Origin of the sequence: Pseudoalteromonas sp. S2755 (genome assembly GCF_005886535.1) — a bacterium.
Classification (GTDB): Bacteria; Pseudomonadota; Gammaproteobacteria; order Enterobacterales; family Alteromonadaceae; genus Pseudoalteromonas.
In genome coordinates, this window is the sequence record NZ_PNDS01000107.1 from 1 (window position 1) to 57,671 (window position 57,671).

Below are 57,671 nucleotides of genomic sequence, written 5' to 3' on the forward strand. Positions count from 1 at the left end.
CATAAATAGAAGCTTGTGTCTCTGTCTTTATTATACCAATTGAATTAATTCTCTAATCAATTTGAAGGGTGAAATAGCATATTAGCTTCGTTAAAAACTTTTCATTTAGAACAACTAAATAGCAAAATTTTTGCCTAGCTACTAAAGCTATTTCCCCGCTTCGAAATAGATCATTTACTTAATACAACTGGTATTACCTGTTAAGTTGTCGGTTAATCTTGATCATACCCACCCCACAAATAGTGAGATATACGAGATATAAAGCGATGCGGTTAGTCCAAGTAGGCTCTGGGGAAGGCATGACAACACGCAAGTAATCGTTCAAAACCAGCATACCGACACCGACAATGATTGCTGTCAATTTAAAGTGGCGGTGATTGGCTGAAGAAATGGTAAACAAGGAAACTAAGAGTAGTACAAGGCTTAAGTAAAATGCTAAAACAGCCATGCTACCAGGCACAACACTTGGGGCTAATGCTAGCACAGACAGGCCGACTACAAACCAACCTATGAGATTTTTTACTGATTTATACGACATGTTATTTCTCCTTAAACAAATGCTCGTTAATTTATGCAACTTTGTTTGATTTATCGAATACAAACAGAACTATCAAATGTATCGGTATCGAAACAGAGCATGCCGAGTGTATCGATAATGGCACGCAAAATACAATATGAGTAAAGCGATAAAAGCCTACATCGTATTGATTGTATGGATAAAAAGACAAAAAGTAAAAGCTGGTATCAAAACTGCTAGTTAAGCTTACATTAGAAAACATGCAATAGTGATAATTGATACACTAACAAGGACACAATATGTTTATTAAATCGCTTATATATACCTCTTGCACGGTTATTATTTTGTATAGTGTTTTAGCACAAGCACAGCAACTTAGCGCTCAAATGACAACGCTTGAGTCCGCTTTTTATCATCGCCAGTATCAGCAAGTCACTAAAATGCTTAACACGCTAAAAGATAAAGATCTTGATGCTGAAATAATGGCGGTGTCAGTTGCGGTTGCGCAAAATGATGATGATAAAGAAACGCTGTTAAACACCCTAATTAAGCGTCATATAGACAACGCAAAGATGCATTTTACTGCTGGTCATTTATGGTATCAAATCAAAAAGCAGTCCAATCTTTTTAATAAACTTAGCTTAGTTGAAAAGTCTAACAAGCACTTTATAAGAGCTGCAGAGCTGGCGCCAAATAACCCTGAGTACCTAGTATCTGCAGCGAAAGCATTAGCTATAGAAAGTGGCTTTTGGGATTCTGAAAAAAAAGCATCAAAAGCGATAGTCGATAGACTAGAAGCAATGGATGACCGCTACTATAACTTAGCTTTTATGGACTACCTGCAAAATACCCAAAATGAAGCGTTAGCCCTAAAAACGGCAGCTTTTGTGGGGCAACATTATGCGCAAGATATCGTTTTGATCCATCGGGCTGCTAACTTATTATGGACTTTTTCAGCGAAAGACGCAGCGCAGCGTTTATTCGCTAGCGGGTGCCTGATTGAGCATATTGCATTAAGCCAACTACCAACGTGGAGAGATACTTGTGTTTCATCGGCTTATTTAGCGCTTCAGCAACACGGTGATAAGCATAGGGCTGTTGTTGCTATGGAGCGCTTATTGGGAAAAGAGCAAGTTCAGGATGAGCAGCATATAGAGTATCTAATGCTTCAGGCAGAGTTATACCGTGTACTGACACAAAACGAAAAGGCTAGAAGTGCCTATCTTCAGGCATTGGACTTAACCAAAGCGCGCTCAACTGAGCGAGATATACACCGAGCTCTCGCTGGACTAAAAGATAAATGAGCTAAGTTCGAAAAAGCCGGAGGGATATGTTGGGAATAGACAACCTCAAGTATCGAGAGGTGTTCATTAGGTTATTTTATGCAAAATGAACCTATGCCCATGTATCTAGATTCTCACCTTTATGCTCTTCATGAGATTTCTCCTCTTCTTCATCTTCCTTTTCCTCTATTTTTTCATGCTCAGCAGCTTGGCGTTTAAGATCGACATCAGTTTTTAAATCTTTCTTAACTTTTTCAATCTTATAGTGCTGCACACCAGCAACATGAAAAGTGGGTTTATGTGTGATGTCTAATCGCACTATAGGGCCTAGAAACGGCTTAAAAGCATCCATAGATTCCTCCACTAACTTACTGTTGATATTACTTATTATCGACTGTTATAAGCTATTCTTTAATTTGTTTGAAAAAATGTTTGCTAAACTCGGTAAGATTATGTTTATCTATATATGAACTTTTTGAATAGCATATTAATTACAAAGGTAACATCATGCTAATGACACTGACAGCAAAACATCATCACCATCATCATACGGGATAGCCTGTCAGTTATTTCGCTGGTGGGTTATTCCTGAAAGGAACCTCCGGCGAGATGTAAACTAGAGTTAATATTTATTTCGCCCCGAGGTTCCGCCTCGGGGTTTTTCGTTTAAAGAATTAGGAAATAAATAATGAGCAATAGCAACCGTTTAAGAATCGCAATCCAAAAATCAGGCCGTCTTTCAAAGGACTGCCAAGCCCTACTCAAACAACTTGGTGTAAAACTAAACCTACGTGAACAGCGTTTAATCGCTCACTCCACCAACATGCCTATTGATGTGCTTAGAGTGCGAGATGACGACATTCCGGGCCTAGTGATGGATGGTGTTTGTGATTTAGGCATTGTAGGCGAAAACGTTTTAGAAGAAGCTCAAGCTGAGCGTGTTCGCAACGAGCAGTTTGCTGAGGTTACTAAGCTTTCAAAACTGGACTTTGGCTTTTGCCGCCTAGCGCTAGCGTGGCCACAAGAACTAGGTCAACAGCAAAAAGCATGGTTTAACGGCAAACGTATCGCAACCACCTACCCTGAGATTTTAAAGCAATATCTAAAGCGTGAGAATATCGACGCCAGCGTGGTCATGTTGACAGGTTCAGTAGAAGTTGCGCCAAGAGCAGGCCTTGCTGACGCCATTTGTGACTTAGTATCAACCGGTGCAACGCTTGAGGCTAATGGCCTTATGCAAGGTGATACCATCCTAGAATCTAACGCTTGCCTCATTCAAAATGCAGCATTGACTGACCAAAGTAAGCTTGCGCTTATCGATAAGCTAATGCCACGCCTTAAAGGGGTGAAACAAGCAAAAGAAAGCAAGTACATCATGATGCATGCACCAAAGAATAAACTAGATGAAGTATGTGCGTTACTTCCAGGCACAGGCCAACCAACTTTACTTGCACTTGCTGGCAGCGATGAATATGTTGCACTTCACATGGTCAGCTCTGAAACCCTATTTTGGGAAACGATGGAAGAGTTAAAAGCGCTTGGTGCTAACTCGATTCTCGTGATGCCAATTGAAAAGATGATGGAGTAACAGCATGTTTGATTGGCAGCAAGCCACCATCGAGCAACGCAGCGAATGCTTGAGCCGTCCTGCGGTCAAAGTGGGCGATAAGGTAAAAGCAGCAGTTGAAAAGATAATTGATAACGTCGCTCGCAACGGCGACAACGCATTACTTGGTTATGCCGAGCAGTTTGACACACGTATTAATCCAAGAATACGGGTAACGGGATCAGAGCTTATTGAAAGCGAATTTGCGTTAACACCTGAACTTAAAAGTGCTATTGACCAAGCGTATAGCAACATTAAAAAGTTTCACCAGTTGCAGTTACCGCAAAGTAAGAAAATTGAGACTCAGCCAGGTGTGATCTGCGAGCTCAGATATCAAGCGATAGAAGCCGTGGGTTTATATGTGCCAGGTGGTAGCGCGCCACTGCCTTCTTCTGTATTGATGCAAGGCGTGTGTGCGCAGCTAAGTGGTGCAAAAACAATCGTGTTGGCAACGCCGGTTAAAGGCGATAGCCAAATACATCCTGCGATTTTGTATGCGGCTAAATTGTGTGGTGTTACCGATGTGATTGAATGTGGTGGTGCAGGTGCAATTGCTGCCATGGCGCTAGGAACTAACAGCGTACCACAAGTGAACAAAATTTTTGGTCCAGGCAATAGCTTTGTCACAATGGCAAAACAGCTGCTTTCTCAGTCAGTGCCTGGACTTGCGATTGATATGCCGGCTGGCCCTTCAGAGGTGTTAGTGATTGCAGATAAGGGCGCTAACCCAGAATTTATTGCCGCCGATCTACTTTCTCAAGCGGAGCATGGGGAAGACTCGCAAGTAATATTGTTAGCGTCTGACAGTCAACTTATCGAAGAAACTGAAGCTGCAATTGAGCGTCAACTAAGCAAGCTTAGTCGCGCTGATATTGCCAGAGCTGCGCTTAAAAACAGCACGCTGATTTTAGTTGAGAGCATAGAGCAAGCATTTGAGATCTCAGCAGAATATGGGCCAGAACACCTAATCTTACAGATAAGAGATGCAGAGCGTTTCCTGCCGCTAGTAAAAAACGCAGGCTCAGTGTTTGTTGGTGACTATACGCCAGAATCAGCGGGTGATTATGCGTCTGGCACCAACCATGTATTGCCAACTTATGGTTATTCAAAAACCTACTCAAGTTTAAATCTGATGGATTTCTATAAGGCTTACACAGTACAAACCATCACAAAAGAAGGCCTTCGTGGTTTGCGCTCTGCCATTTTACCTTTGGCACAAGCTGAGGGCCTAGATGCACATGCGAACGCCGTTAAAGTGAGGTTGGAGAATAATAATGACTAATATTGCGTTACCAAATAACATTGAAAAGCTTAAGGCTTACAGCTCTGCAAAGAGTGCAAAGTTGACCGGCACCACGTGGCTCAATGCCAATGAAAGTCCATACCCTCGTGTGCTTGAAATGTGCTTTGATAACTTAAACCGTTATCCAGATCCGCAACCACAAGCGGTAATTGATGCCTATGCAGGCTACGCTAAGGTCGAGCAAACAAACGTACTAATGACGCGTGGTGCCGATGAAGGCATTGAGTTATTAGTACGCACATATTGTGAACCGGCCAAAGATAGCATTGCAATCTTTACCCCTACTTATGGTATGTACAAAGTTACGGCAGACACCCACAACATCGCTATTAATGAATTAAGCCAAGATCAGCTTGCCGATGACGATGTGGATACACTAACCGCTGCAATTGGCGACGCTAAACTTGTCTTCGTTTGTAATCCAAATAACCCAACCGGTGCAATGCAACCTGCCAGCAAAGTCGCTGCACTTGCCGATAAGCTTAAAGGCCGTGCAATCGTGGTCGTTGATGAAGCTTATATTGAGTTCTGTGAAGAAAAAACCTGTGTTGAGCTTATCAAAGAATTCTCAAACGTTGTTGTGCTGCGTACGCTATCTAAAGCGTTTGCACTGGCAGGACTTCGCGTTGGCTTTATGTTAGCGAGTGAAGCGCTATTGGCTCCGGTGAGAAAAGTGATTGCGCCCTACCCTGTTTCTACAGTCGTGGCACAAATTGCAGCAACAGCGTTAACGTCAGATGCGATAACGCAGATGCGCCGGCAAGTCTCTATTTTGAACCTAGCAAAAAAGAAGCTTATACAATGGCTACAAGACAGCGAGTTCGTAAGCGCAATATTATGCGGCGAAGGCAACTTTGTTACTTTACAGCTAACCGACAAACAGTTTGTGGAGCAAGCGATGCGCCAAGGGTTAATCATGCGGCCATTTGTGCTGTTTGGCGAGGACAACTGGTTGCGGATCTCTATCGGCAACGAGCAGGAATTAAAACAAGTGGAAAACTGGCTGAAACGATGCCAAGTTACTGAGGAAGTATCATGAGCGCGCCCTATTTATTCATCGACCGCGATGGCACTATTATCGAAGAGCCAATAACCGATAAGCAAGTGGATAGCCTAGAGAAGTTGGCACTATTACCCAATGTGATCCCAGCGCTATTACAACTGCAGTCGTTTGGTTACAAGCTAGTGATGGTATCTAACCAAGATGGTCTCGGTACAGATAGCTTCCCTCAAGCTGATTTTGATGCGCCTCAAGATAAAATGATGCAAATCCTAACAAGCCAAGGGATCCGTTTTGAAGAAGTTCTGATCTGTCCTCACTTTGACGAAGACAACTGCCAATGTCGCAAGCCTAAAACAGGACTACTCACTGAATTGATGCGCTCAGGCAAAGTGAACCTTAGCAAATCATTTGTTATTGGCGATAGGCAAACCGATATTCAGCTTGCAGAAAACCTTTGCATTGAAGGTATTCTCTACAAAGATAACTGGCCTGCTATTGTGACGCAGTTAACCACCTTAAATCGCAGTGCACAAATTACCAGAAATACCAAAGAAACACAGATTTCGGTAGCGATAAATCTGGACCAGCAAGCCAATGGAGAGATTTCAACGGGGCTTGGTTTTTTCGACCACATGCTAGATCAGATCAGAACTCACGCTAACCTTGGCCTGAATATTCAGGCGAAAGGTGACTTACATATAGACGAGCACCACCTCGTAGAAGACATCGGAATTGCCCTTGGTCAGGCCTTTAAGACCGCGCTTGGTACAAAATCACAAATCGCACGTTATGGCTTTGCGTTGCCTATGGACGAATGTAAAGCAGAATGTCAGTTGGATTTATCTGGACGCGCGTCTTTTGTACTTAATGCTGACTTTACACGAGATAAAGTGGGTGACTTAGATGTTCAAATGGTTGAGCATTTCTTTAAATCCTTCGCGGATAATGCGGCAGTGAGTTTAATTTTGAGCGTAAGCGAAGGTAATGCCCACCACCAAGTTGAGGGCTTATTCAAAGCATTTTCTCGTGCTATTCGTATGGCAATTGCAATAGATGCGTCACAGCAAATGGCAAGTTCTAAGGGGTGTTTATGATTGCAATTATTAATACTGGTTGTGCCAATATTAACTCAGTGCGTTTTGCATTTGAGCGCCTTGGTGTCACACCTGAAGTGATCACAGCACCGGAGAAGCTAGCCCGCTTCGAACGAGCAATTTTACCCGGCGTAGGTCATGCCAATGTAGCAATGAAGCGCTTAAATGAGCAAGGCTGGGCAGAGGCAATAGCCGACTATCAACGGCCTTTGATGGGGATTTGTTTAGGGATGCAACTGCTTTGTGAGTCTACTGAAGAAGGGGATATTCCGTGCTTAGGTCGCATTCCGGGTAAGGTTGAGTTATTAGAGACTAACGAGTTAACTGCACCGCACATGGGCTGGAATAATCTTCGTGTGGTGAAGCCCCATGCGCTCACGACAGGGCTCAGTGAACAAGACCAAGTGTACTTTGTACATAGTTTTGCGCATACCATCAATCAATCGACACTGGTTTCGGGTGAGTACGGTCAAGCGTTTTCTGCGATTGTTGCAAACGACAATTATGCCGGCATGCAATTTCACCCTGAGCGCAGCGGCAAGGTTGGCGCGCAGCTTTTACAAAACTTTATTAATTGGCAGCTATAAAAGGACGAACAATGATTATTCCCGCTTTAGATGTATTAGAGAACAATATTGTTCGTTTGTATCAAGGCAAGTACGAAACCGCACAGTTTTACCCATTTAATTTAGCGGAGCGTTTACTTGAATACCAAAATGCAGGTGCTGCAAAGCTCCATTTGGTGGATTTAGAAGGTGCTCGAGACCCGAGCAAAAAGCAATGGCGCGCTATTCAAGCAGCGACGAAGGCTTTATCTGTACCCTTTCAAGTAGGCGGTGGTATTCGCAGTATTGACGACGTAAAGCAATGGCTAGATGCCGGAGCCGCCCAAGTGGTGATAGGCTCGATGGCGGTAGATAAACAGCAAGAAGTTGCAGCATGGATTAAAGCATGTGGCGCCGATAAATTTGTGATAGCACTTGACGTGAACAAAACCGAAAGTGGCTGGTCTCCCGCGACTCACGGCTGGCTAAATGATGCGAAAAGCGATCTATTCGAGCTGTTAGATTTTTATGTAGATCAAGGTGTAAGCGATTTTTTATGCACAGATATCAGTAAGGATGGCACGATGACAGGTCCATCGTTTGCATTATACGAAGACATCACTAAGCATAACAGTGCAATTAAAGTACAAGCATCTGGAGGCGTGAGCTCTCTTGACGATATTGCACGGCTTGCAAAGCAACAAGTAGGTGGAGTAATACTTGGCAAATCGCTACTTGAAGGTGTTTTTAGCGTTGAGGAGGCTCTAATATGCTATCAAAACGCATAATTCCTTGTTTAGACGTAAAAGACGGTCAGGTGGTCAAAGGCGTTAAATTCCAAGGCCATGAAGTTGTCGGTGATATTCTTGATCTCGCCCAGCGTTATAGCGAGGCAGGTGCTGATGAACTGGTGTTTTATGAGATCAGTGCCAGCGTTGAAAAGCGTTTGCTTGATGTGAATTGGGTAGCTGAAATTGCCAGACATATTAATATACCATTTTGTGTAGCTGGTGGGATTAAATCGGTGGCTGATGCGGCTCGAGTGCTTGAGCAAGGCGCGGATAAGATCTCCATTAATAGCCCCGCCATTGCAAGGCCTGAACTCATCAAAGAGTTACATGACGAATTTGGTAAGCAATGTGTGGTTGTGGGTGTAGACAGCTTTTATGATAAGCAAACTCAAGAATATTTAGTATACCAGTTAACTGGCGATCCGAATGCGGCAAGTCGTACTCGATATAAAACGCAAGAATGGGTCAAACGAGTTCAAGACCTTGGTGCTGGAGAGATTGTACTTAATTGTATGAATCAAGATGGCGTGCGTAATGGTTATGATATAGCGCAGCTCAGCGCGATTAGAGCGCTGTGTAAAGTGCCACTTATCGCCTCTGGCGGCGCAGGCAGTATGCAAGACTTTGTTGATGTATTCAAACAAACTAATGTAGACGGTGCTTTGGCTGCAAGTGTGTTCCATAAAGGTGTGATTGAAATTCCAAAGCTCAAGCAGTTCTTAATAAATAATGATGTGGCAGCACGACAATGATAATTAATAAACAAAACATAGCAGAAGTAGATTTTAATAAATCAGCACTCATTCCAGCTATCGTACAAGACGTATTAACCGGGGTAGTGTTGATGCAAGGCTTTATGAACAAAGAAGCCCTTGAAGTGACACTAGAAAAGCAACTTGTGACTTTTTATTCGCGTTCTAAATCGCGTCTTTGGACCAAAGGTGAAACTTCAAATAATGTGTTAACTTTGGTGGAAGTGCATACCGATTGTGATAAAGACAGCCTGCTGATTTACGCAAAGCCGCAAGGTCCAACTTGCCACCTTGGCAGCGAAAGTTGCTTTGCGGACACCATGCCAGAGCTTGCATTTTTAGGTAAGCTTGAGCGAGTGATTGCCCAGAGGAAAAATGCATCCCCTGAAAGTAGTTATACCGCTTCTTTATTTGCAAAAGACTTAAGTCGTAGTTGTCAAAAAGTCGGAGAAGAAGGTGTTGAAGTGGCGCTGGCGGCGATGAAAAACGACAACGAAGAATTGCTCAATGAGTCCGCGGACTTACTATATCATCTTATTGTGTTACTGCAGAGGCAGGGCCTTACACTTAGTGACGTGGTAGATACGCTCCAAGATAGACATAATTAATTTGCGCTTTGGGTAAATAATCATTTCATCTAGCTCTTCCTTGGCTTGTTCCGACATTGTGCCGTAACAAGCCAACTTACTGCATTCGGGATAAATCTGTGATTGGATCAACTCCTGTTCATATAAAATAAGATAAACTTCTCATAGTCTTACAACTATGCAGTGGCAAAATATTAGTCTAACTTTAATGGTGTTATTGCGAACAGTATGGAACGGTTTATGAAAACAAAATTACTCGCGCTAATGTTGGCAGGGGTGACAGCAGTCGGGTGCTCAACTCTGACCCCTGAGCAACAAGAAAAGCTCGATGATATGTCTAATTGCGAGAAACTTGATGCACTTCTAAGTGCATCATCCAATGGGTTTTCTGCGCTCAAAGGCGCTGAAGTCGGCGCAAAGCTAATCAACTCCTGGCAGGCCAAGGCACACCTAGTTGGTAATAAATGCCAAATCATAGAAAGCGCTTCTGGAAAATCTAAATATACCTGTTCTGAGCAGTTCAAAGAGTATGAAAACGCGGTGAAAATCCATAACTATGCGCAGAGCCTCGCAAAGCAATGTTTAGATCCCTCTTGGATTGGTGATAGCCAAAAGAGTGGCCAGTTAATGCGTACGCAAATTATGTCACCGAACTCGACTAGCAAAATTGAAATTGAACTAGGAAAAAGCCTCGACAAAGTCATGCCATGGATAGTTACGTTTAATGTGACTGAAAAATAAATTTCAAAAAGTGGAGAAGACCCCTGCTTCTCCGCTTCTCGATTGATTGGCATTCTGCCCGCTTTCAACATCCTTTAACTAGTCAGCTTTCGCTTGAATAGTTTTTACATTGTGTTGTTCATTTCGAATAGTTGATTTATACAGAAATGGTCATCTGAAGTTTAATGCAAAAGATGTATTGCTGTTGCGAATACAGGTAGAATTTCCATGTAAAGTCAGGTTATTTTCGACTCTATGTCTTAATTTCTTCATTTCATCGTCACACAAAAACCGCACACTCAAAATGTAATTAGTTAGCGGATTTAATACTTATCGTGGCCAAACCGAATATTTTTCTCATTAATTTAGACTCTTGTACAGATAGACTAGAAGAGTCTACTTCTCAATTTAATCAGTTCTCACTACCCTTTGAAAGAATAAGCGCAGTAAAAGGAGTAGACTTAGACGCAGATGTGTTAGGCGCGAGCTATTGTAAGATAAAAAATGCTAAGCAGTATTTTCGCCCTCTAACGCTCGGAGAGATAGGCTGTTATTTAAGTCATATAAAAGTAATGAGCAAAATTGTAGAGTTAGAACTGCCTCACGCTTTTATTTTTGAGGATGACTTCCAACTACACGACGACTTAGCACAGATAGATCAACTGATTGCTTCATTGCCATTTGATTGGGATATGATCAAGCTATTTCAGTCTCAGAAGAACAAACGCACACCTATTGCAAGCTTCCCGCTAAATAAATCGTTATCGCTATTTATGCAAAATAAAGTACCCGCGGGAACCGTTGCCCAGCTCGTAAGTCTTCAGGGGGCGAAGAAAATATTATCCAAATCAATTCCTTTCGGTAGACCGATTGATATTGATTATCAACATTTTTGGGAAAAAGATCTGAGTGTATTCGTAATGAGCCCTTGTCCTGTTCGTCATGGTGAAAAGTTTGCGAGTACTATAGATAGAGCACCAAGTGTGATAGGAGCAAAGCGGTATTTTTGGCGCAAGCAATTGCTACAGATAAATAAGTTTACAAAAAACAAGTTCTATCGCAGGTTGGTTCTCAAACGCTATCAACAACACTTCTAGTATTATGATACGAAAGCCGTTGTACGCCTTTTGAACAATGGGTTTTATACTTGTACATAATAGAGAAAAATTCGTGTTAAAAGTGTAATTTATGGGAAGACTTCTGAAAAAGATGTGCTAGTATCTAAGATTATTGCAATAAGTTTAACTTTTTGCTTAAACCATTAATAATAACAACGTTGAGGGAGCACAGACGTGTCTATAGAAATCAACTTTGAACTCTCTGATTCAGATCTTGAACACTTCCGTGGAATGATGAAAGCTGCTATCGAAAAAAGTGGCGATGTAAGTGATGCCGAAATCATTGCTAAAGCGCGTGATTTAGTGGCAACGATGGAAAAATCCAACCTTCCTGAATTTGTAAGCACTCGTCTAATTTCGTTACAAACACTAATTGACGCAGTGTTAGATGAAGAATGGCAAATGCCTGAAGATGAAAAGCGTGAGATCATGGCTTCTCTTGCTTACTTCAGTGAGCCAGAAGACATCGTTCCAGATCATATCCCAGTATTGGGCTATGTCGATGATGCGATTATGATTGAACTTGTGTTGCAAGAATTGTCGCTAGATTTAAAAGCATACCGTGAATTCTGTGGCTTCAGAGCTACTGAAGAAGCAAGACGTGGTGATAACGCTAAGGTCGATCGTGAAAGCTGGCTTGCGGGTACACGCTCTCAGATCCGCTCTTCCATGCGTAGAAGTCGCTCTAAAAATCGTTCACGCTTCTTCTCTCGCATTATGTAAGTTAAGTTGCCCTAAGTTACGCTGATTGCGATTCAGCTTAGGACTGTGAATCAAAAAGGGCTGCTAGTTATCAGCCCTTTTTTTGATTGCGCATTATTCTATTTCATTTGGGTGAGCAACCCCCATCCAAGCTCTATAAAGTAGCGCTTGTTCGCTCGATGGGTTAGGCGTGAATGTTATCTTTTTAGACTTATCATGGTCGCGGTCAAGCTTGATTTTGGTATTCATCAACTTATCACGACGGATAAAGTCTACTCTGATAGTTTGACCTGGCTTGAAGTTTTCTAAGCTCGCTTTTAAATCTTTACGAACATGGTGCTTATCAAATGCAACGATAAGGTCGCCTGCTGTTAGCCCCGCTTGCCATGCATTTCCATCTCGAGCTACATGGGTCAGCTCCAGTAATTCCCCCTTTTTTCTTGCTATACCATCGAAGCCGGCAATCACTTTGGCTGAATCTGGATAATCATAAATAAGCCCTACTTTGTCGAATAACTTGTCAAAATCAATATTCGCTGGTGTATCAACATATTCATTCCACCAAGTATTGTAGTCTTGACCGGTAAGCGCTTTTAGGATGTTTTTAACATCTACACTGGTAAAGCTATTTGGTAGTTTGTGCTGTTGGTAAAGCGCTTTATGGACGTCACGGTAGCTAATTTTACCGTTTGATTTTTCAAGTAAGTCAATATCAAGCGCCATGGATACCAACGCCCCTTCTGAATAGATATTGGTGCTGTAATTTATCCCATGATCGCCACCTTGATTGATCCATTTATCAAAGCTTGTGGCTGCAACTGACTGAATATGACGGCCAGGGGTTTTTAAGTGGCGATTAACACGCTTAGTCAGCATGTTAAGATATTCGTCATTAGTGGTGATCCCAGCACTTAGCAGCAAATAATCCTCAAAGTAGCTGGTTGAACCTTCAGCTAGCCACAATAAATCAGTGTAATTTGGTGCGACGTAATCATAAGGAACCATGCCTGCTGGGCGATAGTTTTTGACATTCCACGTGTGAATGAATTCATGTGCAGCTGTAGAGATAAAACCGATGTAATCATCTCTTTCTTTAAAACTGTCTCTATGTCTTTGAATAATTGTTGAGTTTAAGTGCTCTGTCGCCCCTCGCGCACCGCTTGTTGCATGTACCATAAAGACATAACGGTCATAAGGGTAATCGTGCCAAATGAGTGTGCCGGTTTGAACGAGTTTATTAAGGTCTGTGAGCATTTGGTCAACGTCATAGTTGCCCTCGCCCCAAATAACTAATTCATATTTACGGCCATCTACCTCAAATTTATGCAGCTGATTAATACCAGTTTCAATAGGAGAATCTAACAATATGTCGTAGTTATCGGCTTTGAAGCTGTGTTTTGAATCGGCAAAGTCCATACCGGAGACAGAGCGCCAGCCTTTAGGTACATTGAGCTCAACAGAAACCGGCTCAGATCTAAAAGATTCACTAAACATCAAAAAGCCAGACGCATCGATAAACGCATGGGTGTCATCTATGTGTCTGGCTCGAAGACCTAACTCATTGGCATAAATCTGATATTTAACCGTCAGCTCGGTAGGTTCGCTCAAGTGTACGCGCCATGTGTTTTTATCAATTTTTTCCCATTGTTGTGCTTGTCCGCTTTGAGATTTGGCATCAAAAAAGCGTACGCCGTTGGCTAAATTTAATATCTCGTAGCGACCTGTACGCCAATCCGGAAGTTGTACATCAATGCTTGATTGTGAGGATTTTGGAAATTTGACTTCTACTTCTGCAAGGTGATGCTGTGGTTGTGTAATTGAAATACGGTAGTCGACGTCAGCATTAACACTAAATGTTGCTATAAATGCTAAAGCAATAAGACTTTTCTTCATTATTTTTGTTTCGGTAATTCGAGATAAAATCAATTTATCAAATCAGCGAGTTACACGCGAAGTAATATCGATGAGTAAACAGCAAACTCCGATACTTTACCGTGGTAAATTTCTGCGCATAACGGCGTAATTTGATGTAGACTTAGTAACTAAGAGATTATTTTATGATTGGAAATCTGTGACTGACAATGCCGTAATGCTCGAGCAGAAGTTAAAGCAAGCCATAGAGGCTAGAAAAACGCTTGAGGATGCAAGAAAACAACAAGTAGAACTCCTTACTCAGTTTGCTGCAAAGTTATCCTTAGCTTGTAAAGGGCAAGATGTTTCGCTTGATAATCAGTTAGCTAAATTTCGTATTGCGCTTAATAAAGGTGTCGATTTTGAGCAGCTAGCGCCGTTTATTAATGGGATCTCCGAGCCGTTGAAGTCCCAAGAAGTGACCAATTCCAATAATCAAAAAGCATTGCAAGTGGCTATTCAACAAAGTGGTAAGTTGCTGCAAAAGCTCAAAGGCCTGCCAAATGAATCACGCAGAAAGTTGCGTCATTTATTGGATGTTGAACTTGAAGAAATTAATTCCACTAATGCTTATATTCCCGTGTTGGAATCTTTGGTTTCTATCTATCATACGGTTTTACAGTCAAAAGTAGAAATTACTGAAGAAACATCTAGTAGCCACCACCCTGAACTTGCTGCTGAGCTTCAAGCTTTGATCAACGAATTAATTTTCGAGGACGAAGTGATAGAAAAGGTTAAAGAAATCCGCGCAAGCGTTGCAGACAACGACAGTTTAGATAATTTATATTCTGCAGCGACAGAAGTCATTAAAATTATAGCGCTAACCATTGCCAAAGAGCGCCAATCAGCGCAAGGTTTCTTAGTTTCTTTAAATCAGACACTGGAAGAGCTACACCGTTCTATTGTTGAAACGACGGCGCGTTCAAAATCAACATCTAAAGAATTACAATCGTTAAACAATAAAATAGAATTAAAAATTCAAAACTTAAATCAGCAAACCCAAAATGCTAGCTCAATAACTGAGCTTAAAGCCTTGGTCGACAATGAGTTAAAACTTTTGAGTGCTGATTTGATAGCGCGTGAAAAGCTGGAAAAAAATGAACGAGAGGCGCTGCTAGACTCGTTTGATGCAATTAATAATCGCATCAATACCTTAGAATCTAAAGTTTCAAATTATAAAAAGCGACTCAGCGAACAAAAGTTCAAAAGCCTATTGGATAGCTTAACTAAGTTACCAAATAGAGCGGCGTTTGATGAGCGTCTAACCCATGAAATGCATTTATTTGAGATTAATGACTCAGATGTGACTTTAGTTGTGATCGACGTCGATCACTTTAAGTCTATCAACGACCGCTATGGACATAGTGCGGGCGACAAAACACTGCAAGTGATCGCAAGAGCACTTAAAAAATCAATCAGAAAAAGCGATTTCATCGCACGTTACGGCGGTGAGGAGTTTGTCTTGCTAATGCCGGGGATGCCATTGTCTCATGCGCAAAAACCGCTTGAAAAAGTCAGGCAAGTCATTAAATCTATACCATTCAAATTTAAAGAAAAAGAAGTCGAAATTACGATTTCTCTCGGCGCTACTCAGTTTGTCAAAGGGGATACAGCGCTCAGTGCCTTTGACCGAGCTGATGCAGCGCTTTATGAAGCGAAGAACAGCGGGCGAGATAGATTGTGTTTTAAGTAAATAGCGTCAATTTGGGTAAAGGCGGCGTGGCGAGACATTATATTCCCCCACTTTGCTTAGTTATACCAATTCGCTGCGCATAACAAACAAGGAGTAAGCCTATGCAAATAGAGCTAAACCCAACTGGGGTTCTTAACTTATTATCAAGATTGGAAGTCGATTTACTTCAGCAGTCAACCACAAGTGAGAGGTATAGGCTTTTTAGAAATTGTGCATTGGCGGTGTTGAACGTAGGTAGCCATACTGATTCCAGCTCAGAAATATACGATAAATACGAAGATTTCGATATCCAGCTACTCGCACGCGAGCGAGGAATAAAAATTGCGTTAAGCAATCCCCCCGAGTCAGCTTTCGTCGACGGTCAAATAATTACTGGTATTCATGAGCACATCTTCTCTGTGATCCGCGACATACTTTTTATTTGTCAAAAATACCACGGTGAAAACAAATCGCCGGTAGAGATTACCCATATGGTTTTTGACATGCTGCGTAACGCTGATGCGCTTGAAGTAAATAAAGACCCTAACATGATTGTTTGCTGGGGCGGTCATTCAATCAATGAAGTTGAATACAAATATACCAAAGAAGTGGGTTATCAACTTGGTCTTCGCGGCCTAAATATTTGTACTGGTTGTGGACCGGGCGCAATGAAAGGCCCCATGAAAGGAGCTACAATTGGTCATGCTAAACAACGTATCTCGAACAATCGTTATCTAGGCCTTACCGAACCCAGTATTATTGCCGCTGAGCCGCCTAACCCTATTGTTAATGAATTAGTGATTTTGCCTGATATCGAAAAACGTCTAGAAGCGTTTATACGCATTGCGCATGGCATTATTATTTTCCCAGGCGGTGCTGGAACAGCAGAAGAGCTGCTTTATTTACTGGGTATTTTGTTACACCCAGAAAACGAAAAGCAATGTTTACCCGTGATCTTAACGGGCCCTAAAGAGTCGGCTGCATATTTTGAAGAACTCAGTGCCTTTGTTGAAAAAACACTCGGGAAAGAAGCTCTGTCTAAGTTTGAGATTATCGTAGACAATCCAGAGCTGGTAGCTAAGAAGCTCAAACAATCGATGACAACGGTGCGCGAATACCGTAAGTCAGAAGGTGATGCTTATTACTTTAATTGGACATTAAAGATTGAAAATGATTTTCAGCATCCATTTGCACCAACCCATGAAAATATGTCGAGCCTAGACTTACATCTAGAGCAGCCAAAACAATTACTTGCCGCTAACTTGAGACGTGCTTTTTCTGGTATTGTTGCCGGTAACGTCAAGGATGAAGGTATTACTGCAATTAAACAGCATGGTCCGTATGAGTTGAGTGGTGATAAATCGCTGATGGCCGACATGGATAAACTGTTGGGTGCATTTGTGACTCAGGGGAGAATGAAGCTACCTGGTAGCAAATATATACCGTGTTATAAAATTAAAGCTTAGAGTGAATGAATAATTTGTTGTTAATAGATGCGCTTAACCTCATCAGGCGCATCTACGCTGTTAACGAACCAAAAGGTAATAAAGAGCTAGAGGCCCACTTAAAGGCCTCTTGTCTTCGTGTAGAGCAAGCTACTCGTAGCTTGTTACGTAAAACGGGGGCGACACACGCCGTTGCAGTCTTTGATGGGGATAAAAGTTGGCGTTATCACTTTTACCCAAAATATAAAATAAGTCGTCAACCAATGCCCGAATTCTTAAATCAGAATCTCGATAAGTTTTCACAAGCGTTCGCAAATGTTGGTGTTAAATCATTTAATCCTGAACATGATGAAGCTGACGATGTGATAGCAACGCTTGCCTCTAAAGCCGCTGTAGCTAATGTTAACTGCACGATAGTATCGACCGATAAGGGCTTCTTACCCCTGATCAGTGACGCTATCTCTGTATACGACTATTTCAAAAAGTCGATAATTTCGCTTGAAGATATTAAAAGTCGATTTTCTGTCACCCAAAGCAAGCTAGAAATGTTTTGGGCATTAAGTGGCGACAAGACGAACGATATCCCCGGTGTTTCAGGGGTGGGGGTCAAGACAGCGCAAGAGCTGCTGGCAAAGCATGACGACTTTGAATGCATGCTAAAAGATGAGACAGTAAAACCTGCTGCAAAAGCAAAATTAGAGGCTGGAGCAAGCGACTATGTTACAAGTCTTGCGCTAGTGACACTAAGAAGAGATATTGAAATTGGCTTTAGTTTGAAGGATATACGCGTGGTTTGAAGGGCCTTTTGATTGGCAGTGTATTACAACGTCGCTAAGCGCTAGGCGAATGTAGATGACTTTGATATATTGCATACATGCGTATCTCAGTTTTTGCAGATACAAGATCCGTTTTACCCATTCTTTATTGAGCAGTTAGATGATTAGGAAAATACTACAGTACATATTTCTTGGCCTAGCGGTTTACGTTACTGTGGTGTTTCTCGTGATAAATTATTATAAAGATGACCCGCAAGCGATGATTTGGCAAGATCGAGAAGCGTTTAACAATCGTTTCATTCGTAATCTTAGCCTTGAAAAGCCGACTGAGTTAGACACTGTGTTGGATACCTTAGGTAGCCCGGATCTAACGTATGTAAAAAAGAAACAAGACAATACGATTGTACAAATTGTGTTTTATCGCACTCAGCTTGTAAAACCAGATGGTATTACTACGGAAGATGAATGCACCGGATTATTGTTTGAAAATGGCATATTAAAGCTTTGGGGACCAGGTGCTCGGGTCACATTTGATAAAGTGTGATGCCAATTAGATTAATCTTCCAACCAATTTGAAGGGTAAAGTACCATATTAGCTTCGTTAACAACGCCTCATTTAGAACAACTAAACAGCAAGGCTTTTGCCTTGTTAACAAAGCTATTTTGCCGTTTAAAAGTTGATCATTTACTTAATAAAGTTGGTAAAGATAGATGGATGCAAGGATAGTTACTAGTAAAACGCTGTTCGCGATAGCCCAAGGTACACACAAAGTATTACGTCTTTATTATCACAAAGAAAAGTGGTCTTCTATCTACCCTACCCTAGTTAAGCTGGCACAGCTTTACATGGACTGTTACGAGTCCTCTCCTAGCAGCTTGCATGGACAGCTTTGCCTATACTCACAAAACTTGGGTTACAACACCAATCTGGTCATAAATCAAAATGTGTTGGTTTGTATGGCTTGTCATCACTTAAAGTTCTCTCGAGCCATAACTGAAGAGCTATTGCTAGCAAGCTTTGCAGACTATTTATGTGTATCACGAGAAAGCGACCAACTCGCAGCAGGTAAAAAGTTAGATGCACAGCAAGATAAGCTTTGGAAAGTTCGACATCAACTGGCGGTACAAATACTGAGTGATGGACAAACACCGAACTTACAATGTTTACGAATTTTATCTCGCCTTTCAAACTACGACAGCAAGCTAGTTGCTTCAACCCCTCAGCGGTTTAATGACCATGCCTCTTTGATTGTTGCAATCGCTCATCGATTAGCAAGCTTAATAACGCCAACCCACAAGCAAAATTACGTGACTTTAGACAGAGCGGTTAAGCTTCTTTATTGTAAACTCAGTTACGCTTTTGCATTAAAAGTGCTAAGTGCAATTGCAGGAGCATTTGCTAAACACCCAGCGGGGACGCTGTGTGAGATTAAAGGCGAAGTGGGCTTTTTGGTGATACACGGCAGTAGTGAAAAAATAATCGCCGTTGTGGAGCGAGGGCAAACCAAGAAGCTGGCGAAGGCCAACCGTAAGTTCCGGTTCCACTTTGGCTTAACTGTAACGATAGATGCAAAGCTACTTTACAATATTTGGGACCGAGCTGCTGAGCCTGTAGTAATTCCATTTGGCTCTGAGCATATACATCTCTTAGAAACAGTAAAAGCCTTATCTCACAGTCAATTTCAAAGTATTCGCGCACTTGAAAAGCTGATTTGCGAGTTCGATCCGGTGTCAAGTGCATTGCAAATCGCAGCAAAGCAATATAACCGTGAAAATCTCAAAGCTGCGTCGGTTAGGCACTCTCTCGCCATGGTAGGACTTGATGCTGCTGGATTACTGGCGCAGCGAGTGTTGCTTGAGCAGATCATAGCAAACCATAAGCTTCCTTTCACAGAAGATATCGTGCATAAATATGGCATAATTAGTCAAATCATCACCTTATATGTTGGTGAAAGTTATGGTGAAAAATTTGAGCGTTTGTTATCACCATTTGCAGCGGTTATTGTATTTTTGGTGACTAAACAAGGGGTAGAGATCCAACATACCACTGCACTCCATTCTCGTGAGTATTCGGAAGAACTAGTATCAATTGCAAACCTATTTGGGATTCGCGCGATTGCAAAAGATAAATACCTAGACTTTAATCAGCAGTACTTTGAAAAAAGCATTCTTCATAAGACAATGCTCGAGAGCGAAACGTTAAAAAAGTCCCAGACCAATGCGCAGTGCAAGCTGTTCATTTTTATTAAATTGATTGCACTTAAAGTGATATCCCCCAATTTTGTGCTGACTGCATGGCAAAAACAATTAGTGGATGACGTATTAGGCGAAAGTCGTTTTGTTACCGCACAAAAGTTTGATTTAGCGCTACAAGAGACTGGATTTTACTCATCTATTGCCTGATATTTATTCTATAAATACTATCAATAACAAGCATAAATGATATGTATGTCATTTTTTCATTCCATACTGGAATAAGACCTAATTAATTGCTATAAAACGCGGCTTAAACAAGCGAACGTACACCTTTGTTAATTTCTACTAAACTTAGTCTGCAATTCTTCTCGGGTGTATTCCAACTTTTGATAAAGGAAAAAACATGGCACAGCAAACCATCACAGTTATCCGTGGCGACGGCATTGGCCCTAGCATCATCGATTCAGCAATCGAGATCTTAAAAGCCGTAGGTTGCGACTATGAATATGAATACGTAGACGCAGGTTTGGCTGCTTTAGAAAAAACAGGTGAATTACTTCCAGCAGCAACGCTAGAAGCAATTGAGCGTAACAAAATCACGCTAAAGGGCCCACTAACTACACCTGTTGGCGAAGGTTTCACTTCAATCAACGTGACATTGCGTAAGCATTTTGGCCTTTACGCAAACGTTCGTCCAGTTAAGTCATTTGAAGGTACTAAAGCACGTTACGATGACATTGATATCATTACAGTACGTGAAAACACGCAAGGTATGTACTCAGGCCTTGGTCAAGTTGTTTCTGAAGATGGCAACGAAGCGGAAGCAATGTCAAAGATCACTCGCGAAGGTGCTGAAAAGATCGTAACTTTCGCTTATGAGTTAGCAAAGCGTGAAGGCCGTAAAAAAGTAACTGCGGTTCACAAAGCGAACATCCTAAAATCAACTTCAGGTCTATTCCTTAAAGTTGCTCGTGAAGTGGGTGAGCGTTATCCTGAAATTGAATCAGCAGAAATGATCGTTGATGCTACTTGTATGAAATTAGTAATGACACCTGAAGAGTTTGATGTGATCGTAACAACAAACCTATTCGGTGACATCCTTTCAGATCTTTGTGCGGGTCTTGTCGGTGGTCTTGGTATGGCACCAGGTGCAAACATTGGTACTGATGCTGCAATCTTTGAGGCTGTTCACGGTAGTGCACCAGACATCGCAGGCAAAAACCTTGCAAACCCAACTTCTGTTATTCTTGCGTCAATTCAAATGCTTGAGTACTTAGGCGAAGCTGATAAAGCGGAAAGAATCCGCAGTGCAGTGGCTGACGTTATTAAGAACGGCGACCGTACAACTCGCGATCTTGGTGGTAGCCACGGCACTACTGATTTCACACAGGCGGTAATTGAGCGCCTTTAATTCTTAACGCTTGATTTAATCTTTGGGTGGTGCGTTAGCACCACCTTCTTCTTAACCCCACTAGAATCCCACCAATTAACGCAAACCACCCGATACTACCTCCAGACGATCCACTATCACCAGAATCCGTCGGCGTTGTTGTTGGGGCCGTTACTGTGATCTCGACAGTGCCTTTAGTGCTTTGATCTGCGCCATCCGACAGCGTTAACACGACATTATATGTGCCCGCTTGAGTGTAACTATGTGTTGTAGTTAAACCAGAGCCTTGCGTGCCATCACCGAAATCCCAATTAGCTTGATAGTTACCATCACCACCAGTAGCAGTTGCGACAAAGCTTGCTCGTAAGTTAGATGTGGTCGCTGTTGCTTCTATGCTAAGCGGTACTACGACTGTCACTGAGGTTGATTTAGCTACCGCCTCACCTTCGGCATCTTTCACATTAAGCATTACTGTATACGTGCCGCTTAGCTCATAGATATGTTCGACTGAGTTTGATGTCGCGGTTGCCCCGTCACCGAAGCTCCACTCAAGCACATAAGGCGCTTTGCCACCGATGATTTCGGCATTGAAGACAAAGCCTTGCCCTACTGCGGTCGCTTTGATATCACCGACTGTAAGTGGGACCGGCTCGACATTACCAACGCTGACATTTGAGCTCAACGCTGAGCTGCTCCCATCTGCTTTGGTGCGTGTGAACATTACCGTATAGTTGCCAATATCTTGATAGTTATGAACAGGTGAAAGCGCTTTACTTGTTTGACCATCACCAAAGTTCCACAAAAAGCTATCTGATTCGTTTAAAGCTAAGCCTTTGACATTGAACTTAACGGTGTTTTGCGATTGTACTTGAGTGATTTGAGGATCACTGAGATAAACTACACCAACTTGTGCACTGCTTGCATCTTCTTCTATGGTGTTCAATCTAAGTTGAACACCAAAACCTGGCAAATTAACACCTGATTCCTTTTGGATTGAGAAGGTGTAATCCTGAGTATCATCAAACGTGCTGATTGGCGTTAGATGTTGATCGCCAAGACCTGCTTTTTGAGTATCTAAACGCAGTGTTGCATCTTTGACCTGAATAATACTCGTTGCAGGTGTTGTGCCGTCGGCTTTGAAAATTGGGTTTTGGTCTTGGTCAATCACCAACATATCGCCAGAACCGGGGTGTAACGAAGTAGAATTATTGCTTTGCCCATCGTTGCTGTACCACATCAACACACCCGAATTATAACCAGACAAAGACAAACCAGCATCTAACCCTCTAAATGAGCGTAAATGCGCATAGTAAGCGTTACTAGGCTTAGCTCTGTAGCCGGAGATTTTACGAAAACCGTTGTAGACTAAGTCGTTTGTTGGCTCTGCGGTATTGGTATAAATTTGCGTACCATCCGCTGTCACTGAGATATTATCTAGTAATACCCCTTTAAGTGTTTCAAAATCGTCAGTTTGATAAACGAATGTTACGGTGACAGTTTGCCCTCGGTACGCTGAGATATCAAACTCTAGCGTAATTGGATTGGCGCCGAAAGCAGACGACTCGCCATCCATGTAGTGAGTGATATTGGAGTAATTTGGGTGGTTTGATTTTGTTGTATTTCCCGCTATTGGCTGTCCATTTACTGCCACTTGGAAAATATCGTAGTTAAGCTCGATACTATAATTTGCAAGCATGGATAATAAAATTTGACTTGCGTTAGGTAAGCTTAAGGTAAAACTTGCTTGATTATTGAGTTTGTCGTCTTCTCCGGAGTAATAGTGATAATTCCCATCAAGTGGCATTATGAATTCTTCTAGTTGCGCAGGCAGATTTATTTTTATTTGATTCGTAGTACCATTGTTCACTCCAATATCCGTGAGTGTTACCGTTTGTTCTGTACTCAAATCATCAAACGTGTACTCAACTTGCTTTAACCAATTACCTGCGTAATTTTGTTGTAAAAACTCAAGGCTTTTAGGGGAGAATTGGGTTGGTTGCGAGCCACTTAATTGACCTAAGTAACTGCCTGAAGACATGACTGACCAAAGCGCAACGGGTTCACCTATGTCATTGGAATTTAAATCGTATTCGTCCGGTAATCCGAGGTCATGACCAAACTCATGGACAACCACGCCAATTGCAGCATCGATAGGATTAATGGTGTAGTTATAAACCTTGTAGGCGGTATCTGGAATTGCCTTTGGTTGGTTGTTTTCATCAAATACGAAGAAGCGATGTGACCAAATTGCGTCAGTATCTAATACGCCGCCACCTGCTTCTTGACCAATACTTGAATGAAATAACATGACATGATCAATAATACCGTCAGGTTCAAGGCGGTTGCCATCACCATCTATGTCGTTCAAATCTGTTTTATCGTACTCAGATAAGTCGATATTAAATTGAGTTACAGCTTTGCTTACAGCTTCAAACACTAACTCTTCCGGTCTTAAATCTCGGGTATCGCCTTCTTGCTTGCCGTAGTACGCTGCATTTTGAGAGGCTCTTACCCAACCAAATGCATTGCCAGTTACTTTAAAGCTACCGCCTGAGGCCGCTTGATAAAACTGGGTAGCTGATTGTAACGTTTCATTGTTTGGTCCGTTATAGCCACTATCCGAATACAATAATGATTGGTAGTGAGACGCGGGATAACTCGAGTAGTACATATCCGTATCACTTGGGTTTAGTCGGTTTTGGTCGTTAGGCAAATCCGGAAAGTCGACTAATATCGCAAGAATTTTGGCTTCATTAAGTGCTTGCGCTGTACCCATTGCAAATTGTTTGGCTAACTTAGTATTGCCAAGGTGCACGTTTTTAATTGCATAAGGTGTTTTTATTTGGCTGGCAATAGGCTTTGTTTTGGTGAATTGCTCAAGCGCAATTTTTCGCTCGTACTCACTCAGCGTGCGACCGAGCTTTTTCTCCTGCCAATAGATAACCTGATCTTTATAGATTACCTGAGCTTGCGCCGTACTTGATAGCAGTGTGGCCGATGCCAATATGCTTAGTTTAAAAATATTCATCTAAGAGACCCCAGTACAATTGAGCTTTAAGTTTAGCATTTTTATCGCTTCGTTCCCGTAATAAGTGCTACTAAATAAAAAATCTAATTGGTGGTTAGTTTTAAACTGAAATGTAATATTTCAACAATTGAAATGTAGAATAGTGGAATTTATATCTAATACTGTGTAGGCTAACTTTGAATCAACTTAAAGGCAAAATAATGACAAATTTCTTTCAACTAATCGTTCTCGTGGTGGTACTGGTCTCTTCATAGAGTTCAGCGGGGAGCTATTACTTGAAAGAAATACTCAAACCCCGCAACCCGCGGGGTTTTTTTTTGATTTTAGAAATATAACAGGCACGCACAGTCAACGAGGAATGAGGTAATGGCAGAGCAATACAACGGCTCCGAGCTAGTAGTAAAAGCATTGAGCGCATTAAAAGTAAAATACATATTTGGCTATCCCGGCGGATCGGTTCTTGATTTATATGATGCGTTGTTTCAGCAATCAGATATTGAGCATATCTTAGTTAGACATGAGCAAGCAGCGACCCACATGGCCGACGGTTATGCCAGAGCAACGGGAGATGTTGGTGTCGTCCTTGCGACCAGTGGCCCTGGTGCTACTAACTGCATTACAGGGATCGCGACCGCTTATATGGATTCAATCCCAATGGTTGTACTTTCAGGGCAAGTACCTTCAAACCTAATCGGCGATGATGCATTTCAAGAGACGGATATAGTTGGTTGCTCTCGTCCTATCGTTAAACACAGTTTTAACTGCCGCGATGCGACAAAAATCCCAGAAGTGTTAGCTAAGGCATTTTATCTAGCCAACTCTGGTAGACCGGGACCAGTTGTGGTTGAGTTGCCAAAAGATATTTTGAACCCTGCGCTTAAATTCGATTATCAGATGCCTGAACAGATTGATATGCGTACTTACAACCCAAGTGTAAAGGGGCATTCCAAGCAGATCCGCAAAGCGGTTGAAGCCATTATTGAAGCGAAGCGTTTGGTTATCTATTCTGGCGGCGGCATTATTCTTTCGAATACCTCAGAAAAACTAACTGAGCTGGTTGAGAAACTAAACGCGCCTATCACCAATACCCTAATGGGTCTTGGCGGGATCAGTGGCACACACCCTAACTTTATTGGCATGTTAGGGATGCACGGTAGTCTCGAAGCGAATAAGGCGATGGCGAATGCCGATGTTATCCTAGCGTTAGGTGCGCGTTTTGATGACCGTGTGACTAATAACGTTAAGAAGTTTTGTCCGGATGCCAAAATTGTTCACGTTGATGTGGATCCAACTTCAATTTCTAAGACCATTCAAGCGCATATTCCAGTTGTGGGCTGCTTAGATACGGTGATGGAGCAATTGCTACGCGGTATCGAAAAAAGCGAGAAGCGCATCGACCGCGCTGCACAAGAAGATTGGTGGCAAGCAATTACCACATGGCGTGCTCAGAAATGCTTGTCGTTTACTGCGGGTGTAGAAAAAATTAAGCCGCAAACGGTTATCGAAAAGCTATACCAAATGACCAGCGGTGACGCGTATGTTTGCTCGGATGTAGGACAACACCAAATGTTTGCAGCGCAGTACTATCCGTTTAAATCACCTCGTCAATGGATCAATTCAGGCGGTCTTGGCACCATGGGGTTTGGCTTACCCGCAGCGATGGGCGTAAAAATGGCATTCCCGCAAAGCGAAGTATTGTGCATAACTGGGGATGGCTCTATCCAAATGAATATTCAGGAGCTTTCAACCTGTTTGCAATACGGCCTTGCCGTCAAAGTCATCTCGTTAAATAACCGCTCGCTTGGTATGGTACGTCAATGGCAAGACATGATGTATGAGGGACGTCACGCAAGCTCTTATATGGAATCACTGCCTGATTTTGTTGCGCTTGCCGAGAGTTATGGTCATATCGGTATTCGGGTTGATAAACCTGAGCAACTTGATGCGGCGCTGGAAAAAGCAATGTCGATTAAAGACCGACTTGTATTTTTAGATATTTTGGTCGATGAGTCTGAACATGTGTATCCAATGCAAATTAAGCAAGGTGCGATAGACGAGATGTGGTTGAAAAAAGGAGTAAAAGCATAATGAGAAGAATACTATCGATTTTATTAGAGAATGAACCTGGCTCTCTTTCTCGTATTGTGGGTTTATTTTCTCAACGTGCGTACAACATTGACAGCTTAACAGTGGGTACAACCGCAGACAAAACGCTATCTCGTATTACCATCACGACCCAAGGCGATGACCGCATTGTTGAACAAATCACGAAGCAAGTTAACAAGTTGGTGGATGTGCTTAAGGTCATAGATTTAACTGATATGCAGCACATTGAAAGAGAGCTGCTACTGGTAAAAGTCTATGCCCGAGACGAAGTAACACGAGCCGCTATCAATCGTGTTGCTGAGGTGTTCCAAGCCAGCATTATAGATATGGGCAAGCAAAGTTATATATTGCAGATGGTAAGCTCAGCCGACCGTCTTGAATCTTTCTTGGATCTATTACGTCACGAAAGCGACATTATTGAACTTGTGCGCTCTGGCGCGGTAGGTATTGGCCGTGGTGACAAAGCACTGAAAGGATAGAACTACTTACCTTTTAGCTGTCGCTGTTATCTTTTTGCGCGGGTGAGTACATTGTATTACGTACAACCCGCTGCAGTTATTTTGCATGGCGGCTTCGATTTACTCTCATTAGGTTACTGGCTATAATCTCGTTTTTATCAAGTTAGATTATGCACATGGAACTCGAACGCTTCTGGCAGCTTGTCACCGCCCCCGATCATTCAAACGATAATGAATATTTAAAAACGCGTTTATCACCGCTAAGTTCAGAAGAAATTGCTCAGTTCGATGCATTATATACCAAAGAACTAAGAGCACTGTGGCATTGGGATAACTGGAAAGTGGCCTACGTGATTGCTGGCTGTAATAGCGAATATGACTTCTTAGATTTTTGTAATTGGATCATCAGTCGCGGCCCTGAAGCGGTAAGCGTACTCACTGCGGAACCAGACGAACTAGCCAATAAGTTTGCTATTCCCAATAAAAATGATTTGCCCTATCCGTTTATTGACGAATTAGATTTAGTTGCAGGGTTGCTTTTTGAAGAAAAAAATCAAGACGAACTTCCGTATCACAGTGTTGTGAACTTTCCGCCGCAAGGTAAAAAGTTTAAAAATAAGCCAAAACAGTTAAAGGCTGAATTACCTCAACTTTTTGGCCAATATTGGCTTGGATAAGGTTTAGTTTATTGTTTTATATGATGGGTTTTGGTTGTTCTAGAATTAGATGCTGAAACTCATTATTACCATCGCAAAATGTCACTGCTCCAGATAGCCTATCAATCCTTCTCGCTAACCTACCAAAATGACTTTGCTAAAAACACAACCTCTTGTTAAGTCTTAAGCAGTGGAATACTATGCTTATTACCTATTTCGGGAGCAAAAAAGAATAGTGAACTTAAACATTGATTCTTTTCTGCCTCTCTGTCCATTTCTTAATGTTTTTGAGTGAAAAACACCTAAGTTGAAGTTGCGATTTTTTGCCCGTATTTCGATTAATAAAAAGCTTATACATGAATTCCTTGACTGGTAGCCATATATGATTGCTGGCATTAACAACTTCCGCCATCTCCACCATCCCCTCCTGAATTGCCGGAAAAGCCAAAGTACACGTTCGAGCTATCTGAAGTTCATATAACTTCGTCTTGCTAGTACTGCCCTTTTATACGAACCATTTCATTCGCATACACTGACTCGCCATTATATTCAGCGAGAAATTCATCAGACACTTCGAATCCGTATGCCTTGTATAACTCCTTTGCAGGCTCATTTGTCTTGGCGACAAAAAGGTTCGCCTTGCCGCATATTTGTGACAAAAGGAATTCAAGTATTTTTCTTCCGATTCCGTTTCCTCTAGCACTAGGGCAAACAAATAGTGCCCTAATCTCTGACCCAAATATTGCTCCAAACCCAAGAATATTCCCATCATCAAAAACGTATATCTTTGATTCCCTAAGCGCAGACAATCTCTTTTTATCATTCTCTAGAGGCAAGAGCTTAAATGCTTTCTTCTCAAAACGAAGCTCATCTAGCTTAGATTTTGAATAGATCTCCAAAACTCTTGCGTAATCGTTCTCGTTGAACTCTCGAATATTCATATGGTGCTAGCTCTTATCAATTTTAAATATATCCATTGTACGTTGTAGCGTATCGCTGTTTAGTTTCATATCTTTAAACAATTCATTTAACGCTTTCGATGTATCTAATTCATGGTTTGCAGCGTCAAGTACAGCATCGGTATTTTGTGATATATCGGCGGCCACTTCAGACTGTTCGCAAGCTGCTGTGGCAACCGAAGTCGTGAGTTTTTCAACATGCGAACTGTGTTCGTTTACTCTGAGTGATACTTTACGCGTTTCTTCTACTTCGTTCATGGTATTTTGTGTGAGCAGTGTGTTTTCTCTGATTGATTTTACAACGCATTGGCTTATTTCTGACAAGCTAAGTAACAGTGTGGAAATTTGCTCTGAAGATTGTTTACTGTTGTTTGCAAGTCCTCGCACTTCGTCGGCTACAACAGCAAAGCCGCGGCCATGCTCGCCTGCACGGGCTGCTTCAATTGCGGCATTGAGTGCTAGCAGGTTAGTTTGTTCGGCAACACTGCGAATTGAATCCAAGATAGTGTTTATTTCAGATACCTGCTTTTCCATACTGGCGGCCATCTCGTCGACGGCGTTCATACTCGTCGAGAGGGCTTTCATGGTGTCTAAGTTTTTTTGGTTGTCTGCAAGTAACTGCTGTGATTCGATGTTAAGTTGGTCGCTGGCATCCAGCGTATCTTGCGCGAGTTTTGCAATTTCTTGGCTGGTTGCGGCCATTTCTTCTATTGCAACCGCAATGGAAGATGCCATGCCTTGGGTTTTTTGTGCATCCTCATTGACGTTAGAGGCTGCTAAATGCATTTTTTCGCCAAGCCTTGTACCAACCTGTACGGACTTAGCTAAACCAACCATTAAATCTTTAAATGCATAAATCGTATTGTAAATTGACTCAGAGATTTGCCCAAGTTCGTCGCGAGTGTTTAGGCGCATATCTAAAGTTAAGTCGCCCTCTTCAGCTACGCGTTTTAATATGCTCGTTAATTGTGAAAGCTCCGAGCGCAAAGAGCGAATGAGGTGAAAGTTGATAAGCGCGATAAAGCTGAGAACGACGACAAAAATCGCAAACATTAAGATACTTTCAAATGCGATATTTGATTTATTCTTTTGGCTATCTTTAATTGTCATTTCCCACACGGAATCGAGTTTTGTCTTGAATTTACCGATCAAACTTGTCGCTGCAGAGAACCACTCGGCACTTGAAGGTAAGCGGTTAAAGTCAATTTCTACTTGGCTTTCAAGAGTATCAAGTATTCGATTAAACGCTTTTGCCTCGCTTGAAGATAAAATAGTTTGTATATTGCTTTGGCCTGTACCTTCTAGGGCGGTCTCCAGTTGATGCAATGACATCTCTAGCTGTTGGCGATAGTATTTTATATCGTCTTTTAGGGTGTTTGACATTGCTTTTTTCGCAAGCACACCATTCACTTTGCCACGGATCTGTCCAAGGCGCTCTTTACTTTGGGCAATAAGGAAAGCAATAGAAAGTTCAGAAGATAGGGTTCTATCTGATACGTAGGCTTGAATTTTTGCTGCTGTGTTTAATGAAACTTGATTAAGTTTGCTGTAGTAAGCAAAAGCATTACTGCCATTTTTCCTGTCGACCTCACCTCTTACGCGGTTCTTATTGGCTTCCACTTCAAAAATATACGGTAACCATTTTTGTACGTTTTTATCTTTCAGAAACTGCGCATTGTTAATTGACTTTAACGTGAATATCGTTTGATCAGCAATTTCGCGTTGCGCCTCGACCTTTCGTTTGTTATCACTACTTGGATCACCAAGGAAACCAGCTGTTAAACCACGTTCTACTGCGTGGTGGTGCGCCACTTTTTCTATGGCGTCGAGTAAAACGACGTAATTGATATTTTGTTCAGCGGCGTTGTACTCTCTCCAATTATTCAAAACGTTTTTGCCAACTAAAAATAGTAAAAATGCAAGCAGTGAGAAAGAACTTATCATCGTGAGCTGCATAATCGAAAATCTTTTCAAAATACCCATTCGTCTCTCCGTAGCGCGAGCGTAGATTATTGTTTAATCAAGGTAACTATAGTCCAACAAAATTAAGGTGAGATATTTTGTAACAAACATCGTGATAGATTTAGCGTTTTGAGGCAGTAAGGATTTGATAAATGTTACTTGAAGTAATTTTTCTGAAAACAAATGGTAATGTAGTGTTGCTACTTTCTTGTTGCTAATAATGGTATTGGCGTCAAAATTAAATAGAGGAATGTATGAAAGGATTTATCAAACTAATGTTAGTGAGCCTTGCGCTTATCTCATTAAAGTCATATGCAGTCATATTTACGTGTAAAGGCATCGTGTACGACCTTTACTCAAAAGGTGACAACCGTTATGAAGTAAGGTTTGAGCGTGAGTCTGGTTTCGACCTTGAGCCTGTTGTGATCTATCCAGAACAGCACTATCTGTTAGGGCCTGTACTGGATGCTATCCGTGAAGGTGAAAAGTATCGTACTGTGTATAGCCTTGTTATTGAAAACAGAGATGGCGGGAACATTAAATGCCACGATGGTGAGAGTGAAAACGCCTTAATCGGTCTTACAAAAGTCATCGATTAAAAAAACAAAAGGCGCCGAAGGCGCCTTTAGAAATTAACCTGTAATGATCCTTAACATTCTACGAAGTGGCTCTGCCGCCCCCCATAAAAGTTGATCACCAACAGTAAATGCACTGATATATTTTTCACCCATTGTGAGCTTTCTTATCCTGCCTACAGGAATACTCAGTGTGCCAGTAACATTTACCGGAGTTAGCTCTTTTGCCGTAATATCACGCTCATTTGGAATGACGCGAACCCATTCATTATGTGCCGCTAGAATTTCCTCTATTTCTTCGACGCTTCGATTTTCACGTAACTTGATGGTGAGCGCTTGTGAATGACAGCGCATCGCGCCAATTCGTACGCACAATCCGTCGATAGGAATAGGCTGTTTTGACGAGCCAAGGATTTTGTTTGCTTCTACTTGTGCTTTCCACTCTTCTTTACTTTGACCAGACGGCATTGGAACGTCAATCCATGGAATTAAGCTGCCGGCTAACGGCACACCAAATTGATCTTGTGGTAAAGATTCATCTTTGATTTTTTCTGCCACTATCTTATCGATTTCTAAGATGGCCGAACTTGGGTCGTCGAGTTGTGCTTTAACCGAGCTGTGGATCTCACCCATTTGAGTGATGAGTTCACGCATATTTCTCGCGCCTGCACCTGATGCCGCTTGATAGGTCATTGGGCTCACCCACTCTATTAAGTCTTGCTCGAATAAACCACCAAGCGCAAGTAGCATAAGAGAAACCGTGCAATTACCACCGACAAAGGTTTTTACGCCTTGTTCAAGACCTTGTTGAATGACATCTTTGTTGACAGGGTCAAGCACAATAATACTGTCTTTTTCCATTCTCAGTGCTGAGGCTGCATCTATCCAATAGCCTTCCCAGCCCTGTTCACGCAATGAAGGATATACAGATTTGGTATAATCTCCGCCTTGGCAGGAAATGATAATATCCATTTCGCTAAGCGATTGAATATCGCTTGCGTCTTGAAGCGGCTTTGGTTCACCACCGCCTTTAACAACGGGGCCGAGTTGACCTGCTTGTGAGGTAGTAAAGAAGTGTGGATCAATGACATCAAAGTCATTTTCTTGCTGCATACGCTCCATTAGCACGGAGCCAACCATTCCACGCCAGCCGACGAGTCCTACTTTTTTCATGTTATGTGCCTTAATTCTTGATTATACGGATCATTGCGTGAGTCGTATGTCTAGATGGCTACCATAGCAAAAGAATACGCGGTGGACTAGCTAGAAATTAGGATTTTAATAAATAAAAAACCCCGCATGGCGGGGTTTGGATACAACATGTAAAGGTTGTCCTAATTAAACGCATTTGCGTCAACAAGAACTCGGTACGAAACGAGCTATGGTTTTGTTTTTAAAGCTCTTAAATAATGTTACTGGTTAAATATGACAAGTATATTAACAACCTAGTAACCTACTGAAGTATTTGGATATATTTTTATATATAGACCAACTATACACAAAGTTACAGAACTTAGTCCATGAAATAATGAATTAGTGGGAAAAAATATCTCGAAGATTGATAAAGATCAAAAAAGCCAAGGCGACCTTGGCTTTGGTTAAAGCTTAGTTGTTCTTTAGAACTCGTAGCTGTAGCTCAGGCTAACAGAGGTACCGACATCTTTTTGTCGCACCACTACGTCAGATTGAGTTACTTCTTGATCTTCATTTAGCAAGTTCTTGACTTTAAATTTAACTTTAGAGTTAAAGTCAGGATACCAAGTATATACTAGGTCAAGTGAGTGGAATGGTTGCTCATAAGCATCATCTCTACCGCCGATCCCTGAAGCCAAAATACGCTCACCAAAGACGTTATACACTAATGAACCACTGTGTTGACCATCAGCCGAGTCATAGTTTAATTGCATATTAACTACATACTCTGAGTGACCCGTCATACGCTTCGTTGGGTTGGTTAAGTTACCAGCACGAGCAGGATCTATCGATACTTCAGAATCACTCAGGGTGATGTTACCTGACGTAAAGAAGCCACTTGCAAGACCCGATAAGTCGTATAACCATTCGGCTTCAATACCGTAGACTTCACCTTCCTCACCGTTTACGAAGGTTGCTGTATAGTCTTCATCACCAACGCGCAAGATAGTTTCTATTGGCGCTGTAATATCTTTATAGAATGCCGCAACTGAGAAGTTATCGCCATTATCCATATAGTATTCAAAGCGCGCGTCATAGTTTTTCAGGTCGCTACTCTTAAGGCCAGCTACACCGAAGGTGCGGATATCGGTTAATGGATCATAGTAGGCAACCGGTACTAACTCACGTAAGTCTGGACGTACAGTGGTTTCACCATAACCAAAACGTACTTGATAGTTACCGTCTGAAAGGTACGTTAGCGATAGTGCGTTAAAGAAGTTATCTTCGTTAACGGTACCGGCTAAAATACGCTCCTCGTCGTAAATCGTTTCCATCGTTATGCGGTCGAAGATTAGACTCGATGTTGCAAGTGACACTTGTTTAAAGTCTTCGTAACGAATACCACCACTAATACGCCAAGTATTGTCGAAGAAGATATCAAATTCACCATAGCCCGCATCAATCTTTTGAGCCGCGATATAATCGTCTGCCGCTGGTGCTTGAGGTTCGTTGAAGGTCAACAAGAAAGTGTTGTTGTTCAAAAATTCATCGTCAAGATAACCCGATAATCCATAGATCTCAGATTCATCGAAGTTTACTGGGATGGATATGCCACTTTTGTTATTTACAACGAAGTTACTGGTATTGTAAACACGCGCTCTATCCATAAAGTCATAACCACCTTTAAGGGTAATTTCTATGCCCTCGAAGGTTAACGGTAAGGTGACATTGCCGCTGTAAGACTTAACGTTGTCTTCCATGTCTGTAAAAGCGTACGTTATACGGTTATCATCACCGGTAACGATGGAGTTTTTATAAGAACCGTCTTCGTTATAGTTATCAATAAACTTAAAGTCGATTTCTGTTGGAATATCGGTTTGCGCTTTTGACTCTGTATACTGCCAGTCAAAGCCAATCCCCCAATAATCGAGGAACGTGTGTTGACCAATCACTTGGTCGATATCCAATGTGCGTTCTTCGTAATCAAACTGATGTGAACGTTGTGCCGCGCCTGTTCCCGCGATAGTTCTAACGGTACTACCGTTAGGGCTTTGTAACACGGAAAACTCTGATTCGGTTTCGTTATCTTCGAGATAAATCTTAGAATAAGTAATGCTATGCTGATCTAAGCGGTAACCGATATTGAATACACCATTTAGGCGTTCAGTCTCAGTCGTTACTTTAGATTCTTTAAGTGTCACATAACAGGAATTGGCTGTGTCTTCTGCGGTTTCTAGTTTTGAAGTACAGTTTTCAGCTAATGTGTCGTCAATAACGCCCGTCGTGCGGTCGCTATAATTCCAATCGTTGTCATAGGAACCCGCAAGCATAAAGCCTACCGTGCCGCCTAACCAATCTTCTTGGAAACTATTGCCAATGTTGGCTTTTACATCAAAGTTTGGATCTAGGGACTCTTCTTTGACTTGAATATCGCGAGGAAGTGATGACACAAAACCTTTGATCACGTCAATTGCTTGATCCGCACGTGTTAGCCCGTCTTTATCCTTGAAACCGTTTTTGTCTACAACTTCACCGATGTCAAAGTTACCACGATATCTTACAACTGCATCTTGTAGTACTTGAGGTATACCTTCCGTGGTTCCGCTGTAGGTAAAGCCTTTATCAGAATTAAAGTTTTGGCCAATACCTACCTCAATACCCGCGGTGAACTCCGATGGTACAGACTTAGTACGGATATCGATGTTACCACCACCGAATGCAGCAGGCATTGACGGAGAATAAGCTTTTTGTACCGCTAGACTTTCAATAATGCTCGCTGGAAAAATATCGAGTGGAATAACGTTTCGGGTTAAGTCCGGGCTCGGTACTGCGGCACCATTCAGGCGAGCACTTGAGTAACGCTCACCTAGACCACGAACATAGATAAACTTGCCATCAACTAACGTAAGACCGGTAACACGACGTAGCGCGGATGCTGCATCACTATCACCTGTTCTAGATAGCTGCTCTGCGCCTAAGATATCCGCAACGAAGGCTTGGTTTTTACGTTCTTCAATTACCGCCGCAGCACTACCTTGCAAACGAGTACCTACCGCAACAACTTCTTCGATTGCCTGTTCTTCTTCTGCAACGCTTGGTAGAGAAGTTGCGACTGTGAGTGCCGTACTGATGGCTAAAGCAACTTTTTTAAATTTCATTTGAGTATCCATATGCAATCCTGCCAAAAATCATAAAAAAGGCGCAATGACTGCGCCTTAATTGTAATAACTAAGGTCATTACGGATAATTAGTCAGCGTTTGAAGCCTCAATTGCTTTCTTAACCCACTGATACCATTCAGAAGATGTATCTTTATCAGATACCGCACCAATGTAATCAACAGTCGTGAAGAAGTTATCATTTAGGCTGCTTAGGTCGTTTGCTTCTACAGTGATAGCGGTAGAGCTTGAATTTGTTGAGAAGCCGTCTGCTGCAAGTACGTCAGCTGCACCGTTTAGAATTTGGTTAGAACCTGCGTTAACAAACCAGTCTTCTTTACCTTCACCTGCAGGTAATGGCTCAGAACCATTTTTAAAGTTCGCTGCACAAGCAAGTACAGAGCTTACATAATTAAGCGTATCAGCTTCAGCGTTTGCCGCTGCATCTGGGTCTTTGAATTCTAGACATTCGGTGCCATTTGAAGCTTCAGCTTTTACGATTAGCGTGTTGTAGTACATACCACGGATTGCATCGTCAAACTTCATACCTTGTGATGCACCATTGTCGCGAATAGAGTTACCATCAGTTGTTAATACAGTTACGTTCGCAAAGTTAAGCGTAGATGCCGGTGCTTGACTATAATCAGGACCTGCTGCTTTTTCACCATCGGTTTCAAAACCGTTATTACCCATGAAGCCTTCTGTACCAGCTGGGATCAGTACCGCGTCGCCGTTATCATCAGCATAAGTAACGTCACGCTTTGTTTGAATCGTACCGTGTTTAACAACAATAAACTGACCTTTACCCTGCCATCCCGCATCAACGTCGATACCATCATCTTGAGTATCTGTTACTACGATATTTTTGATGTTTGCAGCACCACCGAAGAATTCGATACCATCGTCAAAACCTTGGTGAATGTGAAGGAATTCGAAGCTTGAACCAGAACCCACAGCATTTAGTGTTAGTGAGTTTAAGTCGTCCCCAGGGCCGCCATCACGAGGACCAGAACCTGCATACCAAATGTGCGCATATTTGATTTGACCGCTGCTATCTGCATTGTTTTTACCGCCATAGTAGCTTGTTACACCTTCAGAATCTGCATTACAAAGGTTGCCATCGCGCTCTGCATCAGTACATTCGTTTGTGATACCAAAACCGTTAACCATGATACCACCCCAGTCAGCAAACTGTGGACCGATACCTGCTAGGTTAAATGCGTCAAATTCTGCTGCTGAAGTGAAACGAATTGGCTCAGCTGCAGTACCAACTGCGTTGATTTTCGCACCACGCGCGATACGAACCACTGACTCACCAGAAGTGAATGCCATTACTGCACCTGGCTCTACAGTTAGTGTTGGACCGTTTGCCTCGATTGTACAACCTGTTGATGTGTTACAATCTTTACCGATTAAAAGTGCACCTTTGAATACGTGAGCGCCACCATTCTCAAGTTTTTTGAATGTCACATCAGCTTGTACTTCTAGTGATTTAGAAGCAAAGTCAGTGCCGTATACACAGTGTGGTGCTTGGAACGTACCTTGAACTTCAGTGCTTCCTACAGCGCGAGTTGTACAAGGGTTAGTTGTGCCAGTATCGCCACCTGTATCACCGCCCGAATCGCCATTGTTTGTTGTATTGTTTGAATTGTTAGTGCTGTTATCGTTTACAGTAGGTGTAACTTCGATGTCACCACCACAACCAGTAAGTGCCATAGCAGCGACGATTGCAGAGACTCTGAAGAGGTTTTTTAGTTCCATTGCTAACTCCAATAGTAGACTTTTAAAAAATTATTTTTTTACTGTGTTTAAATGATGTGACTAAATTAATGGGGCTTTATTACACGAAGATTACACAAAATGATTGTAATTAAATCTTAACAATAAAAATTTTAACTTTTAAAAATAAAAAAGCCGCCCGAAGGCGGCTTTGGTGTTGCGATTATAAAATATTATAATAAAGCTTGTTTTAATGTTTCAGCATGAACTTTTTCTCGCTTCACATATTTAATCCATTGTTTAGCAAGGTTTGCCGATTTTTTGTGCTTTTCAGCTTGTTCGAATGCCAATATAGAAGCATCAAAGTTTTGCAGGTTAAACTGTGCCATTCCAAGTGCTACATAGGCGTTAGACTCAAACGTTAAATCGCCTTTATTGAGAGCAATTCGAGCGTGATCTGCGGCTTCATCATACTTTTCAAGATTTAAGTAGATCTCTGCAAGTCTCTGATCTAAATTGCCATGTTCAACTTTTTCAGTTGCTGCTAGGAAGAAAGGTAGTGACTTTTTATCTTCTCTTGCTTGAACGAAAGCTTCTGCGATAAAAGTTAGGTTTTTGGCGCTGTCTTCAACGACACCTGCTTTTATTCCGTTATCGAGTGCTTCCGCTGCTTTAAAAGGCAAGGCGTTCATTAAATAGACTTGAGCAAGTTGCATATAATCCGACTTTGATTTTATAAAGCCTCTTTGCTTCGCAGTTTCAAATGTTGCAAGCTGTTTTTTCTCCGCACCTATTTCACCGTACATACCCCCAAGCTGGATCCAGTATTGTGGTTTGTCATAAAGAGTAACCATTTTCTCTAAAACATCCGCTACTTTTTTCGGCTGATTTAATGAGTAATATATCGCACGTTGAAGAACTAACCAGTTTTCTTTTGGTAGTTCACCGTCGGCTTCAACCAAATCAATAGCAGTATTTATATTTTTTATCGCATCATTATATTTTTTTAGTTGATATTGCGCTTGCGATTTTAAAATATAAAAGTTACTTTTCGGGGCCTGCGTATTAACTTCTTTCCACTGATCAAGGAATGATAATGTACTTTCAAAATCATTATTTGCCATGGCCAATTGAGCCAAACTAAATGTCGTAGAAAGACGCAGGGACTCAGGAATAGATTCTTCAGCAATAACTGCTTTGAAAGATTCTATGGCCTTGTCGAGCTTGTTCTCGTTGTAATAAATAAAACCATAGAAGTTATACATCATGGCTATTTCATAACTGTTCATGCTTGATGAACGCTCTTTGACTGAATCAAGCGCTGCTAAGCCTTCAGTTACTTGACCGTCGTCTGCGAGTTTTTGTGCGCGAGCTAGTTGGCTATACACTTTTTCGCGTAATGCAGGCACTCGCTTGGTTTTCGTTTCTGAGTCAGCATAAGCCGTTGCCAAATTAACATTTGGTAAGACTGAAATGAGACTTGGCATTATTAACCCTGTGCTAAATAATGCACTTAATAAAGTAATCTTTTTAAACATTTTCATAATCGCAATCCTTAATGACGGTTAGCCATTAATTTGAAATGAAATCTTATTTTGAACACCCGCAACTTCAACCGGTTCACCGTTTACTACACGAGGTTTGTATTTAAATTTCAATGCCGCATCAAGCGCTGCTTGGTCGAAGATTGATTCCGGTTCCGCGCTTACTACAACAGGGTTTCTCACAGTACCTTGTTTAGTTACAATGAACTCAACAATCACATACCCCTCAATTCCGCGTGATAACGCACGTCTTGGATATACCGGCGCAACTTTCACGATTGGCAGGTATTCACCATCACTGGACTCAAGCGCCAAACCACCCGCCAAATCTACGTCAGCGTCCACATTGGCACTGAAATCAAAGTTGCCGCCTGTTGCGTCAAGATTGTTGTTCTGTGTCTGCGGTGCATCCATTGGCGGAGGCGGCTCTTTAGGTGTTGGTGGCTTTTGTGGCTTACGCTCTTTTTTCTCCACCGTCTCTTCTTTTTTAAGACGGACGAAATCTAGTACTTGTCCTTTTACAGGATCTGTCATTGCTCCTTCCCCTCCTTGGATAAGCGCTTGCATACCCAAGAAAAGGAAAAAGGTAACTATGCCTGCAATTACTAAAGCAATTAAGTAACGCATGGTATGTTCCTATGACTCCTGTGCGGCAATCGAAACATCAAATGCGCCAGCTGCGCGTGATGCATCCATTACTTTAATTAGTGTGTCAGTAGTTGCCTTTTTATCAGCTTGAATAACCACACTACCCTGCGGATTCTCTGCTTTAAGACGTTCGATGTTTGCTTGAACTGCACGGATGTCTACTTGGCGTTTGTTAATCCAAATTTCACCAGTATCTGAAATTGCAACCAGGATATTGGCTCTTTGCTTTTTCACTGCGGTGGCCGCTTCTGGGCGGTTAACATCAATACCCGCTTCTTTAACGAAAGAGGCCGTTACAATAAAGAAGATAAGCATGATAAATACAACGTCCAGCATTGGCGTCATGTTGATTTCTTCTGCTTCTTCTTCTTGGAATACTTTTGCAAGTGGTGCTCTCATAATTCTTTCCTCACACGACCGATTAATGGTCTAGTAGCATTTTATCTTCTAACAACTCAACTTCACGCTTGGCTTTACGCTGAAGGTAGGTCGATGCAAATACGCCCGAAAGCGCGCCAACCATGCCTGCCATTGTCGGGATAGTTGCTTTTGATACCCCAGATGCCATAGAGCGTGCACTGCCTGAACCGGTGATCGCCATGACATCAAATACTTCAATCATGCCGGTTACCGTACCTAGGAGTCCTAGTAAAGGACACAGTGCCACCATGACATTGATGTAGGGTAAGTTGGCGTTGAGTTTGATCCCCACGCGAGAGATAGTTGCTTGTCTTATCTGCTCTGCGTTCCAACTGTTACGCTCATTTCGAGAGTTCCAAGCTTGTAAGACTTCGTTTTTGTAGCCTCTGTATTTACCGAACACAAACATGAAGCGCTCGAGAATAAGTAGCCACATGGCGAAGGTTACGAAGCCGATGACCAGGAGAACCTGGCCACCTGTATCAAGGAATTCACGTAAAGCGTTAATTGCATCAAGCAATAAAACCACGATTACGCTCCTTTCTCGCTACGCTCTGCAATGATCCCCGCGCTCTGCTCTTGAAGAATAAGGAGCAAGTTACGAGAACGTGTGTTTAGTAGTGTATAAAGGAATACGGTTGGGATAGCGACAACCAGACCAAGTACGGTGGTCACAAGGGCCTGAGAAATACCACCAGCCATGAGTTTAGGGTCGCCCGTGCCAAACAAGGTGATAGCTTGGAAGGTGTTGATCATACCGGTCACTGTACCGAGTAGACCAAGTAGCGGTGCTACGACTGAAATAATTTTGATTAAAGTCAGGTTACGAGTGATCTTTGGCATCTCACGAAGGATTGCTTCGCTTAACTTCAGTTCTAGCGTGTCATAAGCCACATCTGGATATTGCTCTTTCACTTTCATCACACGACCTAATGGGTTGTCGTCACGGGCAACGCTATCTTTAAGCTGACGGTTGATTTTAGAGCCCATCAACATGAGCGATACAAAACGCTCAATCGCAATAAGTAGTGCCAGTAAACCAACACCTAGGATCACATAACCTACCGCGCCACCTTGGTGTACTTGTTCTTCGGTATTTGGCGCTTGCACTAGTAGACCTAGAATTGAACCGCCTGTTGGGTCAAGGGCAAAATCGACAGAACCGGTCTTCGCATTTTGTAATTCTCCCGCTGTTGAGGTGAAACGAGACGCTGGCTGACGAGTCAGTTCAGAGAGAGTTTGTGTGTCGTTGTTGTAAGTCAGGTATTTACCATCTGCGATTAAGTTGAATGCACCGACGCGAAGCACTTCTTTGTTTTGTTTGGCACCACCGGCTACGATAACTTCGGTATTAAAGCGCGACACTTTACCTTGCTCTGTCATTTCACGCTGCATTTCAAACCAGACTTTTTCAATGTCTTCGATTGATGCTAGACGCGATGTTGAGCCCATCTTTTTCGCAAGCTCAGTCATGTAATCATCACGACCTTTAATTTCAGCTGACACAACTGAAGTTGCGAACTTATTTGAACTATCGCCAGCTACTTGTTGAAGCACACCGAATAGCTCTTTTAATGTACCCATACGCTTGCTAAGGGTGTCACTTAGGTTGGCCAGTTTAATTTCGTTTTCTTCGAAATTAGTTTCTAGACGCTCTGATTTAGCCAACGCTTGGTTACGTTCACCCGTTAACGCATTCAACATTTGGATTTGGTTGTTTTGCTGCGCTTTGAATTCGGCTTCACGTTGTTTGTTTTGCGCTGTTTGTGCCGTTTGACCTTGCTCTAAGGTTTTAAGTAGTGAATCTAAATCTAATGCTTGTTCAGCATGCGCAGATGCGGTTAACGCAAGGGTTGTTGCAAAAATAGCGTGTTTAGTGAATTGTTGTACGAATTTCATAGTGGTGTCACCTATTACTCTGCAGCCTGAACTGGAAGCGTTAACATGTCTGGTGCTAACTGCTTACGTGCGATGCGAATGCCTTTATTGATTTGGCTGATGTTGGTATCTGGTAATGCCTCAAAAGCGTTACTGTCTTTGTTCCAAAAACCAGCTTGGCTGCCATCTTTTGTGACATAAAGTAGCTCAAGACGACCAATTCGTAGGAAATCTACTTCACGTTCTTGTCCATTCACGTCAAGCAATGAGGTGTAAGCTTCGATAGTACGTCCGTAGTCCACTTCAACTTGGTAAGCTTCAAGTACGCGGCGGAACTTTTCGCTTGATGAAATATCAGCACGGTCCATCAAGTTCGTTAACTGAGTACTACGCTCAGCACGCTCTTTGGGAAGGAATGGCACATCTAATTCAACGAACTGTTTCAGACCAGTGATCATGCGCATCATGAGAGGTGTGATTTGACGCTCGATCACCGAAACCTGATCCATAGAGGTGTTAATTGCTGCCATTTCTTCAAGTTGGTTTTTGATTTGTTTTTCTAATTGAGCGTTATAAACAGATAAGCCGTCGATTTCTTTGTTCAACGTCTTGAACTTTTGCAAACGAGACTGCATATCATCTGCTATACCATCGATTTTCCCTTGAGACTTTAATGCAGATTCATTGATAGCTGCACTTTTGTCCATCGCTTGATTTAATTCTGTTGCTCCGGCAGAGGCCGTTGCTAGCATACCTGCTATAAGCAAGTGGTTAACGCACTTCATCGCATACACCTTATAAATTATTGCTAGTTGCTAAAAAACTGGGTGCAGTCTAATTACGAAAAATGACAACCATGTTGCGCAACTAATACACAAATGTGACAGCTGTCATTGAAATTACATTAATCAGTTAACTTATTGGTTTTAATGGAATTTTGTTGGTTAATGAGATGTTGCAGGTGTTTTGTGTCATAAAAGGATCACAAAAAAGCCGCTTTTGTTAAGCGGCTTTTAAGCTCTAGTGAGATGGCGTTAGACTCTAAATTTGAGCACCATTTGTTCTAATTCGTCGAACTGTAGTTTCAATGACTTACACTCTTCAAGGGTTGCGGTTAGGTTATTGCTGCCTTGCAGGCTGAGGTCACTAATATGATGAATGTCGCTATCTAATGTTTGGATAACGGTGTTTTGCTGGTGGGTGGCGCTGGCAACTGCATGGTTAACGCCGTCTATGGCATCAATCGAATTGCTCACTTCTTGCATTTTAGTACCTGAAGCATTGGCTCTATCGGCGCTTCTTGCTGAGTCTTCTAAACTCGCTTTCATTACGGCCACAGCTGAAGCAGAACCTTGTTGTAATTGTGCAATGGTACTTTCGATTTCTTGCGTTGACTCTTGCGTGCGCTGTGCTAATTGCCTTACTTCGTCGGCAACGACGGCGAATCCACGTCCAGCCTCACCAGCCCTAGCGGCTTCAATGGCAGCATTTAACGCTAGTAAGTTGGTCTGTTCGCTAACTCCTTTAATCACCTCAAGTACTTGCCCTATGCTGCCTGAGAGTTTATCCAATCCATCCAGCGTGTCTTGTGCTTGAGACATTTTTTGTGTCAGTGAAGCGATTTCTTCGATATTTTGAGTGAGTGAATGTTGGCTTTCAACAGAAAGCTTGTTGGCGTTACTAGCAAGTTCTGAAGCATGGGTTGCATTGTTTGAGATCTCTTGTGCACTTGAAGAAAGCTCGTTGATGGCTGTCGCGACGCTATCGGTGCGCTTTGACTGATCTGTATACATAGATAAGGTATCTTGCGTTTGCGCAACCAAACTATTCACCACGTTTTCAAGTGTTACCGTAGTATTTTTTACCTGCGTAATAGAAGCATGAATTTTGTCGATAAATTGGTTGAAATAATCGGATAACTCGCCAAATTCGTCTTGGTTTTCTACGACTAATCTACGAGTAAGGTCACCTTCACCTTGGGCAATGTCTTTGATGGCAGCGTTGAGATTGTACATCGGGCGCATCAGATACTTGAGCAATAGTTGCAGCATCACCACAATGGCAATCACGCCAAGTAGCATATAGATAGCCGCCATATTTCTAAAAGAAGATACGGACGAATAGGCAATTTCTTTATTAATGACAACGCCAAGATACCAGTCGACATTTTTAATGCCTTTCATTTTTACAAATGAAACGAGCTTTTCAGTACCATCAATTTCAAGTTCTGTAAAATCCCGGGTTAGTTTAAGACGTTCACCAAACAGCTCTGACATCGGCTTGTCATTCAGTTTAGTATCTGGATGACTGAGTATTTTCCCGCTTTCATCAAGTAAAAAACCGTAACCAAACCCTAAGAAGTCAATTTCATTGATAATTTCTGTGATGGTTGACATGTCTATGTCCCCCCCTGCAACACCTGCAAAACGGCCTCCTTGTTTCACCGGTACAACGGCAGAAATAGTGAATTCGTTGGTGGTAACGTCGATATAAGGTGCGGTAAATGCGGTATCTTGTTTTTGCTCCGCGAGCTTGTACCAAGGGCGGCTAGTCGCATCAAAATCAGCAGGAAGTTGGATACTTGGATCGTCCAACACAAATGTACCATCTGGCGTGCCAATAAAAACGTTTTTGAAATCCCCCGCAGTGTCTGCGGTTTTTAACCGTCTTCTTATCTGTTCAGTGGAGTCATCAGCTCTATGTCCATCAGCAATTGAGACCACGATTTCAAGTCTGTCATTGAGCCAATTGGCGATATTCTGTGAAACCGAGCTGGAAATCTCTTGTAAAACCAAGGTAAGCCGAGCTTGAGTTTGGTCTCGCATAACGAGAAAGTTGTTTACGGTAAATAAGCCGAGCACAATCACTAACACAAGGGAGGCTGCTACGGTTACTTTAGTGGTGAACTTTAGCGCTTTAAACATCATGATCCTGTTGAACTTGTTCTTTTCTTCAGTCAAACAATAAACTTGTTGGCCGATTGTTATTAATAGATTTAGGAACTGGATTCCTTTGTAACTATTTTTATCAAAAACTCAGAGGTTTGTCTTTGATTATCGGCAGGAAATGAGAGAGGTTTAGAGTGAATGTTAAATAAAGGTGAGACTAAGCTCACCTTGCGTTAAAGTAACGACGCTTGATAATGCCGCCAAGCTGTGTCTAATTTAACACCTGCTGATTGCTCGAAGTATTGCCAATTCCACTTTATATCATCATGTGGGTCTAGCTGGGCATTGATTTCCTGAAGCAGGTCTCGATTACTTTGCTTTGATAACCAATTAATAAAGAAAGCAGTATTTTTATAGCCATCTTTATAGGTGCCCCCAGGCTTTTGGGTGTCATCTGGAATATACCCAGCTTTTAGCCTAACAACATCTGCTATTCCCTCAATAATAGGCCCTATTTCCTTGTAATTATGATCATCTAGCTGATAAGCATGGGCAATTTCATGATAGAGAATACCGATGAGTTCGTCGACGGATTCTATTTCGCTGTGCGATTTTGAAAAGTTTTCCATGTAATTTGCACTAATATGGATGATTGCACCGTTAAAATCGCCCTCTTTATATGCAACTCCTTTTAGGTCTTCAAAGACGATATGGAGTGTAGGTAGTTTAGGCGCGCTTTCCATATCCTTATACAGCAGTCTTGCTACGTTATAACTTATTTGCTCTATTACTTTGCTATCAATTTCTTGCCATGCAAAATGGTCAATTTTAGTTGTTTTACTGAGCGAGACGGCAGGCAGGGGAAATTGACGCCATGCTAAGTCTGACTGAAACGCGATCGGTTTTAATCGCGCTGCGGCACTATCGGCATCATTTGCAAGTGCAAACGGCGCACTTGCAAAGATGGTGATAGCGGCAAGAAACATTCCTGCTTTAACCATTATTTATACTCCGACAATGAAGGCGGTCTCTGCGCCTTGGATTGACCCCATGCCTTATTAGGCTTGTTAGACATTTGATACTCCAATGTACCGCCATTCATGATGTCGTTATGTGTGATATAACTGCGATTAAGTGGTTTGCCATTTAATTTAATGGATTTTACGTATTTATTCTCGTTACTGAAACCTTTCGCAACGGTTTTAAACGCTTTACCGTTTGCAAGTTTCAACGTAACTTCAGGCACCTGAGGCGCCCCAATCGCGTAGCTTAGGTCGCCTGGCGCAACAGGATAAAAGCCCATCGCTGAGAATATATACCAAGCAGACATCTGACCTACATCGTCATTACCTGCAAGGCCATCCGGTTTGTCTGAACTCAAGGTATCCATGATCTGACGAATGCGCTCTTGGGTTCTCCACGGTTTACCCGCGTAGTTATACAGATAGGCAATATGATGACTAGGTTCATTACCATGGGCATAGTTACCAATCAGACCTGCAATATCTTCGTGCTCTTTGATCATCTCTTCAGAAAGGTGGGTATCAAACAGTGCATCTAGACGCGCTTCAAATGCATCATCACCTCCCATTAATTCAATCAAGCCAGCGACATCGTGCGGTACATAGAAGCTATATTGCTTAGCGTTACCTTCGGTGTAAGGGCCCATATATTTTGCTTCAAATGGGTCAAATTCGGGATCCCAGTTTCCTTTTGAATCTAACCCTTGCATGTAACCGGTTTCTTTATTGAACACATTTTTATAGCTCATTGCACGGCGATAATAGTCTTTCGCTTTGCTGGTATTGCCCATCGCTTCGTACATTCTTGCAATGGCAAAATCATCGTAAGCATACTCAAGTGTGATGGAAACTGATTCAGGAAGTACGTCCATTGGTACATAGCCAAATTTCTTGTATTCTGGGATGGCGTCATACACTGGGTTGTTAGCCGTGTTTTCAATTGCTTCTACTGCTAAATCAATATCGTAATCTCTGATCCCTTTTAGATATGCATCAGCAATGACAGAAACCGCATGATAACCAATCATGGTCCATGTCTCGTGGGCATGGAACGACCAAATAGGTAACATTTTTTCATAGCTTTGTTGATAATGTACTAGCATAGATTGGATCATGCCGGATACGCGGTCTGGGTCGATATAAGTGAGTAATGGATGTAATGCACGATAGGTATCCCACAACGAGAATAAGGTATAGTGCTCGAAGCCTTTGCCGTCGTGAATTTCACCATCAACGCCTCGATACTGACCGTTGACATCTTGGTAGATATTAGGCGCTTGCAGTGCGTGATAGAGCGCAGTGTAGAACTGCCGCTTTTGTGCTTTGGTCCCTTCCACGTCGACTTTATCTAAATAATTTGCCCACTGAGACTTGGCATGTTCGCGAACGTTGTCAAAATCCCAATCTGGCACTTCAGTTTTAAGATTCTCTAATGCATTTTTGCGGCTAACTGCGGAAAGTCCAACCTTAACCAGTAGCGGCGTTTCGTCTAGCTTATCAAAGCTTGCAACAAACTTAACTGCTTTACCCGCTGTCATTTTTACTGCGGTATTCTCAATCGTAGAGTGTTTGCTATCTTTTCCTAAACAATTCATACAACGATAACGATTATTGTCTAGATTATAAAATTGAAAGTCATCGATAGGTTTTGAGAATTCAATGGCAAAATACATTTGGCGGTTACGTGCCCAGCCATTAGTTGCACGGTAAGCAACCAATGTGGTGTCGTTTATTTTGCGGATGTCGCTCCAAATCACTTTGTTCTCAAAGTTATAAATAGCTGAGGTCAAATCAAGCAATACATGACCTTGTTTTGCTTTGTTGAAGCTGTATTTATGCATACCCACTCGAGTGGTTGCGGTGACTTCGGCCTTCACATCATAGTCGAGTAACTCAACGCCGTAATAGCCAGGTTCTGACCACTCTTGGTCATGAGAAAAGCGCGAGCGATAACCTATGTCTGGATTTTCAGCGGTACCAGCATCGAGTTTTACTTCGCCAGTCATTGGCATGATCAGCAAGTCGCCAAGATCTGAGTGACCAGTACCAGAGAAATGCGTGTGGGAAAAACCAACAATAGTATGGTCATCGTAGTGGTAACCGGCGCAGCGCTTGTAGATTTCTGGTTGAGGGGAAACGCCGCGCATAGGGTTATCTGTATCTGGGCTTAATTGCACCATACCAAATGGGACGACCGCGCCTGGGAAGGTGTGGCCATCACCGCCAGTACCAATGAAGGTATCGACCCACTGTGTATTTGACTCAGTGGCGTGAACTGTTGCGCTTAACAACACACTTTGTGTGATTGCCAACGCCCAAGTTTTAGCTCGCATTACTCTCTCCTAGTTTTTGTTTTGAATTGGAGCGTTCCAATTTTATTTTATAATACCCTTTATGAATACGTATTCAATACTATGCGACGAAAAAACTATGCAATAAAAAAGGCGAGCTATGCTCGCCTTGTAAACTTTCGTTAACTTAATTCAGTTTTGCTTGCCACTTTTGCGCCAGCTTAACCACGTTTAACCCATACCATGCGATGTAAACATAACAAAGTAGTGGCACAATAAAGCTGATCTGAATATGGAATTTATCTGCAACCACGCCTTGAACGAGCGGCACTATAGCACCACCGACAATGGCTAAACATAGCCAGCCAGAACCTTTGCTGGTTAATGAACTCAAGCCTTCAATTGCCATTGAGAAGATTGTCGGGAACATGATTGAGTTAAACAAGCCAACCGCGAGCACGGCAATCATCGCAATGTTGCCACTGGTGCTCATGGTCAATGCTAGTAATAAAATAATAACAACCGAGTTGAAAGCCACTGCTTTTGAAGGTGCAATGGTCTTTAGCGCTGCAGAGCCGATAAAGCGCCCTACCATGGCACCACCCCAGTAGTAACCGATGAGTTTAGCAGCGGCATGCTCTTCAAGTCCTGCTATTTCAGGCTCTGCAAAGTAATTTACAAGGAAACTGCCAATTGCAACTTCTGCACCGACATAACAGAAGATGGCCACTACACCCATTACTAAATGTGGCGCCTCAATTAGGTTATGGTGTTTCGCTTTACAATCGACGGCTTCAGTATGCTCAGCAATAACGGGCAACTTTAAAAACGCGAATACCACAGCGATTGTAAGTAGCGCAGCGGCCAAAATAAGATAAGGTACCTTTACACCCTCTGCGCTTGCTGCAGCTTCAACGGTTAACGTACCGGCTGAGCCAAACAATAAAAAGCCACCCACGATCGGACCAATAGTGGTACCCAGTGAATTAAGCGCTTGCGCAAGGTTTAAACGACTTGATGCGGTGCGTGGATGACCGAGCGCTGCAACATAAGGATTCGCTGATACCTGCAAAACAGTGATGCCAGATGCAAGTACAAAAAGGGCTGAGAGAAAAATCCAATATTCGTGAACAACAACGGCAGGGTAAAACATGATGCAGCCAATCGATGCCACGATTAACCCCGTCAGTACGCCATTTTTATAGCCAAAGCGCTTGACCAAATACCCTGCAGGTAAAGAAATAATAAAGTAGGCACTAAAAAAGCAAAACTGTATTAGCATGGCTTCTGTGTAGTTAAGGTCAAATACGCCTTTTAGACGTGGGATGAGGACATCGTTTAAAACGGTAATAAATCCCCAAAGGAAAAAAAGCGTTGTCATTGCAATAAGCGGAAGTCGATAATTATTATTCTCGGTATTCCCGCTTGTGACGAAGGTTTGATTTGTATTTATTTCGCTCACAAGTGATACTCCAATCTGTTTTCACCTTGATTCTACACACTGTTACATGAAAATCACAAATGTTTTATTGGATCGTTCCATGTTTTATCTGCTAAAGTAACGAAAATGTTCAGCAGTAGGTTAAAAGTTAGATGAATTTTAGAACAACGCAATTTTTAGAAGCACACATTAAAAAGACGCTCAGCTTTTACGCACCAAATTGCGTGGATGAACGTGGTGGCTTTAATCACTTCTTCAAGGATAATGGCGAGATTTATGATGCGAACACGCGTCACTTAGTATCAAGTACACGCTTTGTCTTTAACTATGCTATGGCTTATGACTATTTTAAAAAACCAGCTGACTTAGATAAGGTTAAGCATGGTATCGATTATATAGAAACTGTCCATAGGCAGGAAAATGGCGGCTATGCGTGGTTGCTTGAAAATGGAAATGTTGTAGATGGCACTAACCATTGTTATGGCCTCGCCTTTGTTTTATTGGCTCATGCTAGTGCGTTGAAGGTTGGGTTATCAGACAGCAAGTCTGCAATTGAGCGAGTATGGCAGCTGTTAGAAGAGAAATATTTTGAGCCTGAGTTTGGACTCTACAAAGACGAATTCGATGCAGACTTTACTCATGCAGATAAGTACCGTGGGCAAAATGCCAATATGCATACCTGTGAAGCGCTAATAGCTTGCTTTGAAGCAACACTGGATGAAAAGTTTTTACAGCGTGCATATATGCTTGCCGACAATATGGTTAATCGTCAAGCTGCTAAGGCTGAAGGGCTGATTTGGGAGCACTATGATAATCAATGGCAAGTCGACCTTGAGTATAACAAAGACGATCCCAAACACTTATTCAGACCTTGGGGGTTTCAGCCAGGCCATCAAACTGAGTGGTCAAAATTATTATTGTTGATTAACCGTTACAAGCCAAATGCATGGCTTGTGGAAAAAGCCGTACACTTGTTTGATGAGTCATTAAAAGCAGCTTGGGATAGTGAATTTGGCGGAATTTGCTACGGCTTTGCGCCGGATAAGTCGATTTGTGATGATGACAAATACTTTTGGGTTCAGGCTGAGTCATTCGCTGCGGCTGCGCTACTAGCACTTGAAACCGGTGACGAAACATACTGGCAGTGGTACGACAGAATTTGGCAATATGCTTGGGATAACTTCGTCGACCATGAATACGGTGCTTGGTATCGTATTTTGAATAATAAAAATGAAAAGTACAGCGATGAAAAAAGCCCGGCGGGCAAAACCGATTATCACACTATGGGCGCGTGTTACGAAGTACTACGGTCAATGAAGTTAAAAGGCGAATAATATGGCACTTGTTTGTTTTGGTGAGGCGTTGATTGATTTTTTATCGGATGGCAAAACACCAGAGTCATTTACTAAATTTGCAGGCGGGGCGCCTGCAAATGTGGCGGTAGCTGCGGCAAAGCAAGGCGTTAATGCGTATTTTTGCGGCATGTTAGGCAAAGATATGTTCGGCCAGTTTTTAGCTGAGGAGTTACAGGCTAATGGCGTAAATACTCGTTACCTTGAGTATACAGATAAAGCTAAAACGGCATTAGCATTTGTCTCTCTTGATAAGCAAGGGGAAAGAAGCTTTAGTTTTTATCGGCCACCAGCGGCGGATTTGTTGTTCAGGCAAGCACACTTTTCTGAGGATATGTTTACAGCGCATTCTGTCTTACATATATGCAGTAACAGTCTCACTGAAGAAAATATTTATAAAACTACGGTTTATGCGCTTGAGCGTGCGCGAGCAAATAACATGCTTGTTAGTTTTGATATGAACCTCAGGTTGAACCTGTGGAGTTCGACTGCGCATATTCTTGATAGAGTTTGGCATTGTATCGCGTTAAGTGATGTTATTAAACTCTCTCGCGAAGAATTGGAATATCTGAACGCAAATAGCCATGCAGGTAAAACAGAAGCGCAAACCATAGCCGCAATTATGGATAAGCAAACTCAATTGTTACTAATAACCGACGGTGCAAACCCTGTTGAGATTTATCTACCAAATGATAGTGCTAAAGTCACTGCGCCAAATGTTGTCGCAGTGGATACCACGGCAGCGGGAGATGCGTTTGTCGGAGGGTTACTTGCTGAAATCATTCGAAAGTTTAAACCTACCCGAGATGCTGAGTTTGCCATCTCACTGGATGAGGCGAAAGATTTAGTCACGTATGCTGCGAAATGTGGTGCGTTTGCCGTTCAACGCTTTGGAGCATTTGCCGCTTTGCCGTCTAAAGGTGATATTGGCGAATAGAATACTTTTTCTAGGATAGATGCACGCTCTCTCGCAAGGCATTTATCCTAGGACTTGTTTCTTCAGTCGCTGTCGTTGTGAGGCCACTCTACAATATGCGCTTCAAAATCAGATTCTAAATCTACCTCCAGCTCAGAGGTCGCCTTACCAAAAATACTAATGCCCGCATCTATCATAGCTTGTTTGGAACCATTATTTCTAAGTGGATGCCAGCTTGCCAGTCCTCTGCCCTCATGAAGTCGTCGATAACTACAACTGTTTGGCATGAAAAAGATATCTTTGAGGTTTTCTTTGGTTAGCTGTACGCAAGAAGGTACTAGAACTTGTCTTTCGCTGTAGCGGCTACAACCACAGCTATTCTTATCGTTATATTGGCAAACAACATCGGTGTAGAGTAACTCTTCACCTTCGCGTAAAAAGTCGGTGCTCTCGAATAATTCACCTTCTTCATCGCTGTCGATAAAAGAGTGTAAACAGCATTTACCACAGCCATCACAAATCGCTTCCCACTCATCTCTAGTCATTTCTTCGAGTGTTTTTTCTTGCCAAAAGCTCATTACTTCGCCCCTTCATTACGCTTTTTTGCACCCTATTTGATTTGTGACTGAGGAATCGATCACATCAAACAAGCGGCGCATTCTATAGGATAGTTGAACGTAATTCAAAATTGGCGAACTATTTATGGCTGACTATGATTAAAGTACTATTTTTATTTAATAATCTTTGGCGAGAGCGCTTTTTGTCTGTGATTATGGAACGTAGCGAGGGTGGTTGATTGAGGCAAAGGTACGTCTTTTTCTTTTTTGTACTCCTGTTGTCTCAGTGCAGCCAAGTGCTAGCTGCGGGCAAAGCGACGTTACAACTAGAGTTCGTGGCTTCAAATGCTAAGATTGTCGACGTTATAAATAATCCAAGTGTGCATTGGCAAACTACCGATGACAAAGTGCTGAACCTGGGGTATTCCAACCAAAGTTACTGGGTACGTACCTCGCTAAATATCAATAAAAAAATAGGGCCTTATCTACTAGAGATAGCCTACCCGGTGCTGGATTATCTCGATGTTTACATGCTACAAGATGGCAATATATTTATTCATCAGCAATTAGGAGATAAACAACCTTTTATTGACCGCCCTTTTGCGCATGAACATTTTATTATACCACTGCCAAACGACACGCATGGAAAGGTAGCGCTATATATTAAAGTACGCTCATCCAGTGCACTGCAACTGCCAGTAATACTTTGGGCAAACCATGACTTTTTGATAAATGACCAAGTTTTTCGTATCGTGATGGGGATCTACTTTGGTTTGATGGGGATAATGGCTGCTTACAATGTACTCCTTTATTTTACTATTCGCGAATCCACGTTATTTTACTATGTTCTGTACGTTATTTGTTTAGCGCTGTTTTCCGCTTGTTTATCAGGTTTTGCCTTTCGATATCTTTGGCCAAATAGCCTTTGGTGGAACGATCAAGCAATCTTGTTCTTTCTTATCAGCTCGGTATTAAGCGGGACTTACTTTGTTATGACATTGCTCGAGATTGGTATTTCGGACAAGTGGCTTTACCTAGGTTGTCGGTTAATTTTGGGGCTAGGGTTGATGCTCTTGCTTGCTTCCGTATTTTTTGACTATGCGGTGATGATAAAACTTACTATAGCGTATGCCGTATCAGCTTGTATTTGGGGTGTTCTCTGTCGGATTTTGCGTTTGGCCGGTAAAAGCCGGCTAGCGACATACTATTCGATTGCTTGGAGCTCAGTGTTGATTGGCGGTATTATTCTTGCGCTAAATAAGTTAGATTTAATCAGCCAAACTTGGTTTACTGAAAATGCGCTATTGATAGGTACTGCCATAGAGGTGGCCTGTTTATCGATAGCAATAGGTGAGAAACTCAATACCGAGAAGAACAAGCGCTTTCAGGCGCAATTAACAGCGTTCAATGAAATCCAAAATTTAAATTCTCAATTGGAGCACACTGTCGCTCTACGAACTCAAGCGTTACAAGAAGCAAATGATAGACTGGAGCGTGCAAGTCGCACCGATGCGTTGACTGGTGTTGCCAATAGGCGAGCGCTAGATGAAGCCTTGGAGAGTGAGTGCTTAAGAGCAAAGCGTTTTGAACATCCTCTTAGCGTTATTATGATTGACATTGACTTTTTTAAGCAGGTTAATGATACGTATGGTCATGAAGCTGGTGACAGTTGTTTAATTCACGTTGGACGTATACTTTCCAATTGTGCTACCAGAGCCGGAGATTTTGTCGCTCGATATGGCGGTGAAGAATTTTGTGTTGTACTTCCACATACCAATGGAGCTCAAGCTTTTGACCTCGCTGAGAAGATCAGAATAACATGTGAGGCTAACCCATTGATAAGCGAAAGTTATTGTATTGAGATGACATTAAGCGCAGGATTACATACTCAAACTAAGCCACCTTATAACGGTAAAGAATTACTCTCCTCGGCAGATCAAGCGCTTTATTTTGCTAAGCGCAACGGTCGTAACCAAGTAGCAATCTCAGGTGAGCTGTAAATTTGGTATTCGGCTGTAAATGAATTAATGTGTAAAGCAAGTCACCATAGAAAAGAATATAAAATGAAGACACTTTACAGAATCGCTATTTTATTGGCTTTACTCATTGGTGCGATAGCGGCTTATAGCTATAGCAGCCAAACTGGGATGTTCATTTTTGTGATATTGGGTGTGGCACTTGAAATTGCATTTTGGCTTAAGTTAATACCGCGACGAAAAATTAAAACGTAAGCGTGAAAACATACTTTTGCATATCAGTTGAAAGCGGGGGCTTTTGTTAACGGTAGCTTGATCTCCATGTTCAACCCGCCTAATAGGCTATTAAAGGATTCAATTTGTCCACTATGGGCTTCTACCACTTTTTTGCACATCGCAAGGCCCATCCCCTTGGATTTTCGCGAATTGGTTCTTGCAGATTGTGATTTGTAAAGTGGGTCGAATAGTTGTTGGTGCGCCTCATAGGATAGTGGAGTGCCTGAGTCTTCAATACGAATGATCAAGTTGTTGTCTACGCTAAAGAAGCTCATCTTGACTTGGACTTTTTCTCCACCATGCTTAATCGCATTACCTAAAATTTCAAGGACGCAGTTAGTTATTGCGTCTAGGTCGATGGTTATTTTTTCTGAACCAGATATTTGATAGTTAAGCTCTAATTGCTCCTTATTATCCTTAAATAACCCAGCAGCCTTTGTATGTACTTGATTTACCAGTTTACAGATCGTGAAGTCTCTTAGGTTAAGCATAGTTGCTAACTTTTCATTGTCAGTGACCAGCATCAATTGATTAATAAAGTGATTTAGCTCGTCAATTTTATCCATGAGCTTGCCGTAGCTCTCCTGAACATTCTCAACGATATTGTATTGTAGAGATTCAACCTGCACCTTCATGACGGTAAGTGGTGTACGCAGCTCATGAGAGAGATCAGTAAATAGACGTTGCTCTTTCTTTTCTAACGCCTGCTGATTTTGACGGTTGAACTGTTTTTCTGTTTGTACTGTATTCGAGAGTACATTCACTTGAGTTTGCAGCGTTGATAACAAATTATTTTGGGCTGACTTATTTTGTTGCGCAAGTGCCAGCGTAAATAACATGACCTCAATTAAGTAGCCAAATTTAATCGCGCTTGATATATGATGAACATTGATAAAACCCGCATACATAGTCCCACCGATAGCAATGAAATTTACAAAAATGACATGGTTTAGCAGGCTGAGGGAAAAAGTTGCAGAACCAGGAGCGCCCTGTTTCAAAGACCAATAGCTGGTATAAAGAAATAGCGGGATGATACTCAAGCTTAATATTAGGTTGTAGTGAACAGATTTTGAGTAGATTGCCACTGGGATAAGCAGCAGGTAAGCCGCTAAAAATCCATTATATAAAAAATGTAAGGTTTCGTTTCTACGCTTTAGTTGCAAAAATTGCTTAATGAAAAGAAGGTGGAATACTGGGACAAAAGTCATCAAACAAGCAGAGAATAAGCCGGCAAATTTGCCTTGTGAAGGCCAAAAATATTGAAATGTGAACCCTGACATATCCAAAACAATAAGCAAAAACAATAGCGTCCAGAGGCAATAGTAAGCGTTGGTCAAATTGGCATTAAAGTAAAAGTTAACTAAGACAATAACAAACACGGCGGCTATGATCCCACTTAGCGCAGCGTTAGTAACCGTGCTGGTGAGAACATTACTATTTAGTTCATTATCGTTAATTAATCTAAGGTCGGCGGGGGCATCCGCAAAAGTTTGATAGCGGACAATAATACTTGCACCTTCTAAGTGCTCTTTTGTTATCGGAAGATATAACTGAGGTGCTTCCACCTCCCGAATATTAAACCCAGTATCCAGGGTATGTTGCGTTAAAAATGAGACTTCGCCGTTGTTAACCAAAGCAACGCTTAGCCAAGGCAATCTAGCAAAGCCAAATGCGATGTATTTTCTACCCTCGGATACAAGCATATCTGGCGTGATTGTAGTCCACTGATAAGACTCATTCTTTAGCTCAGGCGCTTGGCTTGAAAGTAGCTCTACAATGGATTGGCTCTCACGCTCTTTTATGCCGAGCGCCAAAGATAATTGCGCAGTATCGACTTCTCCAAAGTGGATTGTTAATGGTTCACTTATTCTACGCTCGGCCCTAGGCGTAAAGTCAACTGCATCAGCTGCCATAGAAAAAAGCATAAAAAATAACAGGAAGAGTCTTAACATAGTGATACAAGGCACAATAATTATAGCTAAATCCTACTTTTAAATAGTGAAGCAAATGTGGATCAAATTTGGAGAAGTAAACAAATGTAAATGCAGCACATAACTAATAATCACTAAAAACAGTATATTACTCCTATCAGTTACCATTGTTTCAAAAAATGCGATGAGAAAATGAGCATACGTGTCGAGTTACATAAAACTGAAATATAACTGTAACAATTGAATGATTAAATGCGCGACTGACATAAAAGTGTAATGAATGAACATTACTTACTCTAAGAGCGAAACTATGGTTAATCAATCTCAGACTTCAGCATCAGCTAAACTTTTAAACTGGCTGTCAATCGTATTACTTGTTTACTTAGTCTTAGTCGCAGTGGGAACTGTGAGTGGCGGTTTTAAGTTGGCTTCAGGTGGAAGTGAAGGCGCGAAGGAGATCTTCGCATTTGCAACCAATCCAATTGTTGCTCTACTCTTAGGGGCTTTGGCAACTGCATTGGTACAGTCGTCATCAACGGTGACTTCAGTTATTGTTGGCCTCGTGGCTGGTGGATTACCAATAAACATAGCAATTCCTATGGTGATGGGGGCAAACATTGGTACGACGATTACCAATACACTCGTTTCTATCGGTCACATTCGTAGTAAAGAAGAGTTTAGAAGAGCGTTTGCTGCATCCACCGTACATGACTTTTTCAATTTATTAGCCGTCGCTATTTTTCTACCGCTCGAAATCATGTTTGGTATTTTTGAGAAGTTAGCATCTGGATTGGCCCACATTTTTGTCGGTGACGCTGATTTATCCCTAAAAAGCTATAATTTTATTAAACCTTTAGTCAAACCAGCGGTTGGCGTTGTTAAAGATGGCGTTAGCTTCCTAGATTCCACTGCGGCTGGTGTTGCTATGGTCATTATCGGTATTATGATGATTTTGTTCGCCGTGACCTATTTAGGCAAGTTACTAAAAAAGGCATTGGTTGGTAAGGCTAAAGAGTTATTACACAGTGCTATTGGTCGAGGTCCATTTGTTGGTATAGGTTCGGGTGCTGTAGTTACAGTAATGGTACAATCGTCGTCGACAACAACTAGCTTAATGATCCCGCTCGCTGGCAGCGGCGTATTTACCACTCGTCAGATATATCCGTTCACTCTAGGTGCAAATATAGGCACTACAATTACCGCTTTATTAGCGGCGACATCTATCACAGGTCCTGCTGCAGAAGTCGCATTAACGATTGCGCTTGTGCATGTCATGTTTAACGTTTTTGCAGTGACACTTATTTATGGCTTACCGTTACTGAGAGAAATCCCGCTTCGCCTAGCTGAGAAGCTAGCGGAAATTGGC

General features: G+C 42.1%; 48 protein-coding genes (1 of these 48 running past the window's edge). 27 read left to right on the plus strand and 21 right to left on the minus strand.

What is annotated here, in order from left to right:
* Positions 1 to 193 precede the first annotated feature (193 nt).
* Entirely contained in the window at positions 194 to 538 is a 345-nt protein-coding gene (locus tag CWC03_RS16660) for a hypothetical protein (RefSeq protein ID WP_138582839.1), read from the minus strand.
* A 278-nt stretch (positions 539 to 816) separates the two neighbouring features.
* Between CWC03_RS16660 and CWC03_RS16665 the strand changes: the two genes are divergently transcribed.
* Positions 817 to 1,821, plus strand: coding sequence for a hypothetical protein (locus CWC03_RS16665; protein WP_138582840.1), 1,005 nt, complete (start codon positions 817 to 819; stop codon positions 1,819 to 1,821).
* A gap of 91 nt (positions 1,822 to 1,912) precedes the next feature.
* On the opposite strand, the gene CWC03_RS16670 is transcribed toward CWC03_RS16665, so the two are convergent.
* Positions 1,913 to 2,152, minus strand: coding sequence for a hypothetical protein (locus CWC03_RS16670; protein ID WP_138582841.1), 240 nt, complete (start codon positions 2,150 to 2,152; stop codon positions 1,913 to 1,915).
* A 336-nt stretch (positions 2,153 to 2,488) separates the two neighbouring features.
* Here CWC03_RS16670 and hisG point away from each other — a divergent pair, with 336 nt between their 5' ends.
* The 11 genes from hisG to CWC03_RS16725 all read left to right on the plus strand — a co-directional run bounded on the left by hisG (position 2,489) and on the right by CWC03_RS16725 (position 12,042).
* Complete coding sequence (gene hisG / locus CWC03_RS16675; RefSeq protein ID WP_138582842.1) at positions 2,489 to 3,388, plus strand: ATP phosphoribosyltransferase; 900 nt, start codon at positions 2,489 to 2,491, stop codon at positions 3,386 to 3,388.
* A 4-nt stretch (positions 3,389 to 3,392) separates the two neighbouring features.
* Entirely contained in the window at positions 3,393 to 4,688 is a 1,296-nt protein-coding gene (gene hisD, locus CWC03_RS16680) for a histidinol dehydrogenase (RefSeq protein ID WP_138582843.1), read from the plus strand.
* The gene (hisC, locus tag CWC03_RS16685) at positions 4,681 to 5,748 is read left to right on the plus strand and encodes a histidinol-phosphate transaminase (RefSeq protein WP_138582844.1); all 1,068 of its coding nucleotides are present in this window, start codon (positions 4,681 to 4,683) and stop codon (positions 5,746 to 5,748) included. The genes hisD and hisC overlap by 8 nt, the downstream gene beginning before the upstream one ends.
* A complete protein-coding gene (gene hisB / locus CWC03_RS16690) occupies positions 5,745 to 6,806 on the plus strand; it encodes a bifunctional histidinol-phosphatase/imidazoleglycerol-phosphate dehydratase HisB (RefSeq protein WP_138582845.1) in 1,062 nt (353 codons plus the stop codon). The genes hisC and hisB overlap by 4 nt, the downstream gene beginning before the upstream one ends.
* Complete coding sequence (gene hisH / locus CWC03_RS16695) at positions 6,803 to 7,393, plus strand: imidazole glycerol phosphate synthase subunit HisH (RefSeq protein ID WP_138582846.1); 591 nt, start codon at positions 6,803 to 6,805, stop codon at positions 7,391 to 7,393. Before hisB ends, hisH begins: the two co-directional genes overlap by 4 nt.
* A gap of 11 nt (positions 7,394 to 7,404) precedes the next feature.
* Positions 7,405 to 8,139, plus strand: coding sequence for a 1-(5-phosphoribosyl)-5-[(5-phosphoribosylamino)methylideneamino] imidazole-4-carboxamide isomerase (locus CWC03_RS16700; protein ID WP_138582847.1), 735 nt, complete (start codon positions 7,405 to 7,407; stop codon positions 8,137 to 8,139).
* Complete coding sequence (hisF, locus tag CWC03_RS16705) at positions 8,121 to 8,894, plus strand: imidazole glycerol phosphate synthase subunit HisF (RefSeq protein ID WP_138582848.1); 774 nt, start codon at positions 8,121 to 8,123, stop codon at positions 8,892 to 8,894. Before CWC03_RS16700 ends, hisF begins: the two co-directional genes overlap by 19 nt.
* Entirely contained in the window at positions 8,891 to 9,502 is a 612-nt protein-coding gene (gene hisIE / locus CWC03_RS16710; RefSeq protein ID WP_138582849.1) for a bifunctional phosphoribosyl-AMP cyclohydrolase/phosphoribosyl-ATP diphosphatase HisIE, read from the plus strand. The genes hisF and hisIE overlap by 4 nt, the downstream gene beginning before the upstream one ends.
* 219 nt (positions 9,503 to 9,721) lie before the next feature.
* The gene (locus tag CWC03_RS16715) at positions 9,722 to 10,222 is read left to right on the plus strand and encodes a hypothetical protein (protein WP_138582850.1); all 501 of its coding nucleotides are present in this window, start codon (positions 9,722 to 9,724) and stop codon (positions 10,220 to 10,222) included.
* 314 nt (positions 10,223 to 10,536) lie between these two features.
* Positions 10,537 to 11,298, plus strand: a complete 762-nt coding sequence (locus tag CWC03_RS16720) for a glycosyltransferase family 25 protein (protein ID WP_138582851.1) — start codon at positions 10,537 to 10,539, stop codon at positions 11,296 to 11,298.
* Positions 11,299 to 11,493: 195 nt separating this feature from the next.
* The gene (locus tag CWC03_RS16725) at positions 11,494 to 12,042 is read left to right on the plus strand and encodes a YkvA family protein (RefSeq protein WP_045990127.1); all 549 of its coding nucleotides are present in this window, start codon (positions 11,494 to 11,496) and stop codon (positions 12,040 to 12,042) included.
* Between the two features lie 93 nt (positions 12,043 to 12,135).
* On the opposite strand, the gene CWC03_RS16730 is transcribed toward CWC03_RS16725, so the two are convergent.
* Positions 12,136 to 13,914 carry a M61 family metallopeptidase gene (locus tag CWC03_RS16730; protein WP_138582852.1) on the minus strand — a complete coding sequence of 593 codons (1,779 nt, stop codon included), beginning with the start codon at positions 13,912 to 13,914 and terminating at the stop codon, positions 12,136 to 12,138.
* Between the two features lie 178 nt (positions 13,915 to 14,092).
* Between CWC03_RS16730 and CWC03_RS16735 the strand changes: the two genes are divergently transcribed.
* The 6 genes from CWC03_RS16735 to CWC03_RS16760 all read left to right on the plus strand — a co-directional run bounded on the left by CWC03_RS16735 (position 14,093) and on the right by CWC03_RS16760 (position 21,432).
* Positions 14,093 to 15,625, plus strand: coding sequence for a GGDEF domain-containing protein (locus tag CWC03_RS16735; RefSeq protein ID WP_138582853.1), 1,533 nt, complete (start codon positions 14,093 to 14,095; stop codon positions 15,623 to 15,625).
* A gap of 101 nt (positions 15,626 to 15,726) precedes the next feature.
* Positions 15,727 to 17,070, plus strand: coding sequence for a nucleotide 5'-monophosphate nucleosidase PpnN (gene ppnN / locus CWC03_RS16740; RefSeq protein ID WP_138582854.1), 1,344 nt, complete (start codon positions 15,727 to 15,729; stop codon positions 17,068 to 17,070).
* Positions 17,071 to 17,075: 5 nt separating this feature from the next.
* On the plus strand, positions 17,076 to 17,846 hold the full coding sequence (xni, locus tag CWC03_RS16745; protein ID WP_138582855.1) for a flap endonuclease Xni: 771 nt from the start codon (positions 17,076 to 17,078) through the stop codon (positions 17,844 to 17,846).
* Between the two features lie 139 nt (positions 17,847 to 17,985).
* A complete protein-coding gene (locus CWC03_RS16750; RefSeq protein WP_010377120.1) occupies positions 17,986 to 18,369 on the plus strand; it encodes a DUF3192 domain-containing protein in 384 nt (127 codons plus the stop codon).
* A 167-nt stretch (positions 18,370 to 18,536) separates the two neighbouring features.
* The gene (locus CWC03_RS16755) at positions 18,537 to 20,228 is read left to right on the plus strand and encodes a hypothetical protein (protein WP_138582856.1); all 1,692 of its coding nucleotides are present in this window, start codon (positions 18,537 to 18,539) and stop codon (positions 20,226 to 20,228) included.
* A gap of 196 nt (positions 20,229 to 20,424) precedes the next feature.
* Complete coding sequence (locus CWC03_RS16760) at positions 20,425 to 21,432, plus strand: isocitrate dehydrogenase (protein WP_138582857.1); 1,008 nt, start codon at positions 20,425 to 20,427, stop codon at positions 21,430 to 21,432.
* Positions 21,433 to 21,466: 34 nt separating this feature from the next.
* Here the strand turns inward: CWC03_RS16760 and CWC03_RS16765 are convergent, their stop codons facing one another.
* Entirely contained in the window at positions 21,467 to 24,439 is a 2,973-nt protein-coding gene (locus CWC03_RS16765) for an immune inhibitor A domain-containing protein (RefSeq protein ID WP_138582858.1), read from the minus strand.
* A gap of 366 nt (positions 24,440 to 24,805) precedes the next feature.
* Between CWC03_RS16765 and CWC03_RS16770 the strand changes: the two genes are divergently transcribed.
* From CWC03_RS16770 to CWC03_RS16780, 3 genes are all read left to right on the plus strand, one after another.
* Complete coding sequence (locus CWC03_RS16770; RefSeq protein WP_138582859.1) at positions 24,806 to 26,527, plus strand: acetolactate synthase 3 large subunit; 1,722 nt, start codon at positions 24,806 to 24,808, stop codon at positions 26,525 to 26,527.
* Positions 26,527 to 27,024 (plus strand): acetolactate synthase small subunit, encoded by a 498-nt coding sequence (gene ilvN, locus CWC03_RS16775; protein WP_010377111.1) that lies wholly within the window; start codon positions 26,527 to 26,529, stop codon positions 27,022 to 27,024. The genes CWC03_RS16770 and ilvN overlap by 1 nt, the downstream gene beginning before the upstream one ends.
* Before the next feature lie 155 nt (positions 27,025 to 27,179).
* Entirely contained in the window at positions 27,180 to 27,680 is a 501-nt protein-coding gene (locus CWC03_RS16780; RefSeq protein ID WP_138582860.1) for a DUF4240 domain-containing protein, read from the plus strand.
* A 470-nt stretch (positions 27,681 to 28,150) separates the two neighbouring features.
* On the opposite strand, the gene CWC03_RS16790 is transcribed toward CWC03_RS16780, so the two are convergent.
* On the minus strand, positions 28,151 to 28,600 hold the full coding sequence (locus CWC03_RS16790) for a GNAT family N-acetyltransferase (protein ID WP_138582861.1): 450 nt from the start codon (positions 28,598 to 28,600) through the stop codon (positions 28,151 to 28,153).
* Positions 28,601 to 28,606: 6 nt separating this feature from the next.
* Positions 28,607 to 30,601, minus strand: a complete 1,995-nt coding sequence (locus CWC03_RS16795) for a methyl-accepting chemotaxis protein (protein WP_138582862.1) — start codon at positions 30,599 to 30,601, stop codon at positions 28,607 to 28,609.
* Positions 30,602 to 30,834: 233 nt separating this feature from the next.
* On the opposite strand from CWC03_RS16795, the gene CWC03_RS16800 reads away from it, so the two are divergent.
* Positions 30,835 to 31,179, plus strand: coding sequence for a hypothetical protein (locus CWC03_RS16800; RefSeq protein ID WP_017216849.1), 345 nt, complete (start codon positions 30,835 to 30,837; stop codon positions 31,177 to 31,179).
* A 33-nt stretch (positions 31,180 to 31,212) separates the two neighbouring features.
* On the opposite strand, the gene asd is transcribed toward CWC03_RS16800, so the two are convergent.
* The 13 genes from asd to CWC03_RS16865 all read right to left on the minus strand — a co-directional run bounded on the left by asd (position 31,213) and on the right by CWC03_RS16865 (position 49,318).
* Positions 31,213 to 32,328: an aspartate-semialdehyde dehydrogenase gene (gene asd / locus CWC03_RS16805; protein WP_138582863.1), complete on the minus strand. Its 1,116-nt coding sequence runs from the start codon at positions 32,326 to 32,328 to the stop codon at positions 31,213 to 31,215.
* Positions 32,329 to 32,771: 443 nt separating this feature from the next.
* Positions 32,772 to 35,459 carry a TonB-dependent receptor domain-containing protein gene (locus CWC03_RS16810; RefSeq protein ID WP_138582864.1) on the minus strand — a complete coding sequence of 896 codons (2,688 nt, stop codon included), beginning with the start codon at positions 35,457 to 35,459 and terminating at the stop codon, positions 32,772 to 32,774.
* Between the two features lie 77 nt (positions 35,460 to 35,536).
* Positions 35,537 to 37,207: a beta-helix domain-containing protein gene (locus tag CWC03_RS16815; protein WP_138582865.1), complete on the minus strand. Its 1,671-nt coding sequence runs from the start codon at positions 37,205 to 37,207 to the stop codon at positions 35,537 to 35,539.
* 191 nt (positions 37,208 to 37,398) lie between these two features.
* Positions 37,399 to 38,709, minus strand: coding sequence for a tetratricopeptide repeat protein (locus CWC03_RS16820; RefSeq protein ID WP_138582866.1), 1,311 nt, complete (start codon positions 38,707 to 38,709; stop codon positions 37,399 to 37,401).
* Between the two features lie 21 nt (positions 38,710 to 38,730).
* The gene (locus tag CWC03_RS16825) at positions 38,731 to 39,336 is read right to left on the minus strand and encodes an energy transducer TonB (RefSeq protein WP_010378710.1); all 606 of its coding nucleotides are present in this window, start codon (positions 39,334 to 39,336) and stop codon (positions 38,731 to 38,733) included.
* Positions 39,337 to 39,345: 9 nt separating this feature from the next.
* Entirely contained in the window at positions 39,346 to 39,756 is a 411-nt protein-coding gene (locus CWC03_RS16830) for an ExbD/TolR family protein (RefSeq protein ID WP_010378708.1), read from the minus strand.
* A gap of 22 nt (positions 39,757 to 39,778) precedes the next feature.
* Positions 39,779 to 40,306 carry a MotA/TolQ/ExbB proton channel family protein gene (locus CWC03_RS16835; protein WP_010378705.1) on the minus strand — a complete coding sequence of 176 codons (528 nt, stop codon included), beginning with the start codon at positions 40,304 to 40,306 and terminating at the stop codon, positions 39,779 to 39,781.
* Positions 40,307 to 40,308: 2 nt separating this feature from the next.
* Positions 40,309 to 41,676: a MotA/TolQ/ExbB proton channel family protein gene (locus CWC03_RS16840; RefSeq protein ID WP_138582867.1), complete on the minus strand. Its 1,368-nt coding sequence runs from the start codon at positions 41,674 to 41,676 to the stop codon at positions 40,309 to 40,311.
* Positions 41,677 to 41,690: 14 nt separating this feature from the next.
* Entirely contained in the window at positions 41,691 to 42,440 is a 750-nt protein-coding gene (locus tag CWC03_RS16845) for a DUF3450 domain-containing protein (protein WP_138582868.1), read from the minus strand.
* Positions 42,441 to 42,689: 249 nt separating this feature from the next.
* Positions 42,690 to 44,579: a methyl-accepting chemotaxis protein gene (locus CWC03_RS16850; protein WP_138582869.1), complete on the minus strand. Its 1,890-nt coding sequence runs from the start codon at positions 44,577 to 44,579 to the stop codon at positions 42,690 to 42,692.
* 197 nt (positions 44,580 to 44,776) lie between these two features.
* Positions 44,777 to 45,544 (minus strand): basic secretory protein-like protein, encoded by a 768-nt coding sequence (locus CWC03_RS16855; RefSeq protein ID WP_138582870.1) that lies wholly within the window; start codon positions 45,542 to 45,544, stop codon positions 44,777 to 44,779.
* Entirely contained in the window at positions 45,544 to 47,898 is a 2,355-nt protein-coding gene (locus CWC03_RS16860; protein WP_138582871.1) for a GH92 family glycosyl hydrolase, read from the minus strand. Before CWC03_RS16860 ends, CWC03_RS16855 begins: the two co-directional genes overlap by 1 nt.
* Positions 47,899 to 48,043: 145 nt before the next feature.
* On the minus strand, positions 48,044 to 49,318 hold the full coding sequence (locus CWC03_RS16865) for a sugar MFS transporter (RefSeq protein WP_138582872.1): 1,275 nt from the start codon (positions 49,316 to 49,318) through the stop codon (positions 48,044 to 48,046).
* A 131-nt stretch (positions 49,319 to 49,449) separates the two neighbouring features.
* On the opposite strand from CWC03_RS16865, the gene CWC03_RS16870 reads away from it, so the two are divergent.
* Both CWC03_RS16870 and CWC03_RS16875 read left to right on the plus strand, forming a co-directional pair.
* Positions 49,450 to 50,631 carry an AGE family epimerase/isomerase gene (locus CWC03_RS16870; RefSeq protein WP_138582873.1) on the plus strand — a complete coding sequence of 394 codons (1,182 nt, stop codon included), beginning with the start codon at positions 49,450 to 49,452 and terminating at the stop codon, positions 50,629 to 50,631.
* A gap of 1 nt (position 50,632) precedes the next feature.
* Entirely contained in the window at positions 50,633 to 51,586 is a 954-nt protein-coding gene (locus CWC03_RS16875; RefSeq protein WP_138582874.1) for a carbohydrate kinase family protein, read from the plus strand.
* A 62-nt stretch (positions 51,587 to 51,648) separates the two neighbouring features.
* On the opposite strand, the gene CWC03_RS16880 is transcribed toward CWC03_RS16875, so the two are convergent.
* A complete protein-coding gene (locus CWC03_RS16880; protein WP_138582875.1) occupies positions 51,649 to 52,143 on the minus strand; it encodes a YcgN family cysteine cluster protein in 495 nt (164 codons plus the stop codon).
* 218 nt (positions 52,144 to 52,361) lie between these two features.
* On the opposite strand from CWC03_RS16880, the gene CWC03_RS16885 reads away from it, so the two are divergent.
* Complete coding sequence (locus CWC03_RS16885; protein ID WP_138582876.1) at positions 52,362 to 54,122, plus strand: sensor domain-containing diguanylate cyclase; 1,761 nt, start codon at positions 52,362 to 52,364, stop codon at positions 54,120 to 54,122.
* A gap of 63 nt (positions 54,123 to 54,185) precedes the next feature.
* Positions 54,186 to 54,353: a hypothetical protein gene (locus CWC03_RS23500; protein ID WP_171040270.1), complete on the plus strand. Its 168-nt coding sequence runs from the start codon at positions 54,186 to 54,188 to the stop codon at positions 54,351 to 54,353.
* 23 nt (positions 54,354 to 54,376) lie between these two features.
* Here the strand turns inward: CWC03_RS23500 and CWC03_RS16890 are convergent, their stop codons facing one another.
* Complete coding sequence (locus CWC03_RS16890) at positions 54,377 to 56,287, minus strand: sensor histidine kinase (protein ID WP_249314062.1); 1,911 nt, start codon at positions 56,285 to 56,287, stop codon at positions 54,377 to 54,379.
* Positions 56,288 to 56,615: 328 nt separating this feature from the next.
* On the opposite strand from CWC03_RS16890, the gene CWC03_RS16895 reads away from it, so the two are divergent.
* Positions 56,616 to 57,671: the 5' portion of a Na/Pi symporter gene (locus CWC03_RS16895; RefSeq protein ID WP_138582878.1), read on the plus strand. 84 nt of this gene lie beyond the right edge of the window; only the first 1,056 of its 1,140 coding nucleotides appear in the window; its start codon is at positions 56,616 to 56,618; the stop codon falls past the right edge of the window.

Coding starts and splice junctions, on each gene's coding strand:
- CWC03_RS16855 (WP_138582870.1), bottom strand. CDS start 45,544: ATGGTTAAAGCAGGAATGTTTCTTGCCGCTATCACCATCTTTGCAAGT.
- CWC03_RS16670 (WP_138582841.1), bottom strand. CDS start 2,152: ATGGATGCTTTTAAGCCGTTTCTAGGCCCTATAGTGCGATTAGACATC.
- hisH (WP_138582846.1), top strand. CDS start 6,803: ATGATTGCAATTATTAATACTGGTTGTGCCAATATTAACTCAGTGCGT.
- CWC03_RS16755 (WP_138582856.1), top strand. CDS start 18,537: ATGGATGCAAGGATAGTTACTAGTAAAACGCTGTTCGCGATAGCCCAA.
- CWC03_RS16715 (WP_138582850.1), top strand. CDS start 9,722: ATGAAAACAAAATTACTCGCGCTAATGTTGGCAGGGGTGACAGCAGTC.
- CWC03_RS16750 (WP_010377120.1), top strand. CDS start 17,986: ATGATTAGGAAAATACTACAGTACATATTTCTTGGCCTAGCGGTTTAC.
- CWC03_RS16880 (WP_138582875.1), bottom strand. CDS start 52,143: ATGAGCTTTTGGCAAGAAAAAACACTCGAAGAAATGACTAGAGATGAG.
- CWC03_RS16780 (WP_138582860.1), top strand. CDS start 27,180: ATGGAACTCGAACGCTTCTGGCAGCTTGTCACCGCCCCCGATCATTCA.
- hisG (WP_138582842.1), top strand. CDS start 2,489: ATGAGCAATAGCAACCGTTTAAGAATCGCAATCCAAAAATCAGGCCGT.
- xni (WP_138582855.1), top strand. CDS start 17,076: ATGAATAATTTGTTGTTAATAGATGCGCTTAACCTCATCAGGCGCATC.
- CWC03_RS16770 (WP_138582859.1), top strand. CDS start 24,806: ATGGCAGAGCAATACAACGGCTCCGAGCTAGTAGTAAAAGCATTGAGC.
- hisD (WP_138582843.1), top strand. CDS start 3,393: ATGTTTGATTGGCAGCAAGCCACCATCGAGCAACGCAGCGAATGCTTG.
- CWC03_RS16890 (WP_249314062.1), bottom strand. CDS start 56,287: ATGGCAGCTGATGCAGTTGACTTTACGCCTAGGGCCGAGCGTAGAATA.
- hisB (WP_138582845.1), top strand. CDS start 5,745: ATGAGCGCGCCCTATTTATTCATCGACCGCGATGGCACTATTATCGAA.
- CWC03_RS16815 (WP_138582865.1), bottom strand. CDS start 37,207: ATGGAACTAAAAAACCTCTTCAGAGTCTCTGCAATCGTCGCTGCTATG.
- CWC03_RS16795 (WP_138582862.1), bottom strand. CDS start 30,601: ATGGGTATTTTGAAAAGATTTTCGATTATGCAGCTCACGATGATAAGT.
- CWC03_RS16810 (WP_138582864.1), bottom strand. CDS start 35,459: ATGGATACTCAAATGAAATTTAAAAAAGTTGCTTTAGCCATCAGTACG.
- CWC03_RS16765 (WP_138582858.1), bottom strand. CDS start 24,439: ATGAATATTTTTAAACTAAGCATATTGGCATCGGCCACACTGCTATCA.
- CWC03_RS16825 (WP_010378710.1), bottom strand. CDS start 39,336: ATGCGTTACTTAATTGCTTTAGTAATTGCAGGCATAGTTACCTTTTTC.
- CWC03_RS16850 (WP_138582869.1), bottom strand. CDS start 44,579: ATGTTTAAAGCGCTAAAGTTCACCACTAAAGTAACCGTAGCAGCCTCC.
- CWC03_RS16840 (WP_138582867.1), bottom strand. CDS start 41,676: ATGAAATTCGTACAACAATTCACTAAACACGCTATTTTTGCAACAACC.
- CWC03_RS16665 (WP_138582840.1), top strand. CDS start 817: ATGTTTATTAAATCGCTTATATATACCTCTTGCACGGTTATTATTTTG.
- CWC03_RS16700 (WP_138582847.1), top strand. CDS start 7,405: ATGATTATTCCCGCTTTAGATGTATTAGAGAACAATATTGTTCGTTTG.
- CWC03_RS16845 (WP_138582868.1), bottom strand. CDS start 42,440: ATGAAGTGCGTTAACCACTTGCTTATAGCAGGTATGCTAGCAACGGCC.
- hisIE (WP_138582849.1), top strand. CDS start 8,891: ATGATAATTAATAAACAAAACATAGCAGAAGTAGATTTTAATAAATCA.
- CWC03_RS16830 (WP_010378708.1), bottom strand. CDS start 39,756: ATGAGAGCACCACTTGCAAAAGTATTCCAAGAAGAAGAAGCAGAAGAA.
- CWC03_RS16660 (WP_138582839.1), bottom strand. CDS start 538: ATGTCGTATAAATCAGTAAAAAATCTCATAGGTTGGTTTGTAGTCGGC.
- CWC03_RS16800 (WP_017216849.1), top strand. CDS start 30,835: ATGAAAGGATTTATCAAACTAATGTTAGTGAGCCTTGCGCTTATCTCA.
- asd (WP_138582863.1), bottom strand. CDS start 32,328: ATGAAAAAAGTAGGACTCGTCGGCTGGCGTGGAATGGTTGGCTCCGTG.
- hisF (WP_138582848.1), top strand. CDS start 8,121: ATGCTATCAAAACGCATAATTCCTTGTTTAGACGTAAAAGACGGTCAG.
- CWC03_RS23500 (WP_171040270.1), top strand. CDS start 54,186: ATGAAGACACTTTACAGAATCGCTATTTTATTGGCTTTACTCATTGGT.
- CWC03_RS16730 (WP_138582852.1), bottom strand. CDS start 13,914: ATGAAGAAAAGTCTTATTGCTTTAGCATTTATAGCAACATTTAGTGTT.
- CWC03_RS16760 (WP_138582857.1), top strand. CDS start 20,425: ATGGCACAGCAAACCATCACAGTTATCCGTGGCGACGGCATTGGCCCT.
- ppnN (WP_138582854.1), top strand. CDS start 15,727: ATGCAAATAGAGCTAAACCCAACTGGGGTTCTTAACTTATTATCAAGA.
- CWC03_RS16875 (WP_138582874.1), top strand. CDS start 50,633: ATGGCACTTGTTTGTTTTGGTGAGGCGTTGATTGATTTTTTATCGGAT.
- CWC03_RS16870 (WP_138582873.1), top strand. CDS start 49,450: ATGAATTTTAGAACAACGCAATTTTTAGAAGCACACATTAAAAAGACG.
- hisC (WP_138582844.1), top strand. CDS start 4,681: ATGACTAATATTGCGTTACCAAATAACATTGAAAAGCTTAAGGCTTAC.
- CWC03_RS16820 (WP_138582866.1), bottom strand. CDS start 38,709: ATGAAAATGTTTAAAAAGATTACTTTATTAAGTGCATTATTTAGCACA.
- CWC03_RS16790 (WP_138582861.1), bottom strand. CDS start 28,600: ATGAATATTCGAGAGTTCAACGAGAACGATTACGCAAGAGTTTTGGAG.
- CWC03_RS16860 (WP_138582871.1), bottom strand. CDS start 47,898: ATGCGAGCTAAAACTTGGGCGTTGGCAATCACACAAAGTGTGTTGTTA.
- ilvN (WP_010377111.1), top strand. CDS start 26,527: ATGAGAAGAATACTATCGATTTTATTAGAGAATGAACCTGGCTCTCTT.